Annotated in this window: 54 protein-coding genes, 1 other RNA gene and 1 pseudogene (2 of these 56 cut by a window edge); 26 read left to right on the top strand and 30 right to left on the bottom strand. The window is 62.1% G+C overall.

Features of this window, described 5'->3' with window-relative positions:
* The 3 genes in view from FFM81_RS07415 to FFM81_RS07405 are tightly spaced (at most 13 nt apart) and all read right to left on the bottom strand, a layout consistent with a single transcriptional unit that may run on beyond the window.
* A protein-coding gene (locus FFM81_RS07415; protein WP_003564746.1) for an ABC transporter permease subunit crosses the window boundary here: on the bottom strand, window positions 1-357 show its start. 564 nt of this gene lie to the left of the window's left edge; only the first 357 of its 921 coding nucleotides appear in the window; its start codon is at window positions 355-357; its stop codon lies off the left edge, out of view.
* A gap of 2 nt (window positions 358-359) precedes the next feature.
* A complete protein-coding gene (locus FFM81_RS07410) occupies window positions 360-1325 on the bottom strand; it encodes an ABC transporter permease subunit (protein ID WP_173883817.1) in 966 nt (321 codons plus the stop codon).
* 13 nt (window positions 1326-1338) lie between these two features.
* The gene (locus FFM81_RS07405) at window positions 1339-2697 is read right to left on the bottom strand and encodes an extracellular solute-binding protein (RefSeq protein WP_138385744.1); all 1359 of its coding nucleotides are present in this window, start codon (window positions 2695-2697) and stop codon (window positions 1339-1341) included.
* Between the two features lie 152 nt (window positions 2698-2849).
* Between FFM81_RS07405 and FFM81_RS07400 the strand changes: the two genes are divergently transcribed.
* Both FFM81_RS07400 and FFM81_RS07395 read left to right on the top strand, forming a co-directional pair.
* Window positions 2850-3884, top strand: coding sequence for a sn-glycerol-3-phosphate import ATP-binding protein UgpC (locus FFM81_RS07400; protein ID WP_138385743.1), 1035 nt, complete (start codon window positions 2850-2852; stop codon window positions 3882-3884).
* A gap of 93 nt (window positions 3885-3977) precedes the next feature.
* Window positions 3978-4982, top strand: coding sequence for a sugar-binding transcriptional regulator (locus tag FFM81_RS07395; protein WP_138385742.1), 1005 nt, complete (start codon window positions 3978-3980; stop codon window positions 4980-4982).
* Here FFM81_RS07395 and FFM81_RS07390 read toward each other — a convergent pair.
* The 3 genes from FFM81_RS07390 to FFM81_RS07380 form a co-directional block, all read right to left on the bottom strand.
* Window positions 4977-6659 (bottom strand): hypothetical protein, encoded by a 1683-nt coding sequence (locus FFM81_RS07390; protein ID WP_138385741.1) that lies wholly within the window; start codon window positions 6657-6659, stop codon window positions 4977-4979. The two genes, FFM81_RS07395 and FFM81_RS07390, sit on opposite strands and share 6 nt — an antisense overlap.
* Entirely contained in the window at window positions 6659-7714 is a 1056-nt protein-coding gene (locus FFM81_RS07385; protein WP_138385740.1) for a glycosyltransferase family 2 protein, read from the bottom strand. Before FFM81_RS07385 ends, FFM81_RS07390 begins: the two co-directional genes overlap by 1 nt.
* A gap of 99 nt (window positions 7715-7813) precedes the next feature.
* Window positions 7814-8722: an AraC family transcriptional regulator gene (locus FFM81_RS07380; protein WP_003564757.1), complete on the bottom strand. Its 909-nt coding sequence runs from the start codon at window positions 8720-8722 to the stop codon at window positions 7814-7816.
* 218 nt (window positions 8723-8940) lie between these two features.
* Between FFM81_RS07380 and FFM81_RS07375 the strand changes: the two genes are divergently transcribed.
* Window positions 8941-9987, top strand: coding sequence for an NAD(P)-dependent alcohol dehydrogenase (locus tag FFM81_RS07375; RefSeq protein WP_025416583.1), 1047 nt, complete (start codon window positions 8941-8943; stop codon window positions 9985-9987).
* Between the two features lie 265 nt (window positions 9988-10252).
* On the opposite strand, the gene FFM81_RS07370 is transcribed toward FFM81_RS07375, so the two are convergent.
* From FFM81_RS07370 to FFM81_RS07355, 4 genes and pseudogenes are all read right to left on the bottom strand, one after another.
* A complete protein-coding gene (locus FFM81_RS07370; RefSeq protein WP_025416584.1) occupies window positions 10253-12196 on the bottom strand; it encodes an elongation factor G in 1944 nt (647 codons plus the stop codon).
* 542 nt (window positions 12197-12738) lie between these two features.
* The gene (locus tag FFM81_RS07365) at window positions 12739-14004 is read right to left on the bottom strand and encodes an NAD(P)/FAD-dependent oxidoreductase (protein WP_025416585.1); all 1266 of its coding nucleotides are present in this window, start codon (window positions 14002-14004) and stop codon (window positions 12739-12741) included.
* A 262-nt stretch (window positions 14005-14266) separates the two neighbouring features.
* Window positions 14267-14799 (bottom strand): annotated as a pseudogene (locus FFM81_RS32635) (BA14K family protein).
* Between the two features lie 176 nt (window positions 14800-14975).
* Complete coding sequence (locus FFM81_RS07355; protein WP_003564767.1) at window positions 14976-15440, bottom strand: Lrp/AsnC family transcriptional regulator; 465 nt, start codon at window positions 15438-15440, stop codon at window positions 14976-14978.
* A 152-nt stretch (window positions 15441-15592) separates the two neighbouring features.
* Here FFM81_RS07355 and FFM81_RS07350 point away from each other — a divergent pair, with 152 nt between their 5' ends.
* The 4 genes from FFM81_RS07350 (at window position 15593) to FFM81_RS07335 (ending at window position 19472) form a co-directional block, all read left to right on the top strand.
* Complete coding sequence (locus FFM81_RS07350) at window positions 15593-16312, top strand: aspartate/glutamate racemase family protein (RefSeq protein WP_025416587.1); 720 nt, start codon at window positions 15593-15595, stop codon at window positions 16310-16312.
* A gap of 237 nt (window positions 16313-16549) precedes the next feature.
* Entirely contained in the window at window positions 16550-17467 is a 918-nt protein-coding gene (locus FFM81_RS07345) for a bifunctional helix-turn-helix transcriptional regulator/GNAT family N-acetyltransferase (protein ID WP_025416588.1), read from the top strand.
* 68 nt (window positions 17468-17535) lie between these two features.
* Window positions 17536-18159, top strand: coding sequence for a TetR/AcrR family transcriptional regulator (locus FFM81_RS07340; protein WP_128397995.1), 624 nt, complete (start codon window positions 17536-17538; stop codon window positions 18157-18159).
* Window positions 18160-18257: 98 nt separating this feature from the next.
* A complete protein-coding gene (locus FFM81_RS07335; RefSeq protein WP_138385739.1) occupies window positions 18258-19472 on the top strand; it encodes an MFS transporter in 1215 nt (404 codons plus the stop codon).
* Here FFM81_RS07335 and FFM81_RS07330 read toward each other — a convergent pair.
* A complete protein-coding gene (locus FFM81_RS07330; protein ID WP_003564776.1) occupies window positions 19469-19885 on the bottom strand; it encodes a winged helix-turn-helix transcriptional regulator in 417 nt (138 codons plus the stop codon). The genes FFM81_RS07335 and FFM81_RS07330 overlap by 4 nt on opposite strands.
* 122 nt (window positions 19886-20007) lie before the next feature.
* Between FFM81_RS07330 and FFM81_RS07325 the strand changes: the two genes are divergently transcribed.
* Entirely contained in the window at window positions 20008-20907 is a 900-nt protein-coding gene (locus tag FFM81_RS07325) for an SDR family oxidoreductase (RefSeq protein ID WP_138385738.1), read from the top strand.
* Between the two features lie 365 nt (window positions 20908-21272).
* Here FFM81_RS07325 and FFM81_RS07320 read toward each other — a convergent pair whose 3' ends face one another.
* A complete protein-coding gene (locus FFM81_RS07320) occupies window positions 21273-22025 on the bottom strand; it encodes a pyridoxine 5'-phosphate synthase (RefSeq protein WP_025416591.1) in 753 nt (250 codons plus the stop codon).
* A 101-nt stretch (window positions 22026-22126) separates the two neighbouring features.
* On the opposite strand from FFM81_RS07320, the gene FFM81_RS07315 reads away from it, so the two are divergent.
* Window positions 22127-22441, top strand: coding sequence for a hypothetical protein (locus tag FFM81_RS07315; protein WP_138385737.1), 315 nt, complete (start codon window positions 22127-22129; stop codon window positions 22439-22441).
* A gap of 28 nt (window positions 22442-22469) precedes the next feature.
* The gene (locus FFM81_RS07310; RefSeq protein ID WP_003564782.1) at window positions 22470-23162 is read left to right on the top strand and encodes a MerR family transcriptional regulator; all 693 of its coding nucleotides are present in this window, start codon (window positions 22470-22472) and stop codon (window positions 23160-23162) included.
* 62 nt (window positions 23163-23224) lie between these two features.
* On the opposite strand, the gene FFM81_RS07305 is transcribed toward FFM81_RS07310, so the two are convergent.
* Both FFM81_RS07305 and FFM81_RS07300 read right to left on the bottom strand, forming a co-directional pair.
* Window positions 23225-24352 carry an ATP-dependent DNA helicase gene (locus tag FFM81_RS07305; protein WP_003564784.1) on the bottom strand — a complete coding sequence of 376 codons (1128 nt, stop codon included), beginning with the start codon at window positions 24350-24352 and terminating at the stop codon, window positions 23225-23227.
* 83 nt (window positions 24353-24435) lie between these two features.
* Window positions 24436-25362 (bottom strand): LysR family transcriptional regulator, encoded by a 927-nt coding sequence (locus FFM81_RS07300; protein WP_025416592.1) that lies wholly within the window; start codon window positions 25360-25362, stop codon window positions 24436-24438.
* A gap of 131 nt (window positions 25363-25493) precedes the next feature.
* Between FFM81_RS07300 and FFM81_RS07295 the strand changes: the two genes are divergently transcribed.
* The 4 genes from FFM81_RS07295 (at window position 25494) to FFM81_RS07280 (ending at window position 28847) form a co-directional block, all read left to right on the top strand.
* Window positions 25494-25973 (top strand): carboxymuconolactone decarboxylase family protein, encoded by a 480-nt coding sequence (locus FFM81_RS07295; protein ID WP_025416593.1) that lies wholly within the window; start codon window positions 25494-25496, stop codon window positions 25971-25973.
* A 68-nt stretch (window positions 25974-26041) separates the two neighbouring features.
* Window positions 26042-26797: an SDR family oxidoreductase gene (locus tag FFM81_RS07290; protein WP_025416594.1), complete on the top strand. Its 756-nt coding sequence runs from the start codon at window positions 26042-26044 to the stop codon at window positions 26795-26797.
* 66 nt (window positions 26798-26863) lie between these two features.
* Window positions 26864-27280 carry a cupin domain-containing protein gene (locus FFM81_RS07285; RefSeq protein ID WP_025416595.1) on the top strand — a complete coding sequence of 139 codons (417 nt, stop codon included), beginning with the start codon at window positions 26864-26866 and terminating at the stop codon, window positions 27278-27280.
* A gap of 85 nt (window positions 27281-27365) precedes the next feature.
* The gene (locus FFM81_RS07280; RefSeq protein WP_128397997.1) at window positions 27366-28847 is read left to right on the top strand and encodes a cyclic nucleotide-binding domain-containing protein; all 1482 of its coding nucleotides are present in this window, start codon (window positions 27366-27368) and stop codon (window positions 28845-28847) included.
* 9 nt (window positions 28848-28856) lie between these two features.
* Here FFM81_RS07280 and FFM81_RS07275 read toward each other — a convergent pair whose 3' ends face one another.
* Both FFM81_RS07275 and FFM81_RS07270 read right to left on the bottom strand, forming a co-directional pair.
* On the bottom strand, window positions 28857-29240 hold the full coding sequence (locus FFM81_RS07275) for a hypothetical protein (protein WP_138385736.1): 384 nt from the start codon (window positions 29238-29240) through the stop codon (window positions 28857-28859).
* A 63-nt stretch (window positions 29241-29303) separates the two neighbouring features.
* Window positions 29304-29792: an RrF2 family transcriptional regulator gene (locus tag FFM81_RS07270; RefSeq protein WP_025416598.1), complete on the bottom strand. Its 489-nt coding sequence runs from the start codon at window positions 29790-29792 to the stop codon at window positions 29304-29306.
* 222 nt (window positions 29793-30014) lie between these two features.
* On the opposite strand from FFM81_RS07270, the gene FFM81_RS07265 reads away from it, so the two are divergent.
* Genes FFM81_RS07265 through FFM81_RS07255 form a run of 3 tightly spaced genes read left to right on the top strand, consistent with a single transcriptional unit; the run spans window position 30015 to window position 31721 of the window.
* The gene (locus tag FFM81_RS07265) at window positions 30015-30395 is read left to right on the top strand and encodes a COG4315 family predicted lipoprotein (RefSeq protein ID WP_025416599.1); all 381 of its coding nucleotides are present in this window, start codon (window positions 30015-30017) and stop codon (window positions 30393-30395) included.
* 31 nt (window positions 30396-30426) lie between these two features.
* Entirely contained in the window at window positions 30427-30942 is a 516-nt protein-coding gene (locus FFM81_RS07260; protein WP_003564800.1) for an RNA polymerase sigma factor, read from the top strand.
* Window positions 30939-31721 carry an anti-sigma factor family protein gene (locus FFM81_RS07255; RefSeq protein WP_003564802.1) on the top strand — a complete coding sequence of 261 codons (783 nt, stop codon included), beginning with the start codon at window positions 30939-30941 and terminating at the stop codon, window positions 31719-31721. The genes FFM81_RS07260 and FFM81_RS07255 overlap by 4 nt, the downstream gene beginning before the upstream one ends.
* Window positions 31722-31724: 3 nt before the next feature.
* Here the strand turns inward: FFM81_RS07255 and FFM81_RS07250 are convergent, their stop codons facing one another.
* From FFM81_RS07250 to nthA, 3 genes are read right to left on the bottom strand one after another with little or no spacing between them, the layout of a single operon-like run.
* On the bottom strand, window positions 31725-32096 hold the full coding sequence (locus FFM81_RS07250) for a nitrile hydratase accessory protein (RefSeq protein ID WP_003564803.1): 372 nt from the start codon (window positions 32094-32096) through the stop codon (window positions 31725-31727).
* Complete coding sequence (nthB, locus tag FFM81_RS07245) at window positions 32083-32742, bottom strand: nitrile hydratase subunit beta (RefSeq protein ID WP_138385735.1); 660 nt, start codon at window positions 32740-32742, stop codon at window positions 32083-32085. The genes FFM81_RS07250 and nthB overlap by 14 nt, the downstream gene beginning before the upstream one ends.
* Complete coding sequence (nthA, locus tag FFM81_RS07240) at window positions 32739-33338, bottom strand: nitrile hydratase subunit alpha (protein ID WP_244597494.1); 600 nt, start codon at window positions 33336-33338, stop codon at window positions 32739-32741. The genes nthB and nthA overlap by 4 nt, the downstream gene beginning before the upstream one ends.
* 381 nt (window positions 33339-33719) lie before the next feature.
* Between nthA and FFM81_RS07235 the strand changes: the two genes are divergently transcribed.
* Together FFM81_RS07235 and FFM81_RS07230 are read left to right on the top strand one after the other, a co-directional pair.
* Entirely contained in the window at window positions 33720-34994 is a 1275-nt protein-coding gene (locus tag FFM81_RS07235; RefSeq protein ID WP_097534142.1) for an SDR family oxidoreductase, read from the top strand.
* Window positions 34994-35470, top strand: coding sequence for a DUF2269 family protein (locus FFM81_RS07230; RefSeq protein ID WP_025416602.1), 477 nt, complete (start codon window positions 34994-34996; stop codon window positions 35468-35470). Before FFM81_RS07235 ends, FFM81_RS07230 begins: the two co-directional genes overlap by 1 nt.
* Here the strand turns inward: FFM81_RS07230 and FFM81_RS07225 are convergent.
* Window positions 35462-36055, bottom strand: coding sequence for a LysE family translocator (locus FFM81_RS07225; protein ID WP_003564813.1), 594 nt, complete (start codon window positions 36053-36055; stop codon window positions 35462-35464). The two genes, FFM81_RS07230 and FFM81_RS07225, sit on opposite strands and share 9 nt — an antisense overlap.
* A 154-nt stretch (window positions 36056-36209) precedes the next feature.
* Between FFM81_RS07225 and FFM81_RS07220 the strand changes: the two genes are divergently transcribed.
* Window positions 36210-37058 carry an aldo/keto reductase gene (locus FFM81_RS07220; protein WP_138385734.1) on the top strand — a complete coding sequence of 283 codons (849 nt, stop codon included), beginning with the start codon at window positions 36210-36212 and terminating at the stop codon, window positions 37056-37058.
* A gap of 142 nt (window positions 37059-37200) precedes the next feature.
* Here the strand turns inward: FFM81_RS07220 and ilvN are convergent, their stop codons facing one another.
* Entirely contained in the window at window positions 37201-37773 is a 573-nt protein-coding gene (gene ilvN, locus FFM81_RS07215; RefSeq protein WP_003564820.1) for an acetolactate synthase small subunit, read from the bottom strand.
* Between the two features lie 20 nt (window positions 37774-37793).
* Entirely contained in the window at window positions 37794-39584 is a 1791-nt protein-coding gene (locus FFM81_RS07210; protein WP_025416603.1) for an acetolactate synthase 3 large subunit, read from the bottom strand.
* Window positions 39585-39908: 324 nt separating this feature from the next.
* Between FFM81_RS07210 and FFM81_RS07205 the strand changes: the two genes are divergently transcribed.
* The gene (locus FFM81_RS07205) at window positions 39909-41933 is read left to right on the top strand and encodes an ATP-binding protein (protein ID WP_003564823.1); all 2025 of its coding nucleotides are present in this window, start codon (window positions 39909-39911) and stop codon (window positions 41931-41933) included.
* On the opposite strand, the gene FFM81_RS07200 is transcribed toward FFM81_RS07205, so the two are convergent.
* The gene (locus tag FFM81_RS07200; RefSeq protein WP_003564825.1) at window positions 41918-42832 is read right to left on the bottom strand and encodes a dihydrodipicolinate synthase family protein; all 915 of its coding nucleotides are present in this window, start codon (window positions 42830-42832) and stop codon (window positions 41918-41920) included. The two genes, FFM81_RS07205 and FFM81_RS07200, sit on opposite strands and share 16 nt — an antisense overlap.
* An 83-nt stretch (window positions 42833-42915) precedes the next feature.
* Window positions 42916-43812 carry a tRNA (adenosine(37)-N6)-dimethylallyltransferase MiaA gene (gene miaA / locus FFM81_RS07195; protein WP_025416605.1) on the bottom strand — a complete coding sequence of 299 codons (897 nt, stop codon included), beginning with the start codon at window positions 43810-43812 and terminating at the stop codon, window positions 42916-42918.
* Between miaA and serB the strand changes: the two genes are divergently transcribed.
* Window positions 43811-44701 (top strand): phosphoserine phosphatase SerB, encoded by an 891-nt coding sequence (serB, locus tag FFM81_RS07190; protein ID WP_003564829.1) that lies wholly within the window; start codon window positions 43811-43813, stop codon window positions 44699-44701. The genes miaA and serB overlap by 2 nt on opposite strands.
* A 303-nt stretch (window positions 44702-45004) precedes the next feature.
* Here serB and FFM81_RS07185 read toward each other — a convergent pair whose 3' ends face one another.
* The 5 genes from FFM81_RS07185 to FFM81_RS07165 all read right to left on the bottom strand — a co-directional run bounded on the left by FFM81_RS07185 (window position 45005) and on the right by FFM81_RS07165 (window position 50452).
* Window positions 45005-46726: a Do family serine endopeptidase gene (locus tag FFM81_RS07185; RefSeq protein ID WP_003564831.1), complete on the bottom strand. Its 1722-nt coding sequence runs from the start codon at window positions 46724-46726 to the stop codon at window positions 45005-45007.
* A 207-nt stretch (window positions 46727-46933) separates the two neighbouring features.
* Window positions 46934-47893, bottom strand: coding sequence for a protease modulator HflC (gene hflC, locus FFM81_RS07180; protein WP_025416606.1), 960 nt, complete (start codon window positions 47891-47893; stop codon window positions 46934-46936).
* Window positions 47894-47896: 3 nt separating this feature from the next.
* Window positions 47897-48976 carry an FtsH protease activity modulator HflK gene (gene hflK, locus FFM81_RS07175; protein WP_138385732.1) on the bottom strand — a complete coding sequence of 360 codons (1080 nt, stop codon included), beginning with the start codon at window positions 48974-48976 and terminating at the stop codon, window positions 47897-47899.
* Window positions 48977-49125: 149 nt separating this feature from the next.
* Window positions 49126-49644, bottom strand: a complete 519-nt coding sequence (locus tag FFM81_RS07170; RefSeq protein WP_003564837.1) for a dihydrofolate reductase — start codon at window positions 49642-49644, stop codon at window positions 49126-49128.
* 13 nt (window positions 49645-49657) lie between these two features.
* Window positions 49658-50452, bottom strand: a complete 795-nt coding sequence (locus FFM81_RS07165; protein WP_138385731.1) for a thymidylate synthase — start codon at window positions 50450-50452, stop codon at window positions 49658-49660.
* 111 nt (window positions 50453-50563) lie between these two features.
* Here FFM81_RS07165 and ssrA point away from each other — a divergent pair.
* The 4 genes from ssrA (at window position 50564) to FFM81_RS07145 (ending at window position 52178) form a co-directional block, all read left to right on the top strand.
* Window positions 50564-50925: a transfer-messenger RNA gene (gene ssrA / locus FFM81_RS07160) on the top strand.
* Window positions 50926-51053: 128 nt separating this feature from the next.
* Window positions 51054-51569, top strand: coding sequence for an SspB family protein (locus FFM81_RS07155; RefSeq protein WP_003564953.1), 516 nt, complete (start codon window positions 51054-51056; stop codon window positions 51567-51569).
* Between the two features lie 49 nt (window positions 51570-51618).
* Entirely contained in the window at window positions 51619-51813 is a 195-nt protein-coding gene (locus tag FFM81_RS07150) for a DUF4169 family protein (RefSeq protein ID WP_003564956.1), read from the top strand.
* A gap of 140 nt (window positions 51814-51953) precedes the next feature.
* Window positions 51954-52178: a ribbon-helix-helix domain-containing protein gene (locus FFM81_RS07145; protein ID WP_003564964.1), complete on the top strand. Its 225-nt coding sequence runs from the start codon at window positions 51954-51956 to the stop codon at window positions 52176-52178.
* A 100-nt stretch (window positions 52179-52278) separates the two neighbouring features.
* Here FFM81_RS07145 and FFM81_RS07140 read toward each other — a convergent pair whose 3' ends face one another.
* Window positions 52279-55519: the 3' portion of an AsmA family protein gene (locus FFM81_RS07140; protein WP_003564965.1), read on the bottom strand. The gene runs 464 nt beyond the window's last position; only the last 3241 of its 3705 coding nucleotides appear in the window; its start codon lies off the right edge, out of view; it ends in the stop codon at window positions 52279-52281.

Raw genomic sequence — 55519 nt, 5'->3', positions numbered from 1 at the left:
GACCGGGAGCATCAGCGACACGAAGATCAGCCAGAACGCCGTCATGCGAAACGGGAAGCGGAAATAGGTCACGCCGAATGCGGCGATCAGCGAGATCGCCAGCTTTCCGATGACGATGCCGGCGGTGACGATGATCGAATTCAGGAACAGCTGGGAGAACTCGCCCTGCTGCCAGGCCGCGGCGAGGTTTTCGAAAAAATGCGAACCCGGTGTAACCGGAAACGGCGCCTGCTGAACCTCCTGCAAGGTGAGCGAGCCGGCGACGAAGGCGAAGTAGAGCGGCAGGCAGACGAAGACCGCGCCGATGAGCAAGACCGCATGGCAGAAGATCGAAAGACCGAGATGACGTTCGGGCATGACTACACCTGGTAATTGACCCTGCGCTCGAGGGCGCGGAATTGAACGATGGTGAACAGAATGGCGATCAGCATCAGCAGCACGGACTGAGCGGCCGACGAGCCGAGGTCCAGTTGCACGAAGCCATCCTGATAGACCTTGTAGACCAGGCTATTCGTCGCCCCCGCCGGGCCACCCCGTGTGACCGCGTCGATGATGCCGAAGGTTTCGAACAGCCCGTAGACGAAGTTCATCACCACGAGGAAGAAGATCGTCGGCGAGATCAGGGGAAGCGAAATCGTGAAGAAGCGCCGGACAGGCCTTGCGCCGTCGAGCTTTGCCGCCTCCAGCAGCGAGACGGGCACGGCCAGCAACGCGGCGACGAGGAAGATATAGTCGTAGCAGACATTCTTCCAGACCGAGGCGATGGTGACCAGCAGCTGCGCATCGAACGGACGCCGGTTCGGATCCCATTCGACCCCGAGTCCATGCAGGAACTGCGCAATCGGCCCGACGGCCGGATTGAACAAAAAGGCCCAGATCACCCCTGAGATGACGGGGGCGATCGCATAGGGCAGCAGAATAATGCTCTTATAAATCCCCCTGCCCCTGATCACGAAATCGGTCGCGAAGGCAAACAGGCCGGCAAGCAGAAGCGTCGCGGCGTTCTGGGCGATGGTGAACCACAGCGTGAACAGCGCGCTTCCGCGATATTCCGGACTTGCGAACAGATTGGAGAAATTCTTCAGACCGACGAAAATCTCGGTTCCGCCGAAGGGATCGACCTGAACGAAGGCCAGCGACAACGCCTTGTAGGACGGGATGAAAAAGAAGAATAGGAGGATCAGCAGCTGTGGTGCGACCAGTCCGAAGGCGAGCCAAGGCTTGTTGAAATGAGCCGACTTCAACCCGGCTTCCGAGGGCTGCGCGCTCCTCCGGCCTGTCGACAGAATATCCGGGATGCGAAGGCGCCGGGCGGCGCCCTCCATCTTTCCGAAGGTTCTACTTTGCTGCATGAAGCTGCTCGTACTGGCGAAGAATCTGGTTTCCGCGCGCCGCCGCCGCATCCAGCGCCTGTTGCGGTGTCTTCTGTCCGGTCCACACACCCTGGATCTCTTCCACCAGAAGCGCCATCGACTGATTATGATTGCCGAAGCGGAAGCCGCGCGAATTGTCCGTCGGCGTCCCCCGCGTGAGCTGAAGAATGGTGATCTCGCGGGTCGGATGATCCTTGAAATAGCCCTCGGATTTGGCTTGTTCATAGGCGGCGTTCGTGACCGGGACATAGCCGGTCTGCTTGCTCCACCAGACCTGCGTCTTCGGTGACGCGAGGAAATTCAGGAAGGCGGCAGCACCGGCATATTCTTCCTCCGACTTGCCTTTCAGGACCCAGAGCGCGCCGCCGCCGATGGTGCTGTTCTTCGGCTCGATGCCCTCTTCGTGCGGCAGGAACGTCGCGCTCCAATTGAATTTTGCGCCGCTCTCGACGGCGGCATGGGCCGCGGTGGAAGCGACATAGGTCGAGCAGGTTCCAGACGTAAACAACTGGTCGGGCGCGAGGCCCTGGCCAGCAATCTGCAGGATGCCGGCATCGAGCCACGTCTTGAGGCGTGTCACCTGACCGACGACCAGCGGGCTCTTGTTGAAGATGAACTCGGTATCAAGCCCGCCGAAACCATTCGCCTTGGTGCCGTAAGGCTGGTCCTGGATCGCCGCATAGTTTTCGATCAGGCTCCAGTAGAAGTCGTTTGCGAGTGCCATCTGGCACTTCGAAACCCCCTTCTCCTTGATAGCGCTGAGCTGCTTGTCGAGCTCCTGCCAGGTCTCGCCCGGCCTATCGAAGCCGGCCGCCTTGAAGTGATCGGCATTGTACCAGAAAATCGGCGTCGAGCTGTTGAACGGCATCGCCGCCGGCTTGCCGTCGACGAGATAGAAGCCGGCCACCGGGGCGAGGAAATCGTTCCAGTCGATCTTGTAACCTTCCTTCTCCATCAGCTCCGGCACCGGAATGATGGCGCCGGAATTGTACATGGTCAGGAAGCCCCGCTCGGCCGCCTGGATCAGCACCGGCTGCTGGTGCACGCGGTAGGCGGCCACCATCGCCGCCATGGTCTCCTCGTAATTGCCTTTGCCGATGCCGACGACCTCGTATTTGTCCTGCGAGGCGTTGAAGTCGGCAATCAGCTTGTTGGTGATCTCGGCGAGGCGGCCGCCGGCCGCATTCCACCATTCGATCTTGACGCGATTAGCCGCGCTGGCGTCGCCGGAATTGGCCAATCCGAGCGTCACCAATGCAGCACCTGCCGCGAACGACCGGATCCTCCGCCCCACGCGGACGCCTATTGAAGACTTTGCCGTCATTGTCGTTTTCCTCTCCATTGCCATTGTTCGCCGACCGGCATGTTAAGCGCCGATCAACCCCTCCCAGAGTGGCGATAAAACAAGGTTGGGGTTACTTGTTACAAATGTCAATAGCGTGTTACAAATGTATGACGATGCCAGAGGAGGATGCCATGGCAGCTATTGAACTGATCGATCTCAAGAAGAACTACGGAGCGGTTCCGGCGGTAAAAGGGATCAATCTGACCGTCGCAAACGGCGAGATGATCGTGCTTGTCGGGCCTTCCGGCTGCGGAAAATCGACTTTGCTGCGGATGATTGCCGGCCTCGAAGCCATAAGCTCCGGGCACCTCAGGATATCGGGCAGCGATGTCAGCCATATCGATCCGGCCGACCGCAACATCGCCATGGTGTTCCAGAATTACGCGCTCTATCCACACATGACCGTTCGGCAGAATCTCGAATACGGGCTCAAGAACCGCCGCGTGCCGCGCGACGAGATCGACCGACGGATTGCCAATGCCGCCGGCATCCTGGAAATCGGCGACTTCCTCGAGCGCCGCCCCCGCCAGCTTTCGGGCGGACAGCGCCAACGCGTTGCCATGGGCCGCGCCATCGTCCGCGATCCCGCCGCCTTTCTGTTCGACGAACCCTTATCCAACCTCGATGCGAAGCTGCGCGTGCAAATGCGCGTCGAAATCCGCAGGCTGCAGCGGCAGCTGAAGACCACGAGCCTCTATGTCACGCACGACCAGCTCGAGGCCATGACGCTCGCCGACAGGCTGGTCGTCATGAACGGCGGCCGGATCGAGCAGGTCGGCACACCGATCGAGGTCTATCGTCGCCCCGAGACCGTTTTCGTTGCCGGCTTCATCGGCTCTCCGCCGATGAACCTGATCGATCTCGACGAGTGGGGACCTTGTGACCTCGCGCTACCCAAGAGCACGGATCTTATCGGTATCCGGCCGAGTGCGATCAGCCTCGGCGACGGGTCAACCCAGGATCTCCGGTTCGACGCCAATGTCGAATTGATCGAAACCGTTGGCGACGAGAACAACGTGCATCTGCGCATCGATGGCAGCGACAAGCGCATCGTGGCGAGCGTCCCCACCGATCGGCGTCTGCAGGAAGGCGATCGCATTTCGTGCCATGTAAAAAGGGGCGGTTTGCATCCGTTCAACAGCACGACAGGCCGGCGAACCGATTGAGGAGGAGGAAGCAGAGGACGACTGACCCTTGCGATTGACAAGCGTCAGGGATTTGAGATCCATGGCCATCGAATTGGAGGCGCAGATTATTGCATGTCACAGAACCGAGGTGCTTCTTTCCAGCCCATAGCGCTCCCCGATGAGCAGATGCAGGTGCGCGTGGTCTGGCTCTATTACATGGAGGGACGCACCCAGGGTGAGATTGCAGAAGCGCTTTCGACCAACAGGCTTCGTGTCAACAAGATCATCGCCGAGGCGCGCCGATCGGGCCTGGTGACAATCACCCTCAATTCTCGACTGACCTCCTGCGTCGCCCTGGAGCAGCAGCTGGCGGCGGAGTTCTCGCTCAACCGGGCGATCATCGTGCCGACCCCCGAAGACGAGGAGCTGATCCCCGTTCTGCTCGGCCAGGCGGCGGCCGACTATCTCGTCCAATTGTTGAACGGCGGCGAGATAAGCGGCGTCGGCGTCGGATGGGGAGCGACGCTTCGCGAAATGGTGCGTCATATGCCGTCGCTCAGACGGCCTGATATCTGCGTCAACTCGGTCATGGGGGGGCTGACCCACGGCATCGAAATCAACACCTTCGACATTGCGAGCGATCTTGCCCGCCAGCTGAACGCCGAGTGCTCCTATCTCGCGGCACCGATCTATGCCGGCAGCCCCGAGTCGCGGATGGCAATCATCAGGCAGGATGTCTTCGAGACGGCCTTTCGGCAGATCGAGACCAATGACGTTATCGTGCTCAGCATCGGTGACATGACCGAACGTTCGCTGCTGATGCGTTACGGCTTGCCGAGCAGCATCAACATAGAGGAACTGATCGCAGCCGGCGCCTGTGGTGACGTGCTCGGCCAGTTCGTCGACAAATCCGGGCGCCCGATCGAACACGCGATCAACAGATGCGCAATCGCTCCCGAGCTCGAAGCCCTGCGCGCCATTCCGAATGTCATCTTCGCGTCGGGGGGCCTGAACAAGGCGCAGGCTATTGCCGCCGTGTTGCTGTCCGGCCTGGGGAACGTGCTGATCTGCGACGAAGACACGGCCCGGCAAGCGCGGCAGCTTGCGCTCGATCTCCGGCCAGGCAGCGGTTCATAGAGCCGCAGAGCAGCCGGCGGGCACCGAGGAAGGTTCTGCCGGCATCACCTTGTCGATGGCGTAGAGCTTCGCGAAGCCGGCATCCTCGATCAGCGTCAGCCCCGCTGGCATCAAGGCGCCGACATACCGGTCGGGAATATCGGCATTGGCGACGAGGATGAAATCGAAACGGCTGCGCCAGTCGGAGAGATAAGGCGTGAAGACTTCATACTCCTGCAACATTGCCGGGCACGAAAGCACGCCGATTGAAAACAGATTTCCCTCGGGAACCGCGATTTCAGACCATGGTGTCAGAACCGATAACGGCTGCTTGCCTTCTGCGGTGAAGAGAGTCGGCACGAACGCGTGCGAGAAGGGCACGGCAAGCGTCGGCAGGTGCCAGAAGGTCTCCTCTCTCATGAAAAAATACCGGCTCGAATGGGCAAAGCCGCTCACCGTCCCGAGCTCATGCTCCAGAGGCAGAACGGCCGCGCCGGACGGCACCTTTTTCAGCACTGTCTCGACGGCAGCGACGTCTTTTTGTGCCAGCCACCAGTTCCAGCCGATCCAGCCGGTGCGGCCGAAAACCGCGAGATTGATGACAAGCGCCAGCAACAGCGCCTGCCGTCGCGCGAGATTGGCGAAAGGACACACCATCGTCATGGCGACGAGCGCCGTCATGATCGGAAAGCGCCAACCAATCCATCCGGTGCCGAGCATGTGGCGAGGCGAAACACAGGAGAGCAGCAGCAGTCCGCCGGAGGCCACAGCAAGCCCCGCATGTACGCGGATATCGCCAGCGCGCGCGGCACGCGTGCAGATGAGGATCAGCGGCAGGACCAGCACCACGTCTATAATGGGGATATATGTGGTGATGGCGGAGAGCAAATTCATGACAATCAGGACAACGCCGTCGTTCCAAGCGAGAGCAAGGCCGTTGCCACCGGCATTGGGCAAAGCTGGCGCACGGAGGTAGAGTGCGAACGGTGCCAGGACACAGGCGCCCAACGCCAGCGTCAACCGGCAAGCGAGCCTGACCAGACTCACCTTCGATCGCAATATGTCGAGACGCCAGGAAAATTCGAGGCCGCAGATAATCGCCATATAAAAGCCGAGCGAAAAGATGTGCATCACCGTCAGCAGCAGGGCTGCGGCAAGCCGCCAGGCAAAAAGCAGAACCGGATTTCGGCGCTGCAGCCGCAGGTCGGCGCAGGCGAAGAACAAGGCCATGCCAAGGCCGATCTGAAAGTTGATGAAGCCGCCGATCATCGTGGCGCACCAGCCAAGCGACAGCATGGCGATCTGCCAATAGTACCGGCCGCCGAAAAGCGCGCGGTGCAGACTGATCGCCCCGAGCGGCGGCAACACGATCGCCAGGAAAAGCAAAGCCCGCGCCAGCCTGTCGGCGCCGACCAGCGGCCCTACCGAAGTCGCCAGAAGATCGATCCCGACATTGGTGAAGGTGCGGTTCCAATCGATCGCGTAGATTTCAGGAAACGGCTGCTCGCCGATCCCGCCCGAAAGAAGCCAGATACGGGCGTAGTGATTTGCATAGTCGAGAACCGGCGGAAAGCGGAACAGCACCACCAGGGCCGTGGCAAGCGCGACAAAAGCAATGATCGCAATCGTGGAATCCTGCCTGGCAACCAGTTCTTCGGGCCCGGCTGCCGCGTGAACAGGCGCAGTAATCCGGTCCATCATCCGATCCGGCTGTTCTTTTGCGAGCGCGGCTCGCCGGATGCAAAGGCCGCATCCAGCGCGGAGCGCTTGTCGCCGGCGCTCATCTCCGAGAAAGCCGTCGGCAGTTCGGCCTGATCGCCGCCCCGCAGGATCGTCTCGATCATGAACATCGGCCGCCGCTTGCTCTCCTGCACGAGACGGCCGAGATATTCGCCGATGATACCGATGCAAATCAGTTGGATGGCGCTGAAGGCGCTGACGGCGGCCATGATCGATGACCAGCCGGTGACCGTCTCGTTCTGGAGCCAGCGATCGAAGGTAAAAACGAGCAACGCCATCGCGACTCCGGCGCTGATCATGCCGAGCCATGTGGCGATGCGCAGCGGCGTCGTGGAAAAACTGGTGATCGCATCGAGCGCGAAATTGATCATCTTGCGCAGCGGATATTTCGTCGTGCCGGCAAAACGGGCGTCCCGCTCGTAAGGCAGAGCCACCTGCCTGCCGCCGATCCAGCTGACCATGCCGCGAATGAAACGATCACGCTCCGGCATCGCCAGCAGAATATCGACGACGCGCCGGCGCATCAGCCGGAAATCGCCGGTATCGCGCGGAATGGTCACGGAAGCGAGCCTGGAGAGAGCGCGATAGAAAAGCGAAGCTGAGGCGAGTTTGAACCAGCTTTCGCCCTCGCGGCGCGTGCGTTGGCCGTAGACGACGTCGGCGCCACGTTCCATGATCGGCATCATCATCAAAAGCAGTTCGGGCGGATCCTGAAGATCGGCGTCGATCAGGAGCACACGCTCGCCCCGCGACGCCGACAGCCCCGCCGTCGATGCCAGCTGATGGCCGTGATTGCGCAGGAGACGAACGCCGAGCACCTGCGGCACTCTTGCCGCCAGATCCGAAATGATCTCCCAGGTTCCGTCGGACGAGCCGTCATCGACGAGGATGAGTTCGAAGGCGTCGCCGACAACGCTATGCGCGGCAGCGGCAGCGCGGCGACAAAACTCGCGCAGCCCCTCTTCCTCGTTGTGACAAGGCGCGACGATGGAAAGAGACGGTGCTTGCGTCATGCGGACGGCGGTGCCTGCTTGATTGATAGCGCCAGCCTAGCCGGGAAACGTCAAACATCCTTTAATGGCCGGTTGGTCGCCGCCGAGCGTCCGTGAACTCTATTCCGCCGCCATGATCTCACGCCCGCCGTCGACATCGCGGGCCGGCGACGCGCCGTAGAGGCGGCTGTATTCGCGGCTGAATTGCGACGGGCTCTGATAGCCGACGCGGTGGCCGGCCGTGCCCGCATCAAGGCGCTCGACGAACATCAGCCGGCGCGCCTCGTGCAGACGAAGCTGCTTCTGGTACTGGACCGGCGTCATCGCTGTGACCGACTTGAAATGGTGATGGAAGGACGACACGCTCATGTTTACGCGCTCGGCAAGGTCTTCGATGCGCAGCGGCCGCGCGAAATTCTCCTTAAGCCAGGCGACGGCGCGCGCAATCCTGTTGCTGTGGCTGTCTGCCGTGGCGATATTGATCAGCCGGGCGCCGTGCGGGCCGGTCAGCACCCGGTAAAGGATTTCCTGCTCGATCAGTGGCGCCATAGCGGGAATATCGCCCGGACGATCGAGCAAGCGCAGCAGGCGGACAGCGGCATCCATCAGCTCCGGCGGCGCGACGTTCACCACCATCCCGCGCTGCCCGTCGGTATGGGCGGCCGGGCGTGGAATGTCGATGCGGCTGAGCAACTCCAACAGCTTCTCGGAATCGATTGCCAGCCCGAGACAGAGATGCGGCACTTCGGGGCTTGCCTCGGTGACCCGCCAAGCGACAGGCAGGTCGAGCGAGGTCAAAAGATAGTCGCCGGTGCCGTAGCTGATCTGCTCCGTACCGAGCTGCAGGCTCTTGGCCCCCTGCAGCACGAAGGCGAAACACGGGCGGTAGCTACTGTGCAAGGGATCGCTGGGCTTGGACCGGCGGCTGACATGAAGATTGCCGATGGCAGTCGAGAACTCACCGTCGCCAGGTGCAAAGCGCATCGCGATGTCGACGATTTCCTGATAGGGGCTGAAGGGCAAAGTCATGCGGCAACTCTTTCTTTCAGCTGTCTGACTGTCAGCTGTCTGACGCGGGCGATACGCCCCTATTTAGAGTGTCTTTGCCATTTCGCAAACAGGCTGGCGCCTCACTTTTGCAGGATCGTGCAAGAAGCTGAGAGGATCGCTCTAACGCCCTTGCCAATATCCGGGCAATAGTCCGCCATCCCGCTCAACCCCTCCCAAAGACGAAAAGGAAGGTTCCCATGCCTATTGCAAAAGGCTACGCCGCCACCGATGCTTCCAAACCGCTGACCCCTTTCACCTTCGAACGCCGCAACCCGAACCCCGATGACGTCGTCATCGACATCAAGTTTGCCGGCATCTGCCATTCGGACATCCACACCGTCCGCAACGAATGGAAGAACGCCGTCTATCCGATCGTGCCCGGCCATGAGATCGCCGGCATCGTCTCGGCCGTCGGCTCTGCCGTCACCAAATTCAAGGTCGGCGACCGCGTCGGCGTCGGCTGCTTCGTCGATTCCTGCATCGGCTGCGCCGAGCGCGACCTCGATCGCGAACAGTACATGCCGGGTCTCAGCGGCACCTATAATGACTTCGAAGCCGACGGCAAGACGCGCACCCAGGGCGGCTACTCCGACTCGATCGTCGTCAAGGAGGGCTATGTCATGTCCATTCCTGACAATCTGCCGCTCGATGCCTCCGCGCCGCTGCTCTGTGCCGGCATCACGCTCTATTCGCCGCTACGCCACTGGAATGCCGGCCCCGGCAAGAAGGTCGCGATCGTCGGCATGGGCGGTCTCGGCCATATGGGCGTCAAGCTGGGTTCAGCCATGGGCGCCGATATCACCGTTCTCTCCCAGAGCCTTTCCAAGAAGGAAGACGGGCTGAAGCTCGGCGCCAAGGAATATTACGCCACCAACGACCCGGAAACCTTCAAGAAGCTTGCCGGCACGTTCGATCTCATCATCTGCACCGTCAGCGCCGAGATCGACTGGAACGTCTATCTCGGCCTCCTGAAGGTGGATGGTTCCTTCGTGGTCGTCGGCGTGCCTGAGAACCCGATCCCGGTGCATGCCTTCTCGATCGTTCCTGGCCGCAGGAGCATCTCCGGCTCGATGATCGGCTCGATCAAGGAAACCCAGGAAATGCTGGATTTCTGCGGCAAGCACAACATCGTCTCCGAGATCGAGAAGATCAACATCGATCAGGTCAACGAAGCCTATGAACGCGTCCTGAAGAGCGACGTCCGCTACCGCTTCGTCATCGACATCGCCTCGCTGGCGGCCTGAGGATAGTAAGAAGGTGGCTCGAAAGAGCCGCCTTTTAGGCGGACTCACCACCCTCATGCTGAGGTGCGATCCGAAGGGACTCAAAGCGTCACCCGCAAGCGCCAATCTCGCCCGCCCCCCCCGGAACGCCGCAGCCGGATTCGAGCCTGCATGCCGTGGGGTCACCCTTCTGCCCTGCCGACCAGAGGGGGGTGACCACACTGCATGCCCTCTCTTCAATTGCGCTCGGCACCGGGATCCGGCACGCCCAGATCAAAATCACGTTTCACACACTCCTCCGCAACCGCAGCAGATATTCCGCCCCGTTAAACGGATTAGGCCCCGAACGCCCACGCAAGCGCGGCGGACCCGCCGCCGAAGCGTAATGATCGAAAGCGGTTTCCATCGTTCCCGCCCCGCTCGTCAGGCCTGGCAATTGCTGCTGGACGCCCCGCACCATTTGAGAGGCCAGGGTGCCGTCCAGTCGGGCGACGCCGTCGGCGATCACCGAATCCGTCGTCGTCGCGGCCGCTTTCGCAAGCAATGTGAGAACACGGCTCAAACTTTCCGCCGGCGCCTCGATATGAAAGTGGTCGACCGGCTCACAGAGCACGGTCTGCGCCGCCGATAGCGCCGTGGCCAGCACCCAGGGCGTCAGCTGGCGGAAATCGGCGGCGGTGCTTGCCGGCGAGCTATGCCGGGCCGCCGTCATCGCTACGTGGCAATCGATGACCTGCCAGCCTGAAATACCCTGTTTCAGCGTTTCGAAGACGGTTTCCTCGACCGCCCGGTAAAAGGCGACCGGCATCTGGCCGACATCCACTTCGAGCGCGAAGCTGTTGCCCGCCCCGGCAGGACGCGGCTCGACGCGCAGGCCGATGGTGGCGAAAAACGGATTGGGTTCCTTGAAGAGGATCTGCAGGCTGGTTCCGATCCCCACAGGCCTCTCGGCCAGGATGACGGTGCTCTCCTCGAACCCAGCCTCGAGGCCGAAATCCGTCAGCAACGTCGATTGGATCACCTCCTTCTGCACCTCGCCATAGAGCGAGACGAAGACATCGTCCGTCTCCTCGTTGCGGCGCAGATTGATCAGCGGATCCTGTTCGGCCATCTGGTTCAGCGCCAGCCACAGCGCCGCCTTCTCGGAAGGGCGGCGGGCAAGGACGCGGGTTTCGAGCGTCGGCGGCGCGAAGTGAGCCTGTGGGCCAACGGGATCGCCGCCCACCACGTCGCCGATGCGGGCGCTGGCGAGACCGCTGACGCGTGCGATCTGCCCGGCGCGGAGGCCATCGGCGCCATGGACCCGGCCGTCCTCGAAGACCTGGATCCCGGTTACCCGTTCCGGGCCTTTCGGCAGATCCAGATATTGCCGGAGCCGGACAGTGCCCGAGGCCAGGGAGAGATAACAGAGTTTTTCCCTGCCCCAGCCGCGCTCGATCTTGAAGATTCTGCCGGCAATCGGCCCATCCGGGTCGGGGCAGCGCTCGGGCAGGATCGTCGCAATGGCCGATGCCAGGGCAGGTATGCCGACGCCGGTCATCGCGGCCCCCGCAAAGACGGGATGGACGAGACCGCGCGCCACCTGATCGGCCAGAGAGCGCCTGAGCCTTTCCCCAGTCAGCCGATCGGACGCGAGAACATAATCATCAAGCAGTGCCTCATCATTTTCGCCGAGCACCTCGCAGAGCGTCGAAAAAAGCGGCTCGTCTCTCGCAACGAGCGCTTCCACCCGGGCAGATTTGCTGCCGGCATCGACGACGGACGACATGGCGATCGGCCGGACCGAGAGCTGCGCGGCAAGCGCCTCCAGTACCCCCAGATATCGGGCACCGCGGCGATCGATCTTATTGACGAAGAAGACGAAGGGAATCTTCAGCCGCCGCAACGCCCGCACCAGCACGCGAGTCTGCGCCTGCACGCCTTCGACCGCCGAAACGACGACGACCGCGGCATCCAGCAATCCCAGCACCCGCTCGACCTCGGCGATGAAATCGGGGTGGCCGGGTGTATCGATCAGATTGACGATCCTGTCGCCGATCGCAAACGACACCACCGCGGCCCGGATCGTGATGCCGCGCTGCCGTTCGAGTTCGAGATTGTCCGTCTGTGTATTGCCGGTATCGACGCTGCCGAGCTGGTCGATGACGCCGGCGTTGAAAAGCAGTCTTTCGGTAAGGCTAGTCTTGCCTGCATCCACATGGGCGAGGATGCCCAGATTCAATGTGCGCATGAACCACCAACTTCTCAGAAATTCGGATGTGATTTTCGTGAGAAGTGCGTTGGCGCATTGGAACCTCTGTCGGCTAAAAACGACGGCTGCGTCACCCCAGTGGTTTTGGGAAACGCGGGCCAAACCTAAGGGCGTGTATAAAGATAAGTCAAGCAGGGCCATGTTACCCTTCCGTCGTATGGCGAAAACCAGCTCAGGCCTGTGGCAGAAAATCTAGCGTGGAGACGTCACCCCACCCACCTCATCCCTGTGCTCGTCACAGGGATCCAGCCACCGCGCGTCCGCGCGGTGAATAACTCACCGTGTTCGGGAAGAGAGTCTCCCGCGCCCAAGGACTTGGGCGCACTGGATTCCTGTGACAGGCACAGGAATGAGGGAGGAAAGGTGGAGCACTGCAACAAGGATCCGTGGGGATGCCCTGCTGACAGCAAACCTCACCGATCAATGGCAATACTGCTAACGCTATCCATGCCGCTCACCCGCGGCACATCAGACAGCATCGTTCCACGAGCCGATTAGGGGCACAGCCTTTAGTCTCCCGCCTACGCCTCCTCCCGCATCGTCTCCCGCTGAGTGATCAGCCGAGCGCTGTGCTGGCCGCTGAGATAGATCCACAGCCAGCTCCAGGCGACAGAGAAGCGCGAGCGGGTGCCGATCAGGAAGTAAATGTGGGCAAGGCCCCAGATCCACCAAGCGATCCAGCCTTTCAGCTTGATCCGGCCGAAATCGATGATCGCCGCACTCTGGCCGATCGTCGCAAGACTCCCTTGATGCCGGTAGCGGAAGGGCCCCGGCGCCGGTTTACCCGAGAGACGCGCGCGGATGACCTTGGCGACGTAGCCGCCCTGCTGCTTGGCGGCGGGCGCGATGCCCGGCACCGGCTTGCCGTCCTCGCCCATGACGGAGGCGGTGTCGCCGATGACGAAGACATCGGGCAAGCCAGGCGCGCTCAGACCCTTTTCGACGGCGACGCGCCCCGCCCGGTCGGCCGGCACGTTAAGCCATCGGGCCGCCGGCGAGGCGGTGACGCCCGCAGCCCAGACGATCGTCCGGCTGGCAACGAAGGTCTCGCCGATTTTCACACCGTCGGCGCTGCACTCGGTCACCGCCCTGCCGAGATGAATCTCAACTCCGAGTTTCTCCAGCGCCTTCTCGGCATAGGCCGAAAGCTCCTCGGCGAAGCTGGGCAGCGCCCGCGGGCCGGCCTCGACCAGCACGACGCGGGTCTTGCGCGTATCGATGTTGCGGAATTCCTTCGGCAGGGTGAAATGCGCCAGCTCAGCGATAATGCCGGCAAGCTCCACACCAGTCGGCCCGGCCCCGACGATGGTGAAGGTGAGCAACGCATCGCGCACGGCGGGATCGCTCTCCATCTCCGCCTTCTCGAAGGCGAGCAGCACGCGTCGGCGGATCGTCGTCGCATCCTCCAGCGTCTTCAGGCCGGGCGCCACCGGCTCCCATTCGTCATGGCCGAAATAGGCATGCGTCGCCCCGGTCGCCAGCACCAGTGTGTCGTAACTGAGAGTCATGCCGTTACGTAGGGATACCGTCTTCGCGTCGCTGTCGACGCCGGTGACTTCGCCGAGCAACACCGTCACATCAGGCCGGTCGGCATACAGGCGGCGGATCGGCCAGGCGATCTCCGAGGTGGAGAGGATGGTCGTCGCCACCTGATAGAGCAGCGGCTGGAAGAGATGATGGTTGCGCCGGTCGACGAGCGTGATCTTCACACCCGCCCCTTTTAACCCGTTGACCAGTTGCAGCCCACCGAAACCGCCGCCGACAACGACGACGTGATGATCGCTCATGACATGCCCCTTTGCGCCATTTTGCTCAAAACCAAATGTGGCCATCGGCCCAATGGTTGCAACCGCCGTTTCGGCATGTCTCCCCTGCGCCGATCGCAGTCGACGGCGCTGAGATTGTGGGCTTTTGGAGCGGAAGTCCGGCGGCGTCATAGCTGCCCAGAGCGAGCTTCGGCTTGGGTGCGACGCAGACATGCCCCTGTGAATGGGGTCGCAAGACGGCGCCTGCAGCCCGTTCACAGCGGCATATGCTTAACGTGCCAAATCAATAGGGACCGACGCACTGGCGACGGGGTCCGTGATAGGGCTGGAAGCTATTGTCGTACGCCCTGTACGAACGATAACGGGCATAGCACCAGCTCTCGTGGCTGCCGCCCCCTCCATAATAGGCGGACGACGCATAGGCCCGATAGGGCCTGCCATAGTAGCCGCCGTAATAACCGTAAGGCCGGCGATAGCCGTAGGGCGAGCCATAATAGCCGTAAGGCGACCCGTAATACGAACCGTAATAGGGCTGCGCCAGTGCGCCACCGATGATGGTGCCGACGGCGAGGCCGCCCAGGCCCAGCCCCAGCCTGATCCATTGTGATGATGGCCGTAATACCCACCTCCGCGGTAGTAGCCGCCGCCTCCGTGGTAGCCGCCACCCCAGTGCCCACCACGGCCACGCCATTGCACATGTTCTATCTGCTGCTGTGCTTCGATCCTGGGTGGGTTGATAGCCGGAAATGCCTGAGCCGGCGTGATGCCGGGGACACCTATGATCAAGCATAACGCGGCGACGCTTAGCTTTCTCATGACTGTTCTCCTCTGCTCCTCCAAGAGAAGGAAATATCCTCCCCTCCTCCTGAACCAAAGGTGAACATAATATATCGAAAAACGTTCCGTATCGAGACAAATAAATCGCTATCGATAGGGCCGAGTACTATCGGCTTTTCCCGCAATCGAACCTTGTTTTTTCCAGCATGACACCTTCACCTAGCGTAGCCCACCGGTATCGCCATTCCATGTTTCAATTCTTCCATCGAGATCGACGCCGAGACGTCGAAGAGTTCGAGCTTGCGCACGATCTGCTTATAGATCACGTCGTAATGCTCGACGCGCGGCAGCACGATCTTCAGGATGTAGTCGTGATTGCCGGTCAGCCGGTGCGCCTCGACGATCTCGGGAATGTCGGCGATGATCCGGCGGAAGGTTTCCGTCCATTCATCGGAATGGTGCGCCGTCTTTACCAGCGCGAAGACCGTGGTCGGCACACCCATTTTCTCCCGATCGAGCACGACGATGCGTCTGGCGATATGGCCGCTGTCTTCCAACCGCTGGATCCGCCGTGAGCAGGCCGACACCGAAAGCGCCACGCGCTCGGCCAGATCGGTCACGGATATGCCTGCATCTTTCTGCAGCATGTCGAGAATGCGTCTGTCGCGATCGTCAAGCATGCGTAAATCACCTCCCGCCCCAATTTTGCGCGTTCTCTCCAAATCGCGCAAAATAATAGCATGTATTGGACGCGCAGGACAAATAAAGCAAACACACCGCGCGGGCATTGCGGCATTATTTTCGCAACTCGAAGCATGAGGAGCATGAAGAGATGGATACGATCGGCCTGATCGGCGGCATGAGTTTCGAAAGTTCGGCGGTCTATTACCGCCTAGTCAACGAGATGGTGCGCGCCCGCAAGGGCGGCCTCGCCTCGGCCGAGCTCATCCTGCATTCGGTCAATTTCGAAGCGATCGTCGCTCTTCAGAAGGCCGGCGACTGGGATATGGCCGCCCGCCGCCTCGCCGACGTGGCTCTGCGCCTTCAGGTAGGCGGCGCCGGCTGCGTCCTGATCTGCACCAACACCATGCACCTGATCGCCGATGAAGTCGCGGCGAAGATTTCCGTGCCGCTGATCCACATCATCGACGAGACGGCGAAATCGCTGCATGCGGCCGGCCGCAAGCGCCCGCTGCTGCTTGCCACCCGCTACACGATGGAGCACGGCTTCTACGCCGAGCGCATGAAGGGCCTTGGCATCGACATCATGGTGCCCGACGCCGCCGACCGCACCACAGTACACGACATCATCTTCAATGAGCTCTGCGCCGGCAGGGTACACGACAACTCGCGCGAAAAGCTGATCGACATCATCGACCGCGCTGTCGACAACGGCGCCGACAGCATCATCCTCGGGTGCACCGAGATCTGCCTGATCCTCGACCCCAACCGCCTGCCGCTGCCGGGCTTCGATACGACTGCGATCCATGCCCGGGCAGCGGTGGAATTCGCTCTTGGGGCAGAGGAAGAAGTGGAAGAGGAAGCCGCCTGAGGTGGCTGACAATTTAGTTGACTCAGTCAACTAAATGCATGACAAAGGTCTTCATTCGGAGACTTTTGTCAGTTTGTTGACACCGTCGGCCAACCCTTCTTTCGTCATGCTCGGGCTTGCACCGAGCCTCTGCTTCCGGTTGATCGTGCAGCAGATCCTCGGCACAAGGCGAGGATGACGGCGAGCAAGGAGCGGGGCTTGTCACCAACCTGACAAGATCTCGCTTTGGAGATCACCATGTCCGACATCGCCCTCATCGAAACAGCCCGCGATTTCAACCGCTTCTATACGAATTTCCTTGGCCTCCTGAACAAGGCCTATCTCGACTCGCCCTATACGCTGACGGATGCCCGCATCCTCTTCGAGATCGGCTCGCATGACGGCGTCAGTGCCGCAGCACTTGTCCGCGACCTGCATCTCGACGCCGCCTATCTCAGCCGCATCCTCAAGCGTTTCCGCGCCGAAGGGCTGATCAGGACCGATCCCGATCCGGCCGATCTGCGCAGCCTAATCATCAATGTCACCGACCGGGGACGCGAGGAGTTCGAGGAACTCGGTCGGCGCGCCAATGCCCAGATCGCCGCCCGTTTCGACACTCTGGCGAGCGGCGAACCGGAGGTGGCGGTGCGTGCCATGGGCACGATCCGTGCCCTGCTCGACCCCACCGCAAAACCGGCGCCTGCCATCATCCGCGCCCACCGCGCCGGGGATATCGGCTGGATCGTCCAGAGCCAGAGCCGCTTCTATACCGCGGAATATGGCTGGGATCTGCGCTTCGAGGCGCTGGTCGCCGAGGTCGCCGGAAAATTCCTCGCCAATTTCGATCCTGCGCTCGAATATTGCTGGATCGCCGAACGCGGCGGCGTCAATGTCGGCTCGGTCCTCGTCACCAATGGCGGCGACGGCATCGCCAAGCTGCGACTGCTCTATGTCGACAAATCAGCCCGCGGCCTCGGGCTTGGCAAGCTGCTGGTCGACGAATGCATCCGCTTTTGCAGGCAGAAGGGCTACAGCGAGCTCCAGCTCTGGACCAACGACATGCTGGAAACCGCCCGCGCCATCTACGTCAAAACAGGCTTCCGCCTTGTCTCCGAGGAGAGACATCGAATGTTCGGTCCGGAAGCCAACGGCCAAAACTGGGTTCTGATCTTGTGATTCACCTCCCGCTTGCCGCGGCGCAAAATTTTGCTTGATTTGGAAACGATCGTTTCCTAATTAGGGGCATGAACACAATGACCCTCGACCATCAAGCGAAGTCCCGGGGCCGCGGCCGTCCGCGGGAATTCGATGCGGAGGCCGCCCTCGACGCCGCCCTCCGCGTCTTTTCCGAGCGTGGCTACAACGCCGCATCGATCAGCGAACTTACCGACGCCATGGGGCTTGCATCAGGCAGCGTCTACAAGGCCTTCGGCGACAAGCGCGGCATCTTCCTGGCCGCCTTCGATCGCTACCGCGCCGTACGCCGCGGCCTGCTCGACGCGAAACTCGCCGGCGTCGAGACCGGCCGCGAAAAGCTCCATGCGCTGATCACCTTCTTTGCCGGCTCTTCGCACGGTGAAATCGGCAGGCAGGGGTGCCTCGTCGTCGGCAGCGCCGGCGATCTCGCGCTCTTCGACGAAGAGGCGGCCGAGCGGGTCGCCACCGCCTTCACGACCGACGAGACGCTTCTCGCCGACCTCATCCGCCTCGGCCAGTCCGACGGCTCGATTTCGGCGGATCTCGATGTCTCGGGGGTAGCACTTGCCCTGCTCTGCCTCACCAAGGGCATGCGCGTTATCGGCAAGGCGGGACGCAGCGGCGAGCAAATGGCGGCGGCTGCCGAAGCCGCGATGAAGCTGGTGACCTGATACTTTCCGGAGAAATGCCCGGCATTCCCCGGCGGGAAATGGGTGGCCGGCGGCAAGACGATTTGCGACTACATTTTTCATTCATACCGGAGTTTCCAATGAGCGTTTCAGCCACCACGCCGGATAAGGCCATTCCACGGGCGCTATCTCCCTGGCTCACCTTTCTTTTCGCCGCCGCCTGCGGGCTGGTGGCCGCCAATCTCTATTACGGCCAGCCGCTTGCCGGCTTAATCAGCGCCGAACTCGGCTTCACGCCGGCCGCCACCGGCCTGATCGTCACGCTGACGCAGATCGGCTACGGCCTCGGCCTGCTGCTGATCGTGCCGCTCGGCGACCTCACGGAAAACCGCCGTCTGGTGCTTATGCTGATCGCCGTCTCTGCCGTTGCATTGATCGGCGCAGCACTGTCGTCGACGCCCACGGCCTTCCTCGTCGCCTCGCTCTGCATCGGCCTGTCATCGGTCGCCGTTCAGGTTTTGGTTCCCGTCGCCGCGAACATGGCGCCGGATGCAACGCGCGGCCAGGTCGTCGGCAATGTCATGAGCGGCCTGCTCTGCGGCATCATGCTCGCCCGCCCCTTCGCCAGCTTCGTTGCCGAGGCCTCCTCCTGGCACATGGTCTATTACATCACCGCGGTGCTGATGCTCGTACTCGCCATCGTCCTGCGCGCCAACTTGCCGGTCCGGCGGCCGAAGACGAAACTGCGCTACGGCGAGCTGCTCGCCTCTATGGCCCATCTGGCGCTCACCTCGCGTGTGCTGCAGCGCCGCGCCCTCTACCAGGCCGGCATGTTCGGCGCCTTCAGCCTGTTCTGGACGACGACGCCGCTGCTGCTCGCAAGCCCGGCTTTCGGCCTGACGCAGAACGGCATCGCCCTCTTCGCGCTCGCCGGCGCCGCCGGCGCCATCGCCTCACCGATCGCCGGCCGACTTGCCGACCGCGGCATGACGAAGATCGCCTCGACCATCGCCATGCTGCTCGGCATGGCGTCCTTCCTGATCAGTCATTTCGCAAACGACGGCTCGCTCACCGCCCTGATCCTTTTGACCGTGGCCGCGATCACGCTCGATTTCGGGGTCACGACCAATCTCGTCTGCGGCCAGCGCGCCATTTACGGCTTGAACCCGGAACACCGCAGCCGGCTGAACGGCCTCTTCATGGCCACCTTCTTTGCCGGCGGCGCGATCGGCTCGGCGCTCGGCGGCTGGGCCTATGCGACCGGCGGCTGGACGATGACCGCCTGGATCGGCTTCGCCTTCCCGACCCTCGCCTTCCTGCTGTTCCTGACGGAGGGCCGCGGCAAATCGGCCTAGATGTCGGCAGAATCGAAACGCGAACGGGCGGCGCGAACGGCATCATGATTCGCCTCCGCCCAGTTCAACAGTTGCGACAGCGGTTGGTAGAGCGAACGGCCGAGTTCCGTCATCGAGTATTCGACGCTGGGCGGCTTGGTCGGGAAGACTTCGCGATTGACATAACCATCCCTCTGAAGGTCGCGCAGCGTCTGCGTCAGCATGCGCTGCGAAATATCGGGAAGCATGCGCCGCAGTTCGCCGAAGCGGCGGGGCTCGGCTGCCAGCACTTCGAGCAGCAGCGTCGACCATTTGCCGCCGATGTGCTGCATCATGTCCCTGACCGGGCAGTTAGAAAAATCGAGGCCGGCGAGATCGATCTCGCGCCGCATCCCCGGCATCCTGTTCTTGAGGCTGAAGACCTCGCCGCTCATCTGCTGGTTCCCTTTTGGTAACTTGCAGCCGAAAAACTGCCTCCTTTACACCGCGAAGTCAATTCCTATTCTAGTGTTAGTCTCTTTTTGAGACCGCCGTCAAACGCAGAAGGAAATGACGTATGAGCGAAACCATCCTGGTCACCGGTGCTGCCGGACAGCTCGGCCAGCGTGTCATCCACCACCTCATCGAAACCTACAATGTCGCCCCGGGCAGGATCGTCGCGGCAACGCGCAGCCCCGAGAAGCTCTCCGCTCTCGAAGACAAGGGCGTCGTTACCCGCAAGGCCGATTTCGATGATCAAGCCGGCCTGGAGAAGGCTTTTTCGGGCGTCGACCGGCTGCTGATCATCAGCACCGATGCGCTTGATACCCCCGGCAAACGCCTCACCCAGCACAAGGCCGCCGTCACTGCTGCCGCCAAGGCAGGCGTTAAGCACATCGCCTATACCTCGATGCCGGCGCCAGACGATTCGCTCGTCACCTTCGCACCCGATCACCTCGGCAGCGAAAACACCGTTAAGGCAAGCGGCATCGCCTATACGATCTTCCGCAACGCCTGGTATCACGACAATTACCTGCACGGCATGCCGCACAACCTGCAGGGCGGCAAATGGTACAGCGCCACGGGCGACGGCAAGGTCTCGACCATCGCGCGAGACGACTGCGCCCTGGCTATCGCCGCAGCTCTTGCCTCCCGCACATCCGAGAGCGCCACCTATACGCTGACGGGCACGGCATCGCTGAACAACCGGCAGATCGCCGCCATCGTTTCCGAAGCCGCCGGCAAGCCACTCGACGTGATCAACGTCAATGACGAACAGCTCGGCCAGGGTATCCGCGGCGCCGGTCTCCCCGGCTTCGTCGCCGACATGCTGGTGTCAGCCGACGCCAATATCCGCGCCGGCAAGTTCGACATCGTCACCGGGGACTTCACCAAGCTGACGGGCAAACAGCCGCAGACGCTGAAGGATTTCTTCGTGGCGCATAAGGCTGCGCTGACGGCGGCCGGCAGCCATTGATCTCTCATACATCCCCGCGCAACATCGCAGGGATGCAGTGCGAGTGAGGAAGCTTCACGTCAAATAAGTTACGCACGGCACGGACGCGCCGTGCGTGAATTCCTGTAAAATCGCGCGGGCCAAGCCCTGAGGACAGAAATGACGGAGGAGAGGAAGTGCCGTGTAGGCCCCCCTCTGCCCTGCCGGGCATCTCCCCCACAAGGGTGGAGATCGGCAAGAGGTTGGACCTTCGTTCCCCCACTGCCGTAGCGCAGCAGCTATACGGTAGTTATTTGGGGAAACCATCGCGCCCAGCCGATCTCCCCACCTGTGGGGGAGATCGGCTGGGCAGAGGGGGTAACCCCAGGCACTGCTGGACGATACTGTCAAACCACCTGCCCACAAGCCCGGCGGAACCGCCGAACCGTTTCCGCCATGCCATATTCCAGTGCATCGGCGGTCAGTCCGTGGCCGATCGAAACCTCAGCCAGATCAGGAATGCGCTTCACCAGCTCAGGCAGGTTTGCGACCGTCAGATCATGCCCGGCATTGACGGCAAGGCCGATCGCCAGAGCCGCATCCGCCGTCTTCCCCAGCGCTTCGAGAATCGGGCCCGCCCGTTCCGGCGCGTCGTAGCAGCCGCCATAGGGGCCGGTGTAGAGTTCGATCCGGTCGGCGCCGACCGCCTTGGCGATCTCGACCGCCTGCGCATCGCCATCGCCATCGGCAAACAGCGAGACCCGGCATCCCATCGCCTTCAGCCGCGCAACGGCATCGGTCAGGAAGGCCTGGTATTTGCGGAAATCCCAGCCGTGATCGGAGGTTGCCTGCGCGGGATCGTCGGGCACCAGCGTCACCTGCTCTGGCGCGGCGCCGGCGCAGAGCTCGAAGAATTCCTCGGTGGGGTAACCCTCGATGTTGAACTCGGCCGCGGGGAATTCATCGTCGATCAGGTTGCGGATGACGGCTAAGTCGGAAAAACGGATGTGCCGCTGGTCGGGGCGCGGGTGCACGGTCAACCCGCTGGCGCCGGACTTCAGCGCGATACGCCCGAGCGCTTCGACGCTCGGCCAGGGCAGGTCGCGTCGGTTGCGCAGCATGGCGATGGCGTTGAGGTTCACGGATAGCTTGGCGGGCATGATTTATATCCATCGGTCACGGGAATAAGAGGCCCTGCTTTTAAGCCAAGTGCCGCGCGATGGCCAACGAGATTCCCAGATGGATGCGATGCAGATCGCTCATGGAACGTGGCGTCCACCCCGCGCGCGTACTGCAAACAGCAATTCCCGTCGCCTTTGAAAACGACCGGAAATACTGCAGCGCAGCAGATGTTTTGCTGCAAACACACAAGGCAACCGGTGCAAAATATGCCGTCGCGTTGCTATCCCATTTAAAAGAGATTATTTTTAGCACTTATAAAAAAGATCGTTCACGCATAACGTGGACATTGTGTCGCGTAAACGTAAGCCGCGTACTGCTTCTTTCCCACGATAAGAAATGCCTAGAGGAAAACCCCACTCGCCGCGCCCGGGAAGCAACTGGCAAATCCGCATGAGGTGCAACACGATGCCCTAGGAGGGTTCATGCCAGACGGTTCCAAACGCCTGTTTGCTACCGCCGGTATTGCGTCGGAGGCCCGGTCGAAATACCGGTTTCTGCCTTCGGCCGCGCTGCCGCCGGATCTACCGGACGGTCCGGTGCCAATCGCCGATATGGCCAACGCATTCGGCGTTACGCACCGGACACTGCATTTTTACGAAGAAAAGGGATTGATTTCGGCCAATCGCATCGGCCTGATGCGGGTCTACGGTCAGGACGACGTGATGCGCATGGCGGTCATCACCGTCTGCCGGGAGACGGGCATGCCGATTGCCGTTATCCAGGAACTGATGGACGAGCTTCGCAAGGCCGATTCGCAGGAAAGGGCCGAGGTGATGTTCCGCGAGGCCTTGCAGGTGCGCAAGCGCGAGCTGACGGCCGAGATGTCGACGCTGCACCGCCAGCTCCAGCAGGTCGGCGACCTCCTGGATTTCGACGGCAGCATCGAAGAGCCGCCGCTGAACGACAACCAGGACAGCGCCGGCCTGACCCCACAGGAGCGGGGCTGCCTGGAACTGATGGCGGAAGGCTATTCCACCCAGCGGATCGCCCGGGCGCTCGACCTCAAGCATGACGAGACCCGGGATCTCGAAGCCGGAATCATCTTGAAATTCCGCGCCAACAACCGCTTCCAGGCGATCGCCAAGGCAGTGCTGCTCGGCATCGTGCAGGCCTGACGCGCCGCATACAAGCCTGGACGTCCCCGACGGCCGCCACCGTCGCTTCCCCTCCAATCCGCTCAGCGAACGATCGTCAGCGTCTCCGCCGCGCGGGTGATCGCGGTATAGAGCCAGCGTTCCCGTGTATCGCGAAAGGCCCAGCTCTCGTCGAACAACACGACGTCGTTCCACTGCGAACCCTGCGCCTTGTGAACGGTCAGCGCATAACCGTAGTCGAACTCGTCGTAGCGCTTGCGGGTGTTCCAGGGGATCTCGCCCTCGACATCTTCAAAGGCCTGCTTCAGGAGCTTGATCTTCGCTGCCCCGCGGTCCATGTCGTCGTCTTCGGGACGGACCAGCAGATTGATGCCGGGTTTGGTCGTTTCCTTGGACGAGGTCATCACCTGCCAGAGTGAGCCGTTGAGCAGGCCCTTGGCGGGATCGTTGCGGAGGCAGACGAGCTTGTCGCCGGTCTGCGGATACTCGGCATTGAAGCCTTTCAACTCGCGCAGGCGCTGATTGTAGCGCCGCCGCGTCCTGTTGGTGCCGACAAGCACCTGGTCGGCTTTCATCACGAGATCCTGGGTAACCTCGTGCTTCGAGATCACCTTGGCCGTGCCGTAATCGCCGTACATCACCTCGTTGCCTTCGCGCACCTGCATGGCAAGCTTGATGATCGGATTGTCGCGCGCCTGGCGGTGGATATCGGTGAGCAGGTAATCCGGGTCCTGATTGGTGAAGTAACCGCCGCCGCTGACCGGCGGCAGCTGGCCGGGATCACCGAGCACCAGGATCGGGGTGCCGAAGCTCATCAAATCCTTGCCGAGCGCCTCGTCCACCATCGAGCATTCGTCGACGATGATCAGCGCGGCTTTCGCGACCGGGCTCTGCCGGTTAATCGAAAACATCGGCGCGATCGAGGTCTTGCCGGTTTCCTCGTCCTCCACCGCTTCCTCGCCGCGCGGGCGATAGATCAGCGAATGAATGGTCTTGGCGTTGGAGGCGCCGCGCGAACGCAGCACTTGCGCCGCCTTGCCGGTGAAGGCGGCAAACAATACGTCGCCATCGACATTCTCGGCGAAATGCCGGGCAAGCGTCGTCTTGCCCGTTCCGGCATAGCCGAACAGGCGAAAGAGTGGCGAACGCCCTTCATTCAGCCATTTCGAAACAGCCTTGAGGGCTTCGTCTTGTTGCGGCGCAAATTGCATGATCGGACGACTTGGCAGGATTCGCAGCCGTTAGGCAAGGCGGAAACTGATGCGGCAGAGCCGATGATGGCAGATCCCGGCGCTCAGCCGTTCCAGCCTCGGTCCGCGCCGCTCGTGGCCATCGACGGGTCCCGCCCGATGGCATCGGTCAGAAAATCCAGAACCGTCTTGACGCGCAGCGGCATGTTCCGTCTCGAGGGATAGACGACGGTGATCGGCAGGCGGCTCGGCCGAAAATCCTCCATCACCGGGATCAGCCGGCCGGCGGCGATATCGGGCATAGCGATGATATGGGAGAGCACCGCCAGTCCGGCGCCGGCAAGCGCCGCCCTGTGAATGGCGACGGCGTTGCAGGCGGTCAGCCGCGGCGAGATCCGAACCGAAATGTCTTCCGAGCCGTTCGAGAACGACCATATGTTGGCCCCGCCTGCCCTGCTGTAGCACAGGCATTCATGGTCCTTGATGTCCTTCGGAGCGAGCGGCGCCGCCCTGCGGGCGAGATAGGCGGGAGACGCTACGAGGAAGGCCGTCGTCCAGCCGAGCCGCCGGCAGACGAGGCTGCTGTCGGCGACGGAGCCGAGGCGCACTTCGAGGTCCAAGCGCTCCTCGATCATATCGGAGCTCTGCTCCCTTAAGAGCAGTTCCACCGAGAGCTTCGGATGGGCGGATAGAAGATCGCCCAGCAGATCGCTGAGATAGAGGCCGAGTGGTGCCGGAACGCTGAGCCTGACCTTTCCGGAAGCCATGGCGCCCTCCGATCCGGCCGCATCGCCGAGTTCCTCTACTGCTTCGAGTATCCTTAGGGCCATCGGCAGCATGCGCTCCCCCTCCGCCGTCAGTGACAGGCCGCTCGTCGTGCGGTGCAGGAAGCGGGTGTTGAAATGGCCCTCGAGGGCTGCCACCTGCCGCGACACCGCCGGCTGGGTCACGTCGAGATCGTGCGCCGCCGCCGAAAACGAGCCCGTCTCCACGACGCGCTGAAAGGTCCGCAATGCCGAAACGATATCCATCCCTGCCCCCTCATACTTTTGCACATAGGCTTTATGTCGCCAAACTAAGCGAGAATGGCTTTACAGTCCAGCAATTAAGGATATCTTTTATCCATAAGGATATTGAATATCCTTAATTAGAGGAGAAAGACATGACCCAGCGATTGAACTACGCCCAGCAGTCCCCCGAGCTTTTCAAGAAGTTCATGGAATTCAGCATGGCGCTGCGTAGCAGCGTGATCGACGAAAAGCTGCAGGCCCTCATCGAGATCCGCGCCTCGCAGATCAACGGATGCGGCTTTTGCCTCGACATGCATGTGAAGCAGGCAAAAATCCATGGTGAGAGCGAGCTGCGTCTCCATCACGTCGCCATCTGGCGGGAATCGAACCTGTTCGTTCCCCGCGAGCGCGCAGCGCTTGCCTGGACCGAAGCGCTGACGAAACTTCCCGAGGGCGGCATTCCCGACGAGGTCTATGAACGGGTTCGCGGCCAGCTTTCAGAAAAGGAAATCTCCGACCTGACCTTCGTCGTCATGGCCATCAATGCCTGGAACCGCGTCAATGTCGGCTTCAAGACCGTTCCCGGTTCTGCCGACAAAGCCTACGGCCTCGATAAAGCGGGCCTGAACTAAACCTTACAATTCATTGAGAAGATTCACCTTTGACGCTGCCGCATCCCGGCAGCGAACGGAGATCCGTTATGAAAATCGTCGTCATCGGCGGAACCGGCCTCATCGGTTCGAAGACTGTCGAACGCCTGCGCAAGCGCGGGCATGAGGTGATTGCCGCCTCGCCGAACTCAGGCGTCAACACGATCACCGGCGAAGGGCTGGCAGAAGCGCTTGCGGGCGCCCAAGTCGTGCTCGACCTCGCCAATTCGCCGTCCTTCGAAGACAAGGCCGTGCTCGAATTCTTCGAAACCTCGGGGCGCAATCTTCTCGCCGCCGAGAAGGTCGCGGGCGTCAAGCACCATATCGCGCTTTCGGTCGTCGGCACCGACCGCCTGCAGGAAAGCGGTTATTTCCGCGGCAAGCTCGCCCAGGAAAAGCTGATTGAAGCCTCGGGCATTCCCTATACCATCGTGCATTCGACGCAGTTCATGGAATTCCTGAACGGCATCGCCCAATCCGGCACGGTCGGCGAGACGGTCCGCCTGTCGCCGGCCTATGTGCAGCCGATCGCTTCCGACGACGTTGCCGACGCCATGGCCGACGTGGCGCTCTCCGCCCCAGCCAATACGGCGGTCGAGATAGCAGGTCCGGAACGGGCCCGCCTGAGCGAACTCGTTGCCCGCTACCTGAAGGCGACGAAAGACCCGAGGACCGTCGAGGCCGACGCCGAGGCGCGATATTTCGGCGCAAGGCTGAACGATCGGTCGCTCGTCTCCGACGACAATCCGCGGCTCGGTACGATCACCTTCGAAGAGTGGTTCGCCAGATCAGCCCAGTCGAAGTGATTGCCTTGCCTCAGGACGCGGCCGCTCGGGCGCGTCCTCTCCATCCCAGCAACAAAGGAGATTCCCATGATCAGAGCATCAGTCATCGTCGCCGCCCTCGCCTTTCTCACAGCCACCGGCGCTGCCGCCCACGACAGCGGCAAATCCGCGAAGGTGACGCTCGTCTATGAGCACGAACTGCCGAACGTACCGGGCAAAAGCATCAAGGGCGTGCTGGTCGAATACGGCCCGGGCGGCTTCTCCGAAGGCCATACCCACCCGGACTCGGCCTTCATCTACGCCACTGTGCTCGAGGGATCGATCCGCAGCCAGGTCAATGACGGCCCGGTCAAGGTCTTTCAGGCCGGAGAGAGCTTCTCGGAAATGCCGGGCGACCGCCATGGCGTCAGCGCCAACGGCAGCGAGACGAAACCCGCCCGCCTGCTCGCCGTCTTCGTCGTCGACACCGACCAGAAAGAACTGACATTCCCGCTGCAGAACTGATGGTCCCCCGCGCAAGTCGATGCTTGCGCGGCTGGCCGACATGCTGAATCATGTGCCGCCCGCCCCCTTCCGGAGACAGACAGAGATGATCTACGACGCGCTCTTCGGCAAGCCGCTAATATCCCTCATCGTGGTAGGCTTTGCCGGCATCCTCGTCTGGTACTTCCTCTCCAGTCAGCGGCCGACGACGCGTCTGGTGGTGCAGATCCTCTTCTTTGCCGTGATGACGCTGATCCTCGTCGGTAGCGGCATGGAACCCCACCGCTTTCAGGGCTATCAGTCCGAAGACCCGCAGGCCCTGCTCGTCATTGTCGCCAAATCGCTTTGGTGGGTCCACCTAGCATGGGCCGTCATCGGTTTCATCAGGCTTTATCTGGTGCTGGAGGGCAGTCCGCGCGAGGCGCGCCTGCTGCAGGATCTGGTCATCGGCGTCGTCTATATCGGCATGGCGCTCTCGATCCTCGCCTTCGTCTTCGGCGTGCCGATCGGAACCCTCGTCGCGACCTCAGGCGTGGTCGCCATTATTCTGGGTCTGGCGCTGCAGAACACGCTCGCCGACGTCTTTTCCGGCATCGCGCTGACGCTCGGCCGGCCCTATGTCATCGGCGACTGGATCCTGTTGAGCGACGGCACGGAAGGGCGCGTCGTCGAAAGCAACTGGCGCGCGACGCACATCCTGACCAGCGCAAACAATATCGTCGTCCTGCCGAACAGTTTTCTCGCGAAGCTCGGCCTGACCAATGTCAGCCGGCCGGACGAGACCCATCTCCTGATCCTCACAATCCGTATCGCCCCGACGCGGATGCCGGCATCGGTCCGCAAGATCATGCTCTCTGCTCTCACGAGCTGCAATACGATCGTGCGCGATCCGCCGCCGGTCGTCGCCTTGAAGGGGCTGGATGCCACCGCGCTCGAAGTCGAGCTGCAATTCCGGGTAACGAGCCCCAGCCAGCGCGTGCCGGCGCGAAACGAGGTGCTCGATCTCGTCTATCGCCATTGCAAATCCGCCGGCCTGCTTCTGGCCGTTCCGCCCGCAGCCAGTGTCCTGACCGCCGATCTGCCGACGGAAGAAAACGCCAAGCCGCCGAGCGTGACGCCGCTCGCGCTGATCGAAGCTATTCCGGTGTTTGCAACGCTGACATCCGATGAAAAGCAGAAACTCGCCGAAACCACCGCCGTGCGACAATTCCGCAAGGGCGATGTGATCGCGCGGGAGGGCGAAATGCTGCCCTCGCTGATGATGGTGCGCGCCGGCATCATCGTGGCGCGGCGCGAAGGCGAAGAGCGCGGACGGTTTGCGCCGGGCGATTTCTTCGGCGAGACCGGCCTGCTTGCCGGCATGCAGGAAGTCTGCGCCCTGGAGGCCCTGACCCCAGTGACCGTCTATGAAATCGACCAGGAGGCCTTCGCGCCGCTGCTCGCCGAACGCCCCGCATTGGCCGAAGAGATCGCCGAAGCCCTCGCCGGCCGCGCCGAACGCTTCCGCGATGGCGCCGCCCTGCCTACTGAACAGGCCCGCAACGCCCACGCCATCCTGAAGACCATCAGGACCATCTTCAGGGCGTAGCTATTGGCTTTACAGTCGATGACGACGCAATAACTCGAAGATCATAGGATCGGTGAAATCCGCAATAGGATCGTCACTGATGTCTGTTTTTCGATGATACTCACCTGCATCAAACGCCTCATATATCCCGTAAAATGGTTCCGGTAGCTCTGTCGCATTGGATTCTCCCAAGCCCGTCAGCACGCCAGACCATAGGTCGTTCATGAGTCGATCACAGACTTCATAAGACAGCTCTCGATCTTGATATTTTTGCGCAATCCGAAGAGCCGTGGAATTGTAAAACTCCCAATTGGCCATAAAGCCAGCCCATTTTCTTATATCGCTATCAGCAATACGGACCTCCGCCAGAGCTCCCGAGACTTGCATGAGGAAAGTTTCTAGAAAATCACACATCTTCGTCATTCAAAAAAGCGGTCATCTCTATTTGTCAACCGGACCCAAATTTAGACGGCGCCCTCAGCCGGCGCGCTTCAGCACCCATTCGAAGGTGCTCTGCCAGAGGTCGGGTCGCACCTCCTCGGATAGGATGCCGACTAGATCGGAGAGCCGGACGCGCCTCAGCGTATCGCGCCAGGCCTCGTCGGCTTCCCACATGATGCGCGCGACCGCACAAGGCTTGCTATCGCAATAGCCGGCCGGCCGGCACGGGTTGTTCTCCCGGATGTTCGTGCAGGTGAAGCTGCGCGCCTTTCCCTCGACCGCTTCGACGATGTCGAGGAAGTTTATCTCGGAGGCGGATCTCGCAAGTCTGTAGCCGCCGCTCGGGCCGAGCGTGGTATCGACGAGGGAGGCTTGCGAAAGGCTTTGCAGCGCCTTGGAGAGATATTCCTTCGGCAGACCATGAAGCTCGGCGAGCGCCTTGGTGGAGAGATACCTGCCCTCGGGCAGGCCCGCGAGAATGGCGCAGCAGTGCAGCGCCCACTCGACCTGGCTTTTCAGGATCATTCAGCAACTCGTCATGGCTGGTTCTGCGAACCGAATTAAGGATATAGAATATCCGCAAAACAGCATGATGTAAATGATCTGACGGGGCAGACTGTAGCGTTGAACTGGGGGCGCGCTTCCCCTGCCACGACTATTTTCGCTGGATGGGGAATAAAACCGCCTCGTCCGGTGTCTCATCTCAGGTATCGCAGAATTGCGTGCCCAACCTCAAGGAGAGACATCATGACATCCGTGAAATTCCTGTCCGTCGTGGCGGCAGCCGCCCTTGCCGCGACCGCCGCCTTCGCCGCCCCTCCCGTCAAGGAAGTCGAATCGGCCAAGGGCAAGGTGCTTGCCGGCGAAAACGACATGACCCTCTACACCTTCAAGAAGGACGCCAAGGGCGTTTCCAACTGCAACGACGATTGCGCCAAGAACTGGCCGCCGCTGATGGCCGCTTCCGGTGCCAAGGCCGATGGTGCATATTCGATCATCGAACGCAAGGACGGCACGAAGCAATGGGCCAAGGACGGCATGCCGCTCTATTACTGGGTCAAGGACAAGAAGGCCGGCGACATCACCGGCGACGGTGTCGGCGGCAATTGGGATCTCGCCAAACCTTGATAGTCTGGGCCTTGAAGCCAAGGAAGCCGGAGTGAAGATACCCGCACCCGAAACATTCGAGGGCGAGATCCTGGCCCTCCTGCCCTCGCTCAGGCGCTATTCGCGCAGCCTGACGCGTTCGGACGCCGATGGCGAGGATCTGCTCCAGGACTGCGTCGAGAAAGTGCTGGCGCGCCGTGGCCAATGGCGCGGCCTCAACCTGCGCGGCTGGGTCCTGACCATCATGACCAATCTCTACCGCAACGGCCGGCGCGGCAAGGCGCGCGACGGCCTGGTCGAGCTTGATGCCGCCGGGGATATGGCCGCTCCCGAACCCCCGGCCGATCCGCTGGAGCGCGCACGGCTCGATAATGCATTGAACAGCCTTTCGGAGGAACACCGCGCCGTGCTGATGCTCGTGGTCATCGAAGGATACACTTACAGCGAGGTTGCCGCTTCCCTCGACATTCCCATCGGCACCGTCATGTCCCGGCTGTCGCGCGCCCGCCGGCGCGTTGCCGAGCGGCTGAAGGCCGACAACGTCATTACGCTTCGGAGACCGAAATGAACGAAGCCAACCCGATCGTCACCGAAGCCGATCTCCACGCCTATGCCGACGGCCAGCTGCCGGAAACCGCGCGTGCCCGGATCGAAGCATTCCTTGCGGATAATCCCGGCGAGGCGGCGATGGTCGCCGAATGGCAGGCGCAGAATAGCGGCATCCGATCACTGTTCTCAGTCTACGAGAAGGCAAAGGACACCGACCCCCTGCTCGTCGCCCACACACGCGCCGTCTCCTCTCCGCCGAAACGCTGGGCGATCGCCGCCGCGGCTCTCGTCGTCTTCGCGCTCGGGACCGTCAGCGGCCACTATGGCCCGGCACTTCTAACAAGGCCGGACCTGCAGCTTGCCAGCTCCGAAACCTTGCCGAAACAGGCGGAGACCGCCTTCATGGTCTACGCCGCCGAGGTTCGCCACCCGGTCGAGGTCTTCGCCGACGAGGAGGCCCATCTCGCCACCTGGCTCGGCAAGCGCCTGGCGATCCAGAACCTGAAGATCCCGAACCTGCAGCCGCTCGGCTTCAAGCTGGTCGGCGGCCGCCTGCTGCCGGTCGATGGCAGGCCCGGCGCCATGTTCATGTACGAGAACCAAGGGGGCGAACGCCTGACCGTCATGGTCGGCCGCAACAAGGAAAACCGCACGACGAGCTTCCGCTTCGCCTCCTCGGGCAATCTCGAAACCTTCTACTGGATCGACGGCGAACTCGGTTATGCCGTCACCGGCGAGATCACGCGTGAGACCCTGCGCGGTATAGCCGAGGAGTGCTACAGGCAGTTTCCGTCGTGAAGATCAGCGCAACGGATCGTTGATGAGTTCGATCCGCTGCCCATGCGGCGTCGCTTCCGCGGCCCGCTGCCAGCTCTGCTGCAGGTCGAGAATGACGGATGCATCCGCTATGCCGCGGCTGACCAGCAGTTCGCAAAGGGCCGCCACCCAGCAGTCGAAATAGTCGCTGCCATCCTCCGCGCGGCCGGGCTCATGCAACTCCTTAGACAGGGCCTCGGCCCATTCGCCCCAGGCGAACAGCCCCTTCTCATGCAGATGCACCGTCATGGCGAAAGCGTCGGCAGCCCAAGGCTCGGGAAAAACCGGATCACCCTCCGGCGACCTCGGCAAACCTGGCGATTGCGCCAGCTGAGACCGCGTTTCACACACGCTCAAGATAGCTCTCCCACGCATCGATGGAGACCGTCAGCGACGGATCGCCTCCCTCGCCCCAGATCTCAGCGCCGCCGAAGACGACGGTATAGAGCCATTGCGGGTTCTCGCCTTTGCCATGGGCATTATCATCGGGGAAAACGAAAGAGCCCTGCACAGCCTCGACGACACCTGTCCTGGCGCGCGCATAGCGCGGCAGCCGCGTATGGGTCGCCGGATTGAAATTTTTCGTCCGCACCGCCTCACCCACCGCAAAGAGCGGCGCGACCTCGACAGGACGATCGCAAGGACCGCCTTTCGCCAGAGCCGCCGACACCATATCCGCCTTCAGCACCCGCTTCGGCCCCGTCCCCTCCCTCAATTTTCGCCCGGACGAGAGCTCCTCGCGCGTCGCAAAGCCGTGCCGTTCCAGCAGCGTCTCGACGCCGCGCATCCAGATCTCATAATAGCTCGCCGCGAGATAGGCAGCCGGCGGAATATTCTCGCGCGCATGCCGGCTTTCATCGATCGTCCAGGCGCCGAAAGCGCCGCAGGAAAGCGTGATGCCGAGCGCCCGCTTTTCCCATTCGGCATGGAAATAGGGCTCGTCCTTTTCGGGCGCGACAAGCCCAAAGCCCATCTGACCGCCGAGATCATGCGGTCCGTTCATGGCAGAACCTCCGGGCTGCCGGCTGCTGAAATCTTCGAGCTGCCTGCAACCGCCGTGCCGATCATCGCATCGCGGCTGACTAGACCGGCAAGCGATTGCTCATCCATGCCTTCCGTGCCTGCCGGCCGCTCGGGGATCACGAGATAACGCAACTCCGCCGTCGAATCCCAGACCCGGATCTTCTTGCCCTCAGGCAGCGTCAGCCCGAATTCGGCCAGCACGCCGCGCGGATCGATGACGGCGCGCGAGCGATAGGCCGGCGCCTTGTACCACACCGGCGGAAGGCCGAGCACCGACCAGGGATAACAGGAGCAGAGCGTGCAGACGATGAGGTTATGGGTCTCGGGCGTATTGAAAACGGCGCGCATATGCTCGCCCTGCCGGCCGGCATAACCGAGGCTCGCAATCGCCGCCGTCGCATCGCGCTTCAGCCAGTCGGCGAAATCGGCATCGCTCCAGGCTTTGGCGACGACATGCGCACCATTGCGCGGCCCCACCTTCGTCTCATAGGTCTCGACGATCGCATCGATCGCCGCCGGATCGATCAACCTCTTCTCCGTCAGCAGCGTTTCCAGCGCTTTTACGCGGGCCTGCATGTCGGAGTAGTGGTTGTCGTGATCGTGATGATGTTCGTCATGGTCGTGCAAGGCAATGTCCTCCCGAAACGGCGACTGAAAAGTGAGCGAAGTCCGCGTCTTGCTCCCTCTTCTCCCCAGCGGGGAGAAGGTGGCCCGAAGGGTCGGATGAGGGGGCCGCACGGCACACCATTCATTGTTGCCCTTCGCTTACGCTCAGCGCATTCGCTCCTATTGTCGCTCACCCCCTCATCTGCCTGCCGGCATCTTCTCCCAGCTGGGGAGAAGGGGAATCGCGGAAACGTCTCGCCCTTTTTTAAACCGTCGCCCCTTTTTCTACCATACACCACAACTCCGCCAAGCCCTCCTATCCGCCTCAAGCTTTTCCGCTAATCTCCTGCCATGAACATCCTGATTCTCGGCGCAACCGGCTTCATAGGCTCCGTCGTCGCTGCCCGGCTTGCGGCCGATGGGCATGCCGTCACCGGGCTCGGCCGCAATCCCGCGCGTGCCCGCTTGAAACAGCCGGCGATCGATTGGCGGCGGGCCGATCTGTCCCGTATGGCCAAACCCGAGGACTGGGGCGATCTCCTTGAGGGCCAGCACGTCGTCGTCAATTGCGCCGGTGCGCTGCAGGACGGTCTTTCCGATGACGTGGCGGCGACGCAGGCCGATGCAATGCTGGCGCTCTATTCCGCGGCCAAACGGACGTCGCGGCCTCTGATCGTCCAAATCTCCGCAAGGACGACGGGCGCGGCGGGCAATCTGCCTTTTCTCGCCACCAAGCGGCGGGCCGATGAGGCGCTGGCGGCAAGCGGTCTGCCTTATCTCATCCTGCGCCCTGCCCTGGTTCTCGGCCGCAATGCCCATGGCGGCTCGTCGCTGCTCAGGGCGCTCGCCGCCAGTCCCCTGGTGCTTCCGCTCATCCATGCCGACAGTCCGGTCGAAACGCTTGCTGTGGACGATGTGGCGGAAGCCGTATCGCGGGCGGTCACAGGTGACCTCCGTGGGAATATCGATCTCGCCGCCGATGAAATCCTAACGCTCGCCGAGCTCGTCCGCCTGCACCGGCAATGGCTGGGCCTGCCGGCTGCCCGCGTCTTTTCCCTTGCCCCGTGGCTTGCGAGGCCCGTGACGTGGCTTGCCGATATGGCCGGGCTGCTCGGCTGGCGTTCGCCGCTGCGCTCGACGGCGATGACGGTCATGTCGGAGGGCATACGAAGCGCCAAGGCAGAAAGCGGCCTCACCACGACATCCGCGGCCGCAGCGCTCTCGGCCAATCCCTCCGGCGTGCAGGACCTCTGGTTCGCTCGGCTCTATCTCCTGAAGCCGCTGACTATAGCAGGCCTCTCCGTCTTCTGGCTGCTCTCCGGCCTGATCCCGCTGCTGGCGCTGGAGAAGACATCGGCCCACTTCCTGCCGTTCATGCCGGACGCGACGGCCACGGCTCTGACGCTTGCGACCTGCCTCATCGACATCGCACTTGGCGCCGCCGTGCTTGTCCGTCCGCTCGCCAAACGCGCCCTCCTCGGCATGCTGGCCGTCTCTTTCGCTTACCTCATCGGCGCCAGCCTGCTCGAACCGGCGCTTTGGCTCGATCCGCTCGGCGTCCTCGTCAAGGTGCTGCCGTCGATCCTGCTGACGCTGACGGCGCTTGCCACGCTGGATGAACGCTGATGCTGGAACAATGGCTGCTGCTTGCCCATGTCATCGGCGCGACCGCGCTCTTCGGCACCGGCGCCGGCATCGCTTTCTTCATGGTGATGGCACACCGGACGCGAAATCCCGTCCTGATCGCCCATGTCGCCGCGACCGTCGTCGTCGCCGACACCGTCTTCACCGCCACAGCCGCCGTACTCCAGCCGGTGACCGGCTATCTGCTGGCGCGCTCGATCGGTTGGGAGCTTTCGGAAGGCTGGATTGCGCTTTCGCTGACCCTTTACGTCGTCACTGGCCTGTTCTGGCTGCCGGTCGTCTGGATCCAGATCCAGCTTCGCGATCTCGCCCGCGCCGCCTCGGCTTCCGCAAGCCCCTTGCCGCCTGCCTATTTCAGCCTCTACCGCATCTGGTTTGCCTGCGGCTTTCCGGCCTTCGCAGCCGTCCTCGGCATTCTCTGGCTGATGCTGACGAAACCGGCGATCGCTCTATTTTAGCATCGGCCAGAGGCTCGCCACCAAGAGTACCGCCATGCTGATATTGAACCATTTCAGCCGCACCGGGTCGGAAAGCCATTCCCTGAGCGCCGAGCCGAAGCCCGCCCATGTCGAAACGCTGGGAATATTGACCGCCGCGAAGGCCAGGCCGACGATCAGCACGCTGACGAGATAGAGCTGAGGATTGGTATAGGTCGCCATCGCCGTGACCGCCATCACCCAGGCTTTCGGATTGACCCACTGGAAGGCGGCTGCCGCGAAAAAAGACATCGGTTTTACGCCGCTCTTGCCTTCACTCAGCGACCGCGATGAGGCAATCTTCCAGGCAATCCAGACGAGATAGGCGCCGCCGGCAAATTTCAGCACCGTATAGGCGACAGGCACCGCGTGCAGCAGCGCGCCGAGCCCCAAGCCGACGCCGATGAGCAGCGAGAAGAAGCCGACACCGATGCCGAACATATGCGGGACGGTCCTGCGGAAGCCGAAATTCACGCCCGATGCAAAGAGCATCATATTGTTCGGCCCCGGCGTGATCGACGTCGTGAAGGCAAAGAGGACGAGGGCGAAAAACGTATCCAGCGGCATGAAACCTCCCGGGGACCGGCCATTCTTCGGAGCCGGTTTTATTTAGGTCAATCTAGCTGTCCTAAAGTGCCGACGCCATTCCATCATTGTCATGGTGACAGGATTACTTGAAAGATAGGAATTGGCCGCAATCTCCTCCAAAATGGAAAAGATCATGCAAGACGACCCGATCCCGACAATCACCTTCCCGAACGGCGCGCAAGTGCCGGCGCTCGGCCAGGGAACTTGGGCCATGGGCGAGGATGCCGGTCATGCAGGCGCCGAGATCGAAAGCCTGAGGACCGGCATCGATCTCGGCATGACGCTGATCGACACCGCCGAAATGTACGGCGACGGCGACGCCGAGGAGATCGTCGGCCAGGCGATCAGCGGGCGGCGCGACGAGGTGTTTATCGTCAGCAAGGTCTATCCATGGAATGCCAGCCTGAAAGGCACGATCGAAGCCTGCGAGCACAGCCTCGAACGACTGGGCACCGACCGCATCGATCTCTATCTCCTGCACTGGCGCGGCAACTATCCGCTCGCCGAGACCGTCGCGGCCTTTGAAAGGCTCAAGGCATCCGGCAAAATCGGCGCCTGGGGCGTCTCCAATTTCGACACCGACGACATGGAGGAACTGCTCGGCGTGCCCGACGGCGCCAATGTCGCCGCCAACCAGGTGCTCTACAATCTCGCCCGCCGCGGCATCGAATTCGATCTGCTGCCCTGGTGCCAGAGCCGCGGCATTCCCGTCATGGCCTATTCGCCAATCGAGCAAGGAAACATACTGCATATTGCGGAGCTGATCCGCATCGCTAAGGCCTATCAGGCAACGCCAGCGCAGTTGGCGCTGGCCTTCCTGCTCGAACGCGACGGCGTCATCGTCATCCCGAAGACCTCGAATGCCGAACGCGTTCGCGAAAACCGCGACTGCGTCTCGCTTGAGATCACCAACGAGGATTGGGAAGCGCTGGACGCCGCCTTCCCGCCGCCGGCAAGGAAAAAGCCGCTGGAGATGCTTTGATCGCCAGCGGCTCGAACTGTTTCCCAAAGCCCGCCAACTCCTCTTCCGTCATGCTCGAGCTTGTGTCGAGGATCTGCGCCGTTCCATACGCAGCAGATCGTCGGCACAAGGCCGAGGACAACGTCGAGTCAATATTGGGGACTCACATCCCCTGCGCGCCACGGTTCATCGCGGCAATACCCGTGCGGCAGACCTCGATCAGGCCGAGCGGCTTCATGATTGCCACGAACTGGTCGATCTTCGACGACTTGCCGGTGATCTCCAGAATGAAGTGATCGATCGTCGCGTCGACCACCTTGGCATGGAATGCATCGGCAAGACGCAGCGTCTCGGCGCGCATCTCGCCTTCGCCGATCACCTTGACCAGCGCCACTTCGCGCTCGATCGGCCGTTCCTGACCGAGTTCGCGGGCGCGCACCGTCAGGTCGACGACGCGATGCACCGGCACGATGCGCTCGAGCTGCGCCTTGATCTGCTCCAGCACGTGCGGCGTGCCGCGCGTGACGATGGTGATACGGGAAAGATGCGCTTGGTGTTCGGTTTCGGAGACCGTCAGGCTCTCGATATTGTAGCCGCGGCCGGAGAACAGACCGATGACCCGGGCAAGAACGCCCGGCTCGTTGTCGACGAGAATGGAAAGCGTGTGACTTTCGATCGCCGCCGTTTCGGGCGAGATGAAATAGGCGGAGCCCGTGGGCTGTAGGTGTGCGTTCATGGCGATGGTTCTTTCCTTTATCAGACGAGCGCGCGGCCCTTGGCGTCGATCGCATTGGCGACCGCTTCGTCGGTGGCTTCGTCCGGCAGCAGCATTTCGTTATGGGCCTTGCCCGAGGGAATCATCGGGAAGCAATTGGCGAGATTGGCAACACGGCAATCGAAAATGACCGGCTTTCTGACTTCGATCATCTCCAGAATCGTGTCGTCGAGATGCTCCGGCTTTTCACAGCGCAGGCCGACGGCACCATAGGCTTCCGCCAGCTTGACGAAATCGGGCATCGCCTCGGTATAGGAGTTCGACAGACGGTTGCCGTGCAGCAGTTGCTGCCACTGGCGCACCATGCCCATATATTGGTTGTTCATGATGAAGATCTTGATCGGCGCGTCGTGCTGGATCGCTGCCGACATTTCCTGGATGCACATCTGGATCGACGCGTCGCCGGCAATATCGATGACCAGGCTTTCGGGATGGGCGATCTGCACGCCGAGTGCAGCGGGCAGGCCGTAGCCCATCGTGCCGAGGCCGCCCGAGGTCATCCAACGGTTCGGCTGCTCGAACCCGAAGAACTGCGCCGCCCACATCTGGTGCTGGCCGACTTCGGTGGTGATGTAGGTATCGCGGTCCTTAGTGTGGGCATAGAGCCGCTCCAGCGCATATTGCGGCATGATGACATCGCTGCTTTTCGTATAGGCGAAGGAGTTACGCGCCCGCCAGCGGGCGATATCGGTCCACCATTCCTCGATACGACCCTTCTCCGGTTTCTTCGGCAGCGCCCGCCACAAGCGAACCATATCTTCGAGAACTTGGCCGACATCCCCGCGGATGCCGATATCGACGCGGACGTTCTTGTTGATCGAGGAAGGATCGATGTCGATATGGATCTTCTTCGAGTTCGGCGAAAAGGCGTTGAGGCGGCCGGTGATGCGGTCGTCGAAGCGCGCGCCGATGCAAACCATGACATCGCAGTCGTGCATCGCCATGTTGGCTTCGTAAGAGCCGTGCATGCCGAGCATTTTCAGCCAGTTCTTGCCCGAAGCAGGATAAGCGCCGAGGCCCATCAGCGTCGAGGTGATCGGGAAATCGGTGAGCTCGACCAGCTCGCGCAGCAGCTTGGAGGCCTCGGGGCCGGAATTGATGACGCCGCCGCCGGAGTAGATGATCGGACGGCGCGCATTCGCCATCAGTTCGATCGCCGCATGGATCTGGTTGAGGTCGCCCTGGATCTTCGGCTGATAGCTCTTCTGAATCGTGTAATCCGCGGGCGGTGTGTAGGTGCCGGTGGCAAACTGTACGTCTTTCGGAATATCGACGACCACCGGGCCCGGACGGCCGGACTGGGCGATGCGGAAGGCCTCGTGAATGACGGCGGCGAGCTGGTTGACGTCCTTGACCAGCCAGTTGTGCTTGGTGCAGGGCCGGGTGATGCCGACCGTATCGCATTCCTGGAAGGCGTCGGAGCCGATCAGCGGGGTCGGGACCTGACCGGTCAGGCAGACGAGCGGGACCGAATCCATCAGCGCATCCTGCAACGGGGTGACCGCATTGGTAGCGCCCGGACCCGAGGTGACCAGCATGACGCCGACCTTGCCGGTGGAGCGGGCATAACCTTCGGCCGCGTGGCCTGCCCCCTGCTCGTGGCGGACGAGGATGTGCTTGACCTCGTCTTGCTGGAAGATCTCGTCATAGATCGGCAGGACCGCGCCGCCGGGATAGCCGAAGATATGTTCGACGCCATTGTCCTTCAGCGCCTTGAGAACGATCTCCGCTCCCGTCATCCGATTGCCTGCCGCCTGGTTGTCCGTGCTCATCTGTCTGTTCCGTTTGATGCTGGGATTTGCGTTTGTGGCCGGAAGCCCGAATTTCGGGCATAAAAAAAGGCCCCGAAGGAGCCTGTCATCTAGCGCATGGGTGGCTACCGCCGGATGGTTACACCATCCTGCCCATGCGCTTTCCCACCACGATAAGAGCCGTTGCGATTTTCATGGTCGGAAGTGATAGACAGAAAATTTCGCAGCGTCAACGCATGACGCGATAAAAAACTACCCCCCGCTGGCGTCCCGACAAATCGATAGGATGAAGGATTTGTTAAAGGATGGGCTTTATCCTTAGGCCCCATTGCAAGGAGTAGCCCTTTGCTCAACAACGACTTGCGCATGTCAGCCACGGCAGGCGATCACGATCGCCGCGATGGCCATGCGCCGGGAAATCGCTTTCTCGGCCGCGTCGTTGCGTGCAGCGGCTCGCGGGCAACGATTGCCGCCGTCGCCGAACAAGGCGGCACCGATCTCACCGAACTTTGGTCCGTCGGCCGGCTGATTTCGATCAGCGTCGGCCGCAACCGTGTCGTTGCCCTCGTCTATCAGATGAACACCGGCGGCCATGCCTGGGGCGAAGGCCAGGACAACAATTTCAAGATCGAGACCGAACTGCTCGGCGAAGTCCGTGTCGATGAGGACGGGCGTGAGGAATTCTCCACCGGCATTTCGCGCTATCCCTATCTCGGCGCCATCGCCCACCGCATCCGCTCCGCCGACCTGATGCGCATCTACGATGCCGGCGAGGGTACGACCGCCATCATCGGCAAGCTGACCCAGGACGAAAGCATCGACGCGGCGATCCACATCCCCTCGATGCTCTCCAAGCATTTCGCCGTCGTCGGCTCCACCGGCGTCGGCAAATCGACGGCCGTGTCGCTGCTGCTGCACAAGGCGATCGCGGCCAACCCAAAGCTGCGGGTGCTGATCCTCGATCCGCATAACGAATTTGCCGCCGCATTTCCAAAGCACGCCGTCACGATCGACACCGATACACTCGACCTGCCCTTCTGGCTGATGCGGCTGGAAGAATTCGCCGAAGTCGTCTTTCGCGGCCGCCCTCCGGTGCCGGAAGAGCTCGACATGCTGCGCGATATCTTGCCGGAGGCCAAACGCGCCTTCCGCGGCAGCGACAATTCGCTGGTGCGTCGCACGACGGAAAAGAGCTCGATCACCGCGGATACGCCGGTTCCCTACCGCATGGCCGATCTGCTGGCGCTGATTGACGAGCGCATCGGCCGCCTGGAGGGGCGCTCGGAAAAACCCTTCCTGCGCTCGCTGAAGATGCGCCTCATCGCAGCGATCAACGATCCGCGCTATCACTTCATGTTCTCCAACAACACGATCAGCGACACGATCACCGAGACGATCGCGCAGATCTTCCGCATTCCCGGCGAGAATCGGCCGATCTGCACCTTCCAACTGGCCGGCATTCCCTCCGAGGTGGTCAACTCCGTCGCCTCCGTGCTCTGCCGCATGGCCTTCGAGGTGGCGCTGTGGAGCGAAGGCGCCATCCACATGCTCGTCGTCTGCGAGGAAGCTCACCGCTACATCCCCTCCGATCCAACGCTCGGCTTCGTGCCGACGCGCCAGGCGATCGCCCGCATCGCCAAGGAGGGCCGCAAATACGGCGTCTCGCTCGGGATCATCACCCAGCGGCCGGGCGAACTCGATCAGACGATCCTTTCGCAGTGCTCGACGCTCTTTGCCATGCGCCTCGCCAACGACCGCGACCAGGAAATCATCCGCTCGGCGATCCCGAATTCGTCGATCTCGACGACGAGCTTCATCTCCTCGATCGGCAACGGCGAGGCGATTGCCTTCGGCGAGGCAATCAGTGTGCCAATGCGCATGCGCTTTTCCCGCGTCGACGAAAGCCTCCTGCCGAAGGCTGCCAGCGCCAACAGCAAGCACAGCGAGGAAGATCCGGATACGGTCGATCTGCGCAAGATCGTCACCCGCATGCGCGCGGTGAGCGTCGGGCCCGACATTTCGAATTTCCAGCAGAGTTACGCTGCGTCCGCCGCAGTCCCCGACGAGGTTGAGGCGGCCGACGAGGATATCGACGCCAAGCCCTACACTCCGCCTGCCCCGTCGGCCGCGCCGCTCGAATCCTACCGGCGGGAACTGCTGCCGCAGACGCCGCGGCTCGACCCCGCCGCACCGCCAGCGATCGATCCCCGGCTGGACGCGCTCCGCCGCGAGATGCGCCGCGAAGAGCCGGTCTTTCCCCGGCCCGCACCTCCAGCCGACCAGCCCGCGGTCACCCGCAGGGAGCCCGGCACGTCGCTGCGCGAAAGCATTCTGAAAAAACCGCTGAGCGGCCTTTACACCAAGGATTGACGCTCCAGAGCTGCGAGCGGCTCGGCGACGTCGAGTACGCGTTGCCGCTCCGTCGGCCCAAGCGGCAAGAGAGGCCGCGGCAGCTCTGCTGCGGCCAGCAAAAGGTACTCGACCAGCGTATAGACCACACGGACGCTTCCGAATTCCTTGAACAACTTCCAAAGCGGCTCCAGCAGCCCATCGAGCCTGCGCGTCTCATTGTCGTCGCCTGCAATCGCCGCCTTGGTCAAGGCAAGGGCAGTACGCGGCAGCAGACCGGCGATGACGCTGTACCAGGCGTCGGCGCCCGAAAGCAGCGCTTCGGCCGCGCCCCAGTCGCCGCTATAGCCGATCGCGAGACCGGACTTCTCACGTAATACCGCGAGTTCCCCCCGCACATCGCCGTCGGCCGGCAAGGGCATCTTCACCGCCTTGATCGTCTCGATATCGGAGAGACGCTGCAGAAGGTCCCGGCTGAAGGTGAAATGCGTCGTACCGGGATTGTTGTAGATACAAAGCGGCAGCGTCACCGCCTTGGTGACCGCAAGGAAGTGCTGGTAGGCTTCTTCCTGGGTCAGCGGCGTATAGGACACGGGCGCAAGCAGAAGCGCGTCTGCACCAGCGGTCGCGGCATCCCTGGCGAGATCGACGGCATGGTCCGTCCTGAGAGCTCCGACGCCGACGACGATGGGAACACGACCTCTAACGCATTCGACCGCAGCTTGAACGGCGCGCAGTCGCTCCGCTTGCGTGAGAAAGGCGTAGATCCCGGTGCTGCCGAGAAGGCCTATGGAGGCGACGCCGGCGTCACACAGCGGTTCCAGCAGACGGCAGAGGGAATCGGTGTCCACGCGGCCATCCATATCGGCCGGCGTTGGCGGAAAGGCTGAAAGACCATGAAACGGCGAAGCTGAAGTCATGATGTGGTCCTCTGAAAGGCAGTCAATGTGAAAACAGCAGGCGCGATCCGGCGCCGGAAAGCGGGGGCGCGGCGCTCCTCATTCTAAACCGCCAGCCGTTCCCAGCTGTCGTCCATTTGGTTGCGGAACCATGTCATTTGCCGCTTGGCATATTGCCGCGTCGCCGCAGCACCCTTCTCCAGCACCTCGTCGCGCGTTATCCCGCCATTCAGCATCGCCGCAATCTGCGATACCCCGATCGCCTTCATAACCGGCGCCGTGGCCGGCAGGTCGAGCGCAAGCAGCGCCCTCACCTCGTCTTCCGCGCCCTGCTGCAGCATCTGTTCGAATCGCCCATTGATGCGCTGATGCAGCACTGCCCGGTCCGGCAGCACGACGATCTTGCGGGCCTCAGCACCGTCGATCACCACCGGTCCCGACCGGCCCTGGAAATCGGCGATCGACCGTCCCGTCGCCTTCACCACTTCAAGCGCCCGGACGATGCGCTGCCCGTCCTGGCGGTTGAGACTGGCCGCCATGGCGGGATCAGCCTCGGCGAGTTCCGCATGGAGACCCTCCGGCCGCTCCTCCAGCAGCCGGGTCCGCAGCTCCTCCCGCAGCGCCTCCGGTATCTCGGGCATATCGGAGAGACCGCCAGTCAGCGCCTTGAAATAAAGCCCGGTGCCGCCGACGAAGACCGGCAACTGTCCGGCCGCCCTCAGCGTCGGCAAGAGCGCCGAGACATCGCGCAGCCAAGCGCCGGTGGAATAGGCCGCACCCGCCGGCACATGGCCGTAGAGATGATGCGGCACACCCTGCATCTCGTCTTTCGACGGGCGCGCGGTCAGCACCCGCAGCGTACCGTAGACCTGCATGCTATCGGCGTTGACGACCACGCCATCGTGGCGCTTGGCCAATTCGACGGCGAGCGCGGACTTGCCGCTGGCGGTCGGCCCGGTTATCAGGATCGCGTTCACTGTGCTCAGAAGGTTTTCCATCATGGCCCTCGTTGCCACGCTTGTTGCCAATCCGTCAAATCCCGTGCTGACACCCAAGATCGCCGAACAGGCGGCCGAGGCGGTCGACGCTTCCGGCCTCTACTGGCTGGCCGACGGTATCGCCTGCGATATCGCCTTGCGTGACGGCACGGATGCGCAAGCGGCCGAGGCCAATATTCTTGCCGTCATAGCGAGCGCGCCGATCGACCTCGTCATCCAGGAGCAGGAGACCCGCCGCAAGAAGCTGCTGATCGCCGACATGGATTCGACCATGATTGGCCAGGAATGCATCGACGAACTGGCCGCCGAAGTCGGCCTGAAGGAGAAGGTCGCGACCATTACCGCCCGCGCCATGAACGGCGAGATCGCTTTCGAGCCCGCTTTGCGCGAACGTGTCGCCCTCTTGAAGGGCTTGCCGATATCCGTCGTCGATGAAGTGATCGCCAAGCGCATCACGCTGACACCGGGCGGCCCGGAACTGATCGCCACCATGAAATCGAAAGGTCATTATACCGCCCTGGTCTCCGGCGGCTTCACCGTCTTCACCAGCCGCATCGCCGCCACCCTCGGTTTCGATGAGAACCGCGCCAACACCCTGCTCGAAGATGGCGGCATCCTCTCCGGCTTCGTCGCCGAACCGATCCTTGGCAAGCAGGCCAAGGTCGATGCGCTGAACGAGATTTCGGCTCACCTCGGCATTTCGCCTGAAGACGCGATCGCCGTCGGCGACGGCGCCAACGACCTCGGCATGCTGCACCTTGCCGGCGCCGGCGTCGCCCTGCACGCCAAGCCCGCCGTTGCCGCCGAGGCGCAGATGCGCATCAACCACGGAGATCTCACCGCGCTGCTCTATATCCAGGGCTATCGGAAGACGGATTTTGTGACACTTTGAAAGCTCCGCTCATCATCTCTGCGCGGTTACTAAATCAGAAACCCGGTCGATTGCGGTCCACCGGCACACTGTCGAATGCGTCGGCATGAAATATGGCGCAAACGCTCGCCCCAATCTCCTCATCCCTGTGCTCGTCACAGAGATCCAGCGCGCCCAAGTCCTTGGGCGGAGAAGATCCGGTAGCTCTCGAAACTCGTTCACCGCGCGGACTCGCTGTGGCTGGCTTCCTGTGACAAGCGCAGGAATGACGGAGGAGAGGTTGAGCGAGAACAGGAAGGCGGCGGCTAGTTGCCGCCCTACCTCCTATTCCATCGGCACCGCCACAAACCGCAGATCGCCATTCGCCGATGCGATCATCAGTTGGGCGTTGCGGCGGCCTTCCTGCTTCAGCGACTTCACCTTGGCGGCGACCGCGTCCGGCGACTTCATGAACTCCTGAGCCACCTCGACGATCACGTCGCCGGGCTTCAGACCCTTTTCGGCCGAAGCGGAGCCGGGCGTCACCTCCGTCACGACGACACCGTCGACGCTTTCCGCAATGCCGAAAGCCTTGCGCGTTTCGGCGCTCAAAAGCGACAGCGACAGGCCGAGCACGTTCTTCGGCGTGGCCGCATCCGGTGACACCTGGCCCTGGTGTTGGTCCGGCGCGGGCGCCCCCGGTGCGGGCTGGGCCTGATCGCCGGAATCCGGCTCGTCCATGTCATTATTTTCGCCGGGATCCGGGGTAATCACACCGTCATCCTGCGAACCGTCTGGCGCCGCGTCGCCGGATGCTGCCGCCTGATCGCTGTCCTCGAGCCGGCCGAGCTTCACCTTGACGGTCTGCTCCTTGCCGTCGCGCAGCACCACCACGTCGACTTCCTTGCCGACCGTGCTTTCCGCCACGACGCGCGGCAGGTCGCGCATTTCGCTGACGGTCTTGCCGTCGAACTTCAAAATGACGTCGCCCGCTTTGATCGAGCCATCATCGACCGGGCCGCCCTTGATGACGCCGGCGACCAGCGCACCCTTGGCGGTGTCGAGGCCGAGGCTGTCGGCAATATCGTCGGTGACCGGCTGGATGCGCACGCCGAGCCAACCGCGCCGCGTCTCACCATATTCGCGCAATTGATCGACGACGCCGGAGGCAAGTTCGGAGGGTACGGAAAAGCCGATGCCGATCGAACCGCCGCTCGGCGAAATGATCGCCGTATTGATGCCGATCACCTCACCCTTCATGTTGAAGAGCGGCCCGCCGGAATTGCCTTTGTTGATCGCCGCATCCGTCTGGATGAAGTTGTCATAGGGGCCGGCATTGATATTGCGGCCGCGCCCGGAAATGATGCCGACCGTCACCGAACCGCCGAAGCCGAAGGGATTGCCGATCGCCATCACCCAGTCGCCGATGCGCATTGTGCTGGAATCGCCGAATTTCACCGATTTCAGCGGCGACTTTGGCTCGACCTTCAACACCGAAAGATCGGTCTTGGTATCCGTGCCGATCAACTTCGCCTTGAGCTTCGAACCATTGGCGAAGTTGACTTCAATATCGTCGGCGCCCTCGATCACGTGGTTGTTGGTGACGATATAGCCTGTGGGATCAATGACGAAGCCAGAGCCGAGCGAGCTGACATTATGGTTGCCGCCCTTGTTGCCCTGCTTCTTGTCGAAGAAGTCGTTGAAGAATTCCTGGAAAGGCGAGCCGTCGGGCGCGCGCGGCGCCGGGCCGACGCCCTCGTCGTCCTTCACGTTCTGCGAGGTCGAGATGTTGACCACGGCGTCGAGCAGCCCTTCGGCGAGATCGGCGACCGAAGCCGGACCGTTGTTCGGCGCACCGGCCTGAATTGAGGGGGCCGGCTGTGGTGCAGCTGTTGCAGGCGGCGTGGGCACAGGAGTAGCCGGAGCGGGTGTAGCAACGCCGGGCGCTGTCGTCTCAGGCGCGATTTGCCCATAGGCCACCCCATTCATGCCGGCATGCGCAAGAATTGCAGCGCTGGCCATAAGCGCGAGCGTTCGTCTGAAGGGCGAGCGATTCGTGGGGGCCATTAAGCATCCTCATAGGGGGTAAATGCGCACATTGAGCACCAGCATAAGGCGGAATGATGGAGGGCGAAATCACCTTTTCGCGAAATCCCCGTGCAATGTGACGTCGCCTCGCAAAAACCCGATTGTCTCAATCATTCCACGAAAAAAGGGCCGGCTCTCGGGCCGGCCCTTCGGAATCGTCGGGGATGCGGGTGGCGCCCCTTGCCGTTAGTTCGCCGGCTGGGGGGGTGCTGGCGGAGCAGCCGCGCCGGGAGCTGCCGCAGCCGGATTTGTCGGCGCTTTCAGGGTGCCGGCGGCATTGTCGAAATAACGGAAGAATTCCGTATTCGGCGACAACACCAGCGTCGTGTCCTGCGATGATAGCGCTGAGGAGTAGGCGGCCATCGAGCGATAGAACTCGAAGAAAGCCGGATCCTTGCTGAAGGCGTCCGCGAAGACACGGTTGCGTTCCGCATCGCCTTGACCGCGCAGGATTTCCGCGTCGCGCTGGGCACCCGCGGTAAACTCGACGACCTGGCGGTCGGCGACGGCCCGGCGCCGCTGGCCTTCTTCATTGCCCTCCGCGCGGATGCGCTCGGCTTCGGCCAGGCGTTCCGAGCGCATGGCGTTGTAAGTGTTGGGCGCTACCTCGGGAGAAAGGTCGGTGCGGCGGATGCGAACATCGTCGATATGCAGGCCGAGATTTTCGGCATCCGTGCGCAGGTCGTCCCGGATCTCCAGCATCATCGCGACACGCTCTTCCGAGAGCGCTGCATTATAGTCGCGCAGACCGTAGACGCGGCGAAGCGATGAATCGAGCTGCGCCCTCAGCCGCGCTTCCGCAGCCTCGCGATCGCCCGAGACCGTTTCGCGGAAGCGGCGAACATCCGAGATGTTGTAGATCACGAAGGCATCGACGTCGAAGGTCTGGCCGTCCTGAACCTGAACGCGGATATTGTCGAGATCGAGCCTCAGCGCCTGTTTTTCGACCAGCTGGACGCGGTCGGCATCCATGAAGCCGAAGGGCAGCTTGAAATAGATGCCGGGCTCGGTCTTGACCGACTGAATCTGGCCGAAGCGGACGACGATCGCCTGCTCGCGTGCATTCACCACGAAGATCGACGAATAGAGCCCGACCAGCACGATGGCGACGATCAGGAGAATGATGGGAAGTCTGTTCGATGTCATGGTTCAACCTCCCTGCTGAGCCGGCTTGCTGAGCTCATTGAGCGGCAGATAAGGCAACACACCCTGCTTCTCGTCGATGATGACCTTCTTCGAGCTCTTTAGTACCTGTTCCATCGTTTCGATGAACAGCCGCTTGCGGGTCACTTCGGGAGCCTTCGAATATTCGTCGTTGATCGCGCTGAAGCGCTGTGCCTCACCTTCGGCCTCCTTCACGACACGGTTCTTGTAGGCGGCTGCATCTTCACGAATTCGCGCCGCATCGCCTCGCGCCTGGCCGAGCTTCTGGTTCGTGTAGCGGTTGGCGTCTTCGATCGTGCTGTCGCGGTCGCGGCCGGCACGCTGTACTTCTTCGAAGGCATCGGCGACTTCGCGCGGCGGCGCCACGTTCTGGATCGTCACGCCGGTCACGGTCACGCCGGCGCCATAGCGGTTCATCGTATCCTGCACGATATTCAGCACATCCACTTCGATCGGCTGACGATTGCTGCGGAAGGCATCCTGGGCCGGACGACGCCCGACGATTTCGCGCATCGCGCTGTCGGAAACCTGCTGCAGGGTCTCTGCCGGATTTTCGACGTTGAAGAGATAAGCCATCGGATCACTGACCGTGTAGAAGACTGCGAACTGCACGTTGATGACGCTCTTGTCGCTGGACAGCATCAACCCGTTCGAAGACGATGCCGAGGTCGCCCCGATGTTCAGCTGTTGCACGGTCACCTTGACCGTCTCGACGCTTTCCATCGGCCAGAAATGGAAATGCAGGCCGGGCATCGAAATCTCTTCCTTCGGTTTGCCGAACCGCAATTCGACGCCGCGTTCGTCCGGCTGCACCACGTAGACGCACTGGATCAGCCAGAAGACGGCAACGACCGCCGCGACGATCACCGCCACGCCGCCGTTGAAACCGCCGGGCACGATATTGCGCAGCTGGTCCTGTCCGCGCCGGATAATGTCTTCCAGATCGGGCGGTCCGCCCTTGCCGCCGCCACGCGGGCGGTTCGGCCCCTGGCCCCATGGTCCCTGATTATTACCGCCGCCGCCGCCCCAAGGGCCGCCGCCGCCATTCTGATTGCTCCAGGGCATCAAAACCTCGTTGTTCGTTAAGTCTTCCACGCATCCGGAACCGTGGGGGCTGACCGGCGGGTGCGTTGGTGACCGTTATAGGTATCGCCGCATCGGCTTTCAACGCAACGTGAGAAACTTGGTCAATTTAATTGGAAAATAGTTCATTTTCAGGCGCGTCGGCGTTCATAGACAACGAAGTGCGTGGGATATGTATCCTTCTCGCCGGCAGGAACCGCGATCGCCTCCCCGGCCTGCCAGATATCGGCATCGATCGCAGGAAACGACGCATCCCCGGCGAGATCGGCCTCGACATGGGTAATGCACATCCGGTCGGCATGGCCGATTGCCTGGGCGTAGACCTGCCCGCCGCCGATAATACAAATCTCGTCGGCGCCGCTTTCGCGCGCAAGCTTTTCGGCCGCCGTCATCGCCTCGGACAGCGAATGTGCCGTCTGCACATCTGGATGGTCTATCGTCGCCTGCCTGGAGATTACGACATTCGGCCGCCCCGGCAGCGGCTTGCCGATTGAGTCGTAGGTTTTGCGGCCCATCACCACGGGCTTGCCCAATGTCAGCGCCTTGAAGCGCTTGAGATCGCTCGACAGCCGCCAGGGCATATCGCCGTCGCGGCCGATGATGCCGTTACGGGCAACGGCGACGATGATGGTCTTCAGAATGTCGGCCATGGAATATCCCGGATCAGACGGCGATCGGCGCCTTGATGCTGGCATCCGCCTCGTAGCCGATCAGCTCGAAATCGTCGAAGGTGAACCCGAAGATATCCTTCACATCGGGGTTGATGCGCATGAAGGGCAGTGGCTTCGGTCGGCGCGCCAATTGCAGCTTCGCCTGGTCGAAATGGTTGTGATAGAGATGGGCGTCGCCCAGCGTGTGGACGAAATCGCCGGGTTTCAACCCTGTCACCTGAGCCACCATCATCGTCAGAAGCGCATAGGAGGCGATGTTGAAGGGCACGCCGAGGAAGATGTCGGCCGAGCGCTGGTAGAGCTGGCAGGAAAGCTTGCCATCGGCCACGTAGAACTGGAACAGGCAATGGCAGGGCGGCAGCGCCATCTGGTCCACTTCGGCCGGGTTCCAGGCAGAGACGATGTGGCGGCGCGAATTCGGGTTGTGGACGATGCCTTTGACGAGATTGGCGATCTGGTCGATATGGCTGCCGTCGGGCGCCGGCCAGGAGCGCCACTGGGCCCCGTAAACCGGCCCGAGCTCGCCGTTTTCGTCGGCCCATTCGTCCCAGATCGATACGCCGTTCTCCTTGAGATAGCGGATATTCGTCTCGCCCTTCAAGAACCATAAAAGCTCGTGAATGATCGAGCGCAGATGCAGCTTCTTGGTGGTGAGTACCGGAAAGCCCCCTTCGAGGTCGAAACGCATCTGATAACCGAACACTGATCGCGTGCCGGTGCCGGTGCGGTCGCCCCGGTCGGAGCCCTTTTCCATTACATGGCTAAGCAGATCGAGATATTGCTTCATGGCGCGCTGATTCCGTTTCGCCCAATTTAAGCTCCTGGCAGCAGGAAACCAATCACCGGCAAGCATTTTCCCAATGTTTCTGATGGGGCGCATAACGCTTTTATGACGTTTGCTCTTTCCTTGGGCTGAGGAAACCACTATATCAGCCTTGCCGGCTTTCGGGCTGGCTATGGCGATAAATGAGCGGTGTAATAAACCTATTGGACCCGGGGGCGGTACCCGGCGCCTCCACCAAAAACCGGCGGTCTGAAGGCCGGCTTTTGATGGGGGCGAAACAGGATCGACAAGGGTGTAAAGATCGTCTTTTTGCTCGGCATTGTACCGCCGTTATCGGGCTAAAATTGTAGTTGCAAACGACAACTATGCGGAAGCTCGTCTCGCTGCTTAATCGCAGTGTGACACTTCAAATCAAGCCCTAGTGGTTCGCACCTCTAGGCGGGGTCCGAAGGCACCTGGCAACAGAAGCCTTCACCTTCTCCCTGCCGCCGAAATCATGTATGCTGTTGAAAAACGTGACTCGGCTCCGGCCTTTCCCAAGGCGCCCGGACGTGGCATATAACCTTGTGAAAAGACTTCCGAACCGACGAAAGACAGGAAAAGCATGGGGCAGGACCATATCCGCTACGACATTCTGGCACAGGATGCACTTCGCGGCGTCATTCGCAAAGTTTTGGCGGAAGTCGGAGCGACGGGCCGCCTGCCCGGCGACCATCACTTCTTCATCACCTTCCTCACCGGTGCTGCCGGCGTGCGCATCTCCCAGCACCTGAAATCGAAATATCCCGAGCAGATGACCATCGTCATCCAGCACCAGTTCTGGGACCTGAAGATCACCGAGACGCATTTCGAGATCGGCCTTTCCTTCTCCGACGTTCCCGAAAAGCTGGTCATCCCGTTCAATGCGATCCGCGGCTTTTACGATCCCTCCGTCAATTTCGAGCTCGAATTCGACGTGCCGCTCGCCGATGGCGAGGAACTGCCGTCCGGAGAAATTACCGCCTACCCTGTCGACGCGGCTGGAAAGCCGGATGAGGCCGCCGGTGCAAAACCTGCCGATGGCGAAGAGAAAAAGCCGGGCTCCGTCGTCTCGCTCGACTCCTTCCGCAAGAAGCAGTGATTTGAAGGGAGGCAAAGCCTCCCTTTTTCATAAGGATTCTGGCCCCGAAATGAGTGCCGAGATCGTCAATCTGCGCCAATTCCGCAAGAAGCAAGCCCGCTCCGAAAAGGAGGCGCAGGCCGAACAGAATCGCATTTCCTTCGGCCGCACCAAGGCGGAAAAACAACTCACCCGCAGCCTGAACGAAAAGGCCGACAAGGCCCATCGCGACGGCCGGCTTGAGACCGATGATGACGGCGCGTGAAGCTTTCAAGCAAAGCTTGAACAGCCGGAATGGTTCCTGTCGTGGCCTCTGCACGCTTTCAGGCGACAGCCATAGAGATCAGCCACTTGCGCGGCTTCCTTGAATCGATCTGCCAACCAATCAAGGTGTGAAGCCGCTTCATGATCCGCAAGCATTCGGCGACATTGCACGGCCATCGCACCAGTTTTTCGCTGGAGGATGAATTCTGGACCGAGCTGAAGACGATCGCCGCCAGTCGTTCGATGCCGCTCGCCGCGCTGATTTCCGAAATCGATGACCGTCGGCCGCCGGACAGCAATCTGTCCTCGGCGCTGCGGCTCCACGTGCTGGCCTGGGCGAAGGCCGCCGCCAACCCCCAGCCGTAACGCGGGGACTGCTCCCATGTCGCTCGAAACACGCGGCACTTTGGGAGCAGGAGGTCAGCGAACCAAGCGGCTAGCGGCCCGGAGGGTTAAACTCGATCCGCTATTGCGCCTGGACGCCCGGCACCTGGTCGAAATTGAGCGAACCGGGCGGTCCGCTGCGTCGCGCTGCTTCCGCCTCGGCGGCAGCCCTCGCCTGCTCATCCGCCTTGGCTTTGGCTTCCGCCGCGCGTGCAGCCTCCGCCTCGGCAGCAGCCTTCTGCGCGGCGGCTGCCTGCGCCAACGCGCGCAGCCGCTCTTCCTCCGCCTGCCGTTGTTGCTCGATTTCGGCCGCCTTGATGCGCTGGGCGTCGTTGAACCGGTAGAGCGCCGCCTCGCGGCGCAGCCGCTGCTTTTCGAGCACAATTGCCTGCAGCCGCTCGACGCGGCGGCGCTCGCGCTCGAAGGCGCGCAACGACAGATAGCTGGTGATATCGGTCACATCCATCGTCTTGCCGGGCGACGGCAGCATGCCGGAAAAATTCAGCCTGAGCGCCGGCTCGGCGCCGGAAAGCGCTTCTGCGCCTGGATTGAGCCCAACCCCCAGCGTCGCGCTGATCCGTTCCTCCGGCAGCGCGATCTGCGCATCGGCGGTGATGCGGGCGAGATCGTTGGCGATGGTGACATTCTGCACGCGCAGCGTCCCGTCGGTGATATTGAAGGGGATGCCGAGCGGCGGCAGCTTCGCCTCGCCGTTGCTGAGCAGGGTCTCGACGATCGGATGCACCTTGCCGGCATTGATCTGCTCCTGCATCGTATCGGTCGCGGCAAGCAGCGGCGGAAGGATGGAAAGGTTCAGCCCGCGTATGCTGGTATCGCCGAGCCTCAGATCCCCCGAACCGTTCAGCGAACTGGCGATCTCGGCGATCGTCTTGCCCGAGGCTTCCATCGACAGCGACAATCCGAATTTGCCATTGGCGATCGGCGCGCCGTCGCGCAGCCAGACGACGCCGGCAAGATCGGAATCGGCAAGCGCGAGCTTCGTCTGCAGGAAACCGGTGCCGTCGGCATTGGTGAACAGTAGATTGCCGGAGAGCTTTCCGCCGTCCCAGTTGCCGGCCATGTCGTTGAGCTGCAGCTCGTCGCCCTTGTAGGCGACGTTGCTGGTGAAGTCGGTGACCGCCGTTTCCGGCAGACCGGGCCAGAACTGCTTGGCCGTCAGCTTGACCTTGACGTCGAGATCCTTGAAGACGGGCAGCCCGAGCGGCGCCGTCGTCAGCGCGCCACTGGCGGGATCGACGATCTGACCGAACACCGCCTCGCCAAGCCAGCCGGCATCGGCCTTGGAGAACGTCAGCTCTCCGTTAGCCGTCGTCTTCACAGCCTTCCGGTCGAAGCTCAGCGCGCCTGAAAACTCGTTGTCGGCCGCATGCCCCTTGAGATCGGAAAGGACGATCTTGTCGCTATCGACATCGGCATCGACCTGCAGGCCGAACGGCAGCCCGGCTCCCGTCTGCGGCAGGGCGATCCCGTTCATGATGAGATAGGGGTCGAGATCGGCGCTGTCGAGCGAGAGTGCGATCTTGCCGTTCATGAAAGTCTCCGGCCGGACATCGACCTTGCCGTTAGCGGTGAACGAGGTCCGGTCGGTCGCAAAGGTCAGTGCAGCGTCGGCGGGATCATTGCCCGATGCCTTGACCTTCAGCGTCAGGCGGCCGTTGGCGCCGACATCGACCGGCAGCGGGTCGAGCCCGGCCTGGCCGAACAGGACCGACGGCACAGCATTTTCGAGCGTCGCCTCGAGGCTCGTCGTACCGTTGCCAGTCAGCGCCAGGAGATCGGACATGCGGTAGTCGAGATTGACGCGGCTGCCGTTGGACACGCCGGCAAGCGTCACCGTCAACGCATTCCCCTCATCGCCGCCCAGCGTCAACGCGCCGCGCAGCGCCGTATTGCCGTACCAGCCGGCATTGCGCACCAACCGGTCGAGCACCGGGTGATGCGGCAGATGCTCGCGCAGCATGGTGAAAAAGCCGCCGGGATCGGCCGATTTGAAGGTGATCTCGCCCGCACCCTTGTAATCGAGTAGCGAGCCTTCCGCCTTGCCGGTCGCCGTCAGTTCGGCGCCTGCGATATTCTTGATCGCCAGCCTGTCGACGGCCAGTGCCCCGTCGGCAATCGTGAAGGTGGTATCGACATTCTCGGCCTCGACGCCGAAGGCGGTGAACTTGTCGGCTTTGAGCTGGGCGGCGATCCTGTGGTCGAGCACATTGTCACCGGCATCCTGGCCGGTCATGAGCCCGCTCAGCGCCTGCAGCGCGTCGAGATCCAGCGTATCGCCGTTCAGCGCCACCGACAGGGTCGGCGTCTTACCCTCGATCGCCTGCCGCTCCAGCCTGCCCTTCAGGGTCGCCGGTCCGATGGCAATCTCAAGATTTTCGAAACGCTGCAACTCGTGCGTCAGGCTGACATTGGCGGAAAAGCCCGCCTGTCGTAATTGCCGGATGGCCGGATCGACCGAGCCGGCAAGCCAGGAGGCAAGCCCCGTCGGCTGGCTGGAGGCGACCACGATCTGGCCATTGAACGAGGCCTCGCCCTGAAGCAGGAGTTTGCCTTTGCCTTCCACCTGCGTACGCCCCGGCAGCGTGCCGGTGGCGCTGTCGATCATCCAGCCGGTGCCGGCCGGTTCGAGCTCCAGTTGCACGTCGCGCAGCGTCGTATCGCCGGCGACGATCGCCGGCAGCTTGACACTTGCCTTGCCCGGCACCTGCGGGATCGGCACCTGCCCGATGACATCGATCAGCGAGTTCAGTCGCTGGCGCGCCGAAACCGCCGCATCGCGCGTCGTCTTGCCGGCCGCGCCCTGATTGCCGATGCGGTTGACGTCGATCTGCTGCCCGTCGGCTGTCAACAGGAATTCCGGCGCATTGCCGGTATCGAGCGTCGCCTCGCCCGATATGACGTAGGGGTCGTCCGTCGGCCCGATCTCCATCCGGTATTCGGGAATACGGATGCGTTCATTGGTGAGCTCGAAGCGGCCCTTGACGCGTGGCGGCTGCTCCTTCTTGTTGGCGGGTTTGGCGCTGTTGCGGTTTTCGATCGCCGCCGAAAGCTGCCCCTGATAGTTCGGCTTGCTGTCGACGAGCTTCAGTTCACCATCGAGATCGATGCTGACGGGGTGACTGTCCGGCGAAAGCTTTGTGCGCATGCGCAGCACGCCCTTTTCGTCCGGCTGACTGCTCGAGATCAAAAAGCTGCCGTGCTCGCCGTCAAGCGCCGCATCGCCTTCGATGCGCCACGGACCGGCCAGCGACTTGGCCGACATTTCCGCGTTGAGGCCGGTGATGCGACGGGAGCGGCCGGAC

It is taken from the genome of Rhizobium hidalgonense (genome assembly GCF_005862185.2).
Taxonomy (GTDB): domain Bacteria; phylum Pseudomonadota; class Alphaproteobacteria; order Rhizobiales; family Rhizobiaceae; genus Rhizobium; species Rhizobium hidalgonense.
The sequence above is the reverse complement of the archived record's forward strand: the minus strand, read 5'-3'. Positions and strand labels throughout refer to the sequence as shown.

Excerpts from the sequence above, each read along its gene's own strand:
- FFM81_RS07310 (WP_003564782.1), top strand. The coding sequence starts at position 22,470 with ATGCCAGACGGTTCCAAACGCCTGTTTGCTACCGCCGGTATTGCGTCG.
- FFM81_RS07270 (WP_025416598.1), bottom strand. The coding sequence starts at position 29,792 with ATGATCCTGAAAAGCCAGGTCGAGTGGGCGCTGCACTGCTGCGCCATT.
- FFM81_RS07235 (WP_097534142.1), top strand. The coding sequence starts at position 33,720 with ATGAACATCCTGATTCTCGGCGCAACCGGCTTCATAGGCTCCGTCGTC.
- FFM81_RS07210 (WP_025416603.1), bottom strand. The coding sequence starts at position 39,584 with ATGAGCACGGACAACCAGGCGGCAGGCAATCGGATGACGGGAGCGGAG.
- nthB (WP_138385735.1), bottom strand. The coding sequence starts at position 32,742 with ATGAACGGACCGCATGATCTCGGCGGTCAGATGGGCTTTGGGCTTGTC.
- FFM81_RS07380 (WP_003564757.1), bottom strand. The coding sequence starts at position 8,722 with ATGACTTTGCCCTTCAGCCCCTATCAGGAAATCGTCGACATCGCGATG.
- nthA (WP_244597494.1), bottom strand. The coding sequence starts at position 33,338 with ATGCAGGCCCGCGTAAAAGCGCTGGAAACGCTGCTGACGGAGAAGAGG.
- FFM81_RS07170 (WP_003564837.1), bottom strand. The coding sequence starts at position 49,644 with ATGGCCGACATTCTGAAGACCATCATCGTCGCCGTTGCCCGTAACGGC.
- FFM81_RS07185 (WP_003564831.1), bottom strand. The coding sequence starts at position 46,726 with ATGGCCCCCACGAATCGCTCGCCCTTCAGACGAACGCTCGCGCTTATG.
- FFM81_RS07340 (WP_128397995.1), top strand. The coding sequence starts at position 17,536 with ATGAACACAATGACCCTCGACCATCAAGCGAAGTCCCGGGGCCGCGGC.
- ilvN (WP_003564820.1), bottom strand. The coding sequence starts at position 37,773 with ATGAACGCACACCTACAGCCCACGGGCTCCGCCTATTTCATCTCGCCC.
- FFM81_RS07315 (WP_138385737.1), top strand. The coding sequence starts at position 22,127 with ATGGAACGTGGCGTCCACCCCGCGCGCGTACTGCAAACAGCAATTCCC.
- FFM81_RS07225 (WP_003564813.1), bottom strand. The coding sequence starts at position 36,055 with ATGCCGCTGGATACGTTTTTCGCCCTCGTCCTCTTTGCCTTCACGACG.
- FFM81_RS07350 (WP_025416587.1), top strand. The coding sequence starts at position 15,593 with ATGGATACGATCGGCCTGATCGGCGGCATGAGTTTCGAAAGTTCGGCG.
- FFM81_RS07280 (WP_128397997.1), top strand. The coding sequence starts at position 27,366 with ATGATCTACGACGCGCTCTTCGGCAAGCCGCTAATATCCCTCATCGTG.
- hflC (WP_025416606.1), bottom strand. The coding sequence starts at position 47,893 with ATGACATCGAACAGACTTCCCATCATTCTCCTGATCGTCGCCATCGTG.
- FFM81_RS07150 (WP_003564956.1), top strand. The coding sequence starts at position 51,619 with ATGAGTGCCGAGATCGTCAATCTGCGCCAATTCCGCAAGAAGCAAGCC.
- FFM81_RS07345 (WP_025416588.1), top strand. The coding sequence starts at position 16,550 with ATGTCCGACATCGCCCTCATCGAAACAGCCCGCGATTTCAACCGCTTC.
- serB (WP_003564829.1), top strand. The coding sequence starts at position 43,811 with ATGGCCCTCGTTGCCACGCTTGTTGCCAATCCGTCAAATCCCGTGCTG.
- FFM81_RS07155 (WP_003564953.1), top strand. The coding sequence starts at position 51,054 with ATGGGGCAGGACCATATCCGCTACGACATTCTGGCACAGGATGCACTT.
- FFM81_RS07285 (WP_025416595.1), top strand. The coding sequence starts at position 26,864 with ATGATCAGAGCATCAGTCATCGTCGCCGCCCTCGCCTTTCTCACAGCC.
- FFM81_RS07290 (WP_025416594.1), top strand. The coding sequence starts at position 26,042 with ATGAAAATCGTCGTCATCGGCGGAACCGGCCTCATCGGTTCGAAGACT.
- FFM81_RS07295 (WP_025416593.1), top strand. The coding sequence starts at position 25,494 with ATGACCCAGCGATTGAACTACGCCCAGCAGTCCCCCGAGCTTTTCAAG.
- FFM81_RS07355 (WP_003564767.1), bottom strand. The coding sequence starts at position 15,440 with ATGCTTGACGATCGCGACAGACGCATTCTCGACATGCTGCAGAAAGAT.
- FFM81_RS07255 (WP_003564802.1), top strand. The coding sequence starts at position 30,939 with ATGAACGAAGCCAACCCGATCGTCACCGAAGCCGATCTCCACGCCTAT.
- FFM81_RS07305 (WP_003564784.1), bottom strand. The coding sequence starts at position 24,352 with ATGCAATTTGCGCCGCAACAAGACGAAGCCCTCAAGGCTGTTTCGAAA.
- FFM81_RS07220 (WP_138385734.1), top strand. The coding sequence starts at position 36,210 with ATGCAAGACGACCCGATCCCGACAATCACCTTCCCGAACGGCGCGCAA.
- FFM81_RS07165 (WP_138385731.1), bottom strand. The coding sequence starts at position 50,452 with ATGAAGCAATATCTCGATCTGCTTAGCCATGTAATGGAAAAGGGCTCC.
- FFM81_RS07145 (WP_003564964.1), top strand. The coding sequence starts at position 51,954 with ATGATCCGCAAGCATTCGGCGACATTGCACGGCCATCGCACCAGTTTT.
- FFM81_RS07200 (WP_003564825.1), bottom strand. The coding sequence starts at position 42,832 with ATGACTTCAGCTTCGCCGTTTCATGGTCTTTCAGCCTTTCCGCCAACG.
- FFM81_RS07405 (WP_138385744.1), bottom strand. The coding sequence starts at position 2,697 with ATGACGGCAAAGTCTTCAATAGGCGTCCGCGTGGGGCGGAGGATCCGG.
- FFM81_RS07275 (WP_138385736.1), bottom strand. The coding sequence starts at position 29,240 with ATGTGTGATTTTCTAGAAACTTTCCTCATGCAAGTCTCGGGAGCTCTG.
- FFM81_RS07385 (WP_138385740.1), bottom strand. The coding sequence starts at position 7,714 with ATGACGCAAGCACCGTCTCTTTCCATCGTCGCGCCTTGTCACAACGAG.
- FFM81_RS07375 (WP_025416583.1), top strand. The coding sequence starts at position 8,941 with ATGCCTATTGCAAAAGGCTACGCCGCCACCGATGCTTCCAAACCGCTG.
- FFM81_RS07365 (WP_025416585.1), bottom strand. The coding sequence starts at position 14,004 with ATGAGCGATCATCACGTCGTCGTTGTCGGCGGCGGTTTCGGTGGGCTG.
- FFM81_RS07410 (WP_173883817.1), bottom strand. The coding sequence starts at position 1,325 with ATGGAGGGCGCCGCCCGGCGCCTTCGCATCCCGGATATTCTGTCGACA.
- FFM81_RS07390 (WP_138385741.1), bottom strand. The coding sequence starts at position 6,659 with ATGGACCGGATTACTGCGCCTGTTCACGCGGCAGCCGGGCCCGAAGAA.
- miaA (WP_025416605.1), bottom strand. The coding sequence starts at position 43,812 with ATGATGGAAAACCTTCTGAGCACAGTGAACGCGATCCTGATAACCGGG.
- FFM81_RS07370 (WP_025416584.1), bottom strand. The coding sequence starts at position 12,196 with ATGCGCACATTGAATCTGGGCATCCTCGCCCATGTGGATGCAGGCAAG.
- FFM81_RS07330 (WP_003564776.1), bottom strand. The coding sequence starts at position 19,885 with ATGAGCGGCGAGGTCTTCAGCCTCAAGAACAGGATGCCGGGGATGCGG.
- FFM81_RS07300 (WP_025416592.1), bottom strand. The coding sequence starts at position 25,362 with ATGGATATCGTTTCGGCATTGCGGACCTTTCAGCGCGTCGTGGAGACG.
- FFM81_RS07265 (WP_025416599.1), top strand. The coding sequence starts at position 30,015 with ATGACATCCGTGAAATTCCTGTCCGTCGTGGCGGCAGCCGCCCTTGCC.
- FFM81_RS07230 (WP_025416602.1), top strand. The coding sequence starts at position 34,994 with ATGCTGGAACAATGGCTGCTGCTTGCCCATGTCATCGGCGCGACCGCG.
- FFM81_RS07335 (WP_138385739.1), top strand. The coding sequence starts at position 18,258 with ATGAGCGTTTCAGCCACCACGCCGGATAAGGCCATTCCACGGGCGCTA.
- FFM81_RS07400 (WP_138385743.1), top strand. The coding sequence starts at position 2,850 with ATGGCAGCTATTGAACTGATCGATCTCAAGAAGAACTACGGAGCGGTT.
- hflK (WP_138385732.1), bottom strand. The coding sequence starts at position 48,976 with ATGCCCTGGAGCAATCAGAATGGCGGCGGCGGCCCTTGGGGCGGCGGC.
- FFM81_RS07325 (WP_138385738.1), top strand. The coding sequence starts at position 20,008 with ATGAGCGAAACCATCCTGGTCACCGGTGCTGCCGGACAGCTCGGCCAG.
- FFM81_RS07320 (WP_025416591.1), bottom strand. The coding sequence starts at position 22,025 with ATGCCCGCCAAGCTATCCGTGAACCTCAACGCCATCGCCATGCTGCGC.
- FFM81_RS07395 (WP_138385742.1), top strand. The coding sequence starts at position 3,978 with ATGTCACAGAACCGAGGTGCTTCTTTCCAGCCCATAGCGCTCCCCGAT.